The following is a 55,167-nucleotide window of genomic DNA, read 5'->3' as shown; positions in this document are numbered from 1 at the left end:
CAGGGGCTGCTGCCCGTCCTGTACGCGGCCACGAGCCCGCAGGCCCAGGGTGGCCGCCTGGACGGGCCGGACGGATTCGGCCAGTTCACCGGGCTGGCGATCTACCGCTCCGCCCGCGACGAGGCCGAGGCCGCCCGCCTGTGGGACTACGGCCTCAGCCTCGCCGGCGTCGAGTTCTCGACGGTGTGATTCCTGACCGGGCCCGCACGACGGACGCCGTACGGGCACGGCCGGGTCAACGCGCGAGCCACTCCCGGTAGGTGGTCTTGGCGATGGCCGCGCCGTCCTTGGCGATGAGGGCGTCGCCCGAGGCGGCCGCGAACATGCCGGCGCTGTTGTCGGTGACGACGGTGCGGTCGTCACCGCGGGCGGCCAGGGTGATCCTGCCCAGCTCGTCGAGCGCGAAGACCTCGGGACCGGCGACGTTGCGGGTGCCCCGCAGCGGGGCGCCCGCGCTGACGTCGGCCACGGCGTGGGCGACATCGGCCGCGGCGATGGGCTGCACGAGTGTGGTGGGCAGGCGGACGGTGCTCTCGTCGGCGGTCCAGGAGAGCGCCGCGTCGACGAACTCGAAGAACTGCGTGGCGCGGACGATCGAGTACGGAATGGGGCCGGCCTTGAGGATGTTCTCCTGCAGCACCTTCGCGCGGTAGTAGACCAGGTCCGGCACCTGATCGGCGCCCACGATGGAGAGGACGACCGCGTGACCGACACCGGCGGCGGCGGCGTCCGTGAGCAGGTTGTCCATGCTCGTCTGGAAGAACGCGGGCGAGGCCTCGTCGAAGGTCGGCGAGTTCGTCAGGTTGACGACGACGTCGGCGCCCGCGAGCGCCTCGGGCAGCCCCTTCCGGCTGAGCAGGTCCAGACCTGTGGAGGGCGAGTGCGGTATCGCCTCGTGCCCCCTCGTGTTCAGGATCTTGACCACCTGCGATCCGATGAGCCCGGTCCCACCGATGACAGCGATCTTCATCTTCTTGACCTCCCTGGTGCTCGGATGACGGACGTCAGTTCGCGCGCGGGGCCCGGCGGTTCTGACGCTGGGCGAGTTCGTCCTCGTCCACGAGCGTGAGCATCGGCTTGTCCGGTTCGCAGAGCATGGTCACGGTGAAACGCACCGGGATGTCGTCGCGGTTGTTGCCGTCCTGGTAGTGGATGACATCGCCGCCCGGCTCCCAGAACGCCTCACCGGCCCGGAGGACACGCGGTGGCTCACCCTCGAGCTCGAACACCATCTCGCCCTCCAGCACATAGCCGAACGCCGGTCCGGAGTGCCGATGCGCGGGGGTGCCAGGGTCGCCCGGTGGGAACTCGATGACGACGGTCATCGCGTGCGCGCCCGCCGGGATGAACGGAGGCGCCGCCTCCTGCACCACGGTGAGCGCCGACTGCCACGCGTTCGATCGTGGCTTCCGCCCGGCGGTCGTGGACTCGACATCAGGCATGACAGGACCTCCTCGAAGAGTGGGACGGGCAGTGCCCTTTACCCTTCGTGAGACAGCACAAGCCCGCGGGTTGTGACACCCGCCCCGGTCGCGAGCACGGCCACGAGGCCGTGGCGGTCACCCGACACGGGCGTCAACACCCTCCTCGCCGGCCCGGGGCGCGCCTCACCCACCGGCTATCAGCCTGCTCACCCTCGGTAACTGAGCATCACTGGCGGCGTAGGCTGACCGTTATGGCAGAGGTTGTCCTGCGTGTTCGGCTGATCACCGGCGACAGTCTGGACGTCGCGTACGAGGAGCCCGACACCTCCGACAACGCCGAGGTGGCCGAGCACGCGATCACCGCCCTCGCCAACGACTCCGGCATGATCCGCACCCGCCACGCCGACCGGGTGGTCGTCCTGTACGGGCGCGGCGTGGCGACCATGGAACTGGCACCTCGCGGAGCGGTCCTGTAGCCGTACGGCATCAAGCCTTGGGGGTGCCGGTATACCGGTAGACCGAGAACACGTAGTCGGGGCAGACCAGCTGGCAGGCTGTGCAGCCGGTGCAGCCCTCGTGCAGCTCGGGGTAGCGGTACCCCTGCTCGTTGAGGGCGCTGGACATGGTGAGCACGTCCGGCGGGCAGGCGGTGATGCACAGCTCGCAGCCCTTGCACCGCTCGACGTCGATGACCAAGGTCCCGCGTGTAGTCCGGCTCATGTTTCACTCCCCTCCACGATCCGGGCGGCGTCGTCCCAGCCGGGGTCGTCGGTGTCCGAACGGTCGCCGGGCGGGAAGACCCCGCGACGGCGTAGCGCCCGGATCGCGTTGTCGGCGGTCAGGCGCAGGTGGGCCAGGGCCGCGGCGCCGGCGGCGGCCGGGTCGCCGTCGCGCAGGGCCACGTATTCCGCGTGCAGCGCCGCCCGCTCGTCGGCGAGGGCGTCGTCGATGGAGAACCGGGCCGCGACCGGCACGAGGCCGCTGAAGGTGCGCAGCAGCGCCCGCAGGTGGTTGCCGGCGCCGGCGACGTTGACGACGCGGCGGAACTCACGGGCGAGGGACTCGAACTCGTCGGGGCCGTCACAGCGGGCGAGGGCCTCGTCGAGCTTGCCGAGCGCCTCCAGCACGGCCGGGTCACGCCGGCGCGCGACGCGCCGGTTGGTCAGGGCGCTGAGCATGCCGTACAGCTCGAACGCCTCCCGCACGGTCGCGTCGTCGAACTCGGCGACGAACGCCCGGCGGTAGTGTGCGCGCTCGACGAGGCCGTCGCGCTCCAGCTGGATGAGGCCCTCGCGAACCGGCACGCGGCTCACGCCGAGCTCCTCGGCGATGGCGTCGAGGTCGAGGCGCTGGCCGCTGCGCAGGTCGCCGTCGAAGAGGCGTCGCAGCACGTAGGCGGCGACGGCCTCGCTGGTGTTGGACCGCTCGAGCTTCACCCGGTCACCAGCTCCCCCAGCCGGTACGTCTGCTCCATGGTGTCCTGTTGGTAGGCGGGCCCCTCGACGGTCGGGACGAACCAGCCGGTCGGGCACATGGTGAGGATCTCCACCAGGGAGAAACCGCCGCCGGCCAGCTGGGTCTCGAACGCCCGGCGCAGCATCCGCTTGGTCTGCAGGACCGAGCCGGCGGTGGAGACCGCGCCGCGGGCCACGTAGCCGACGCCGTGCAGCCCGGCGACGAGGTCGGCGACCGGGATCGGGTAGCCGTGGGCCGCCGGGTCGCGGCCGTCGATGCTGGTCTTGGTGCGCTGGCCCAGCACGGTGGTGGCGGTCTGCTGCCCGCCGGTGTCGCCGAAGACGCCGTTGTTGAGCATCACGCAGGTGATGTTCTCACCGCGGGCGGCCGCGTGCAGCACCTCCTGCAGGCCCTCGTTGGCCATGTCGCCGTCGCCCTGCAGGGTGAACACGGCGACGCCGGGGCGCACGCGCTTGATGCCGGTGGCGCAGGACGGGGCGCGTCCGTGCAGGCACTGCAGGACGTCGACGTCCATGATGCGCACGAAGCTGCCGTAGCAGCCGTGTCCCACGACGCCGATGGTCCGCTGCACGATGTCCAGCTCCTGCAAGACCTCCAGCAGCAGCCGCAGCGCGACCGGCTCGCCGCAGCCGGGGCACAGCGAGTGCTCGCCGAGGATGAGGCTGGGCTTGAAGTCGGCGACCTGCCGCGCGTCACGCACCGGCGGCCGGGTGGTGTCGATCGTTACGTCGGTCATAGCGCCTCCAGGATGCGCCGGCGGATCACGGGGGCGTCGAGCAGGGGGCCGTACGACAGGCCGGACTCGGCGATGCTGACCCCGCCGATGAACCGCACGGCCCGCCGGTCGTGGGCGTGGATGCGCACGTCGTCGACCATCTGCCCGGCGTTGAGCTCGAAGACGAGGACCCGCCGGGCGGTGCGGGTGGCGGCGGCGAGCGCGTCGCCGGGGAACGGCCACAGGGTGATCGGCCGGAACCAGCCGATGCGGTGGCCCTCGGCGCGCAGCTGCGCCACGACGTGCTCGACGAACTTGGCCGCGGACCCGAACGACACCACGACGGTCTCCGCGTCGTCCACATCGGACTGTTCGTGGCGGGCCTCGAGCTCGCCGATGCGGTCGAACTTCTCGGCGATCGCCCGCCAGTGCCCGTCGGGGCCGGGGCCGGGGTCGGTGGCCTTGCCCATCGCCCAGGTCCACACCTGCCGGCTGCGGCCGGTGCCGCCGCCGGTGCCGTCCAGCGCCCAGTCCTTCGGCGGCAGCTCGCCGAAGTCGCGGCGCTGGATGTCGACGCCGACGCGGGTCTGCGCCAGCAGCGGGTCGCCGTAGAGCATGACCGGGGCGCGGTGTTTGTCGGCGAGGTGGAACAGCAACTGGGTGTGCTCGACGGCCTCGGGGATGTCCTTCGGCGCGAGCGTGATCGTCCGGTAGTCGCCCCAGCCGCCGCCGCGGGTGGCCTGGAAGTAGTCCTGCTGGTTGCGGGCGAGGTTGAACACGACGAACGGGGTCTCGTTGAGCGCGGCCTCGGCGATCGCCTCCTGCATGAGCGCGATGCCCTGGCCGCAGGAGCCGGTGGCGGCGCGCGCGCCGGCCGCGGCGGCGCCCAGGGTCATGTTGACGCCCTCGATCTCGCTCTCGGCGTTGAGGCACACGCCGCCGGTCGTGGGCAGCCGGCGCGACATGTGCTCCAGCAGGCCGGTGAAGGGCGACATCGGGTAGCCGGCGAAGAAGCGGCAGCCTGCGGCGATCGCGGCCTCGGCGATCGCGGCGCTGCCTTCCAGCAGTTCCAGGGTCATACGGTCACTCCTCGCAGAGCATCGGCGCCCGCCTGCAGGGCGCGTGCGTTGGCGGGGGCGTGCTGGCGTCGGTACGGCGGGAGCAGCTCCTCCATCGCCGAGACCAGTGCCGGCGCCCCGACCAGCGCGGTGAGCGCGTTGTAGGCGCCCAGCAGCACGAAGCCGGACGCGTTGGGCGCCTCGACCCGCCGGGCGACGGCGACGGCGTCCACGGCGAAGACGCGCAGGTCGTCGCGGAACGCCTCCGGGTCGACCAGCGGCGTGTTGGCCAGCACCAGTGCGCCTGGGCGCAGCCGCTCCTCGACGCCCTCGGTGTGGCGGTGGTGGGCGAAGATCGCCGACCAGGCCGAGGGCAGGATCGGCAGTGCCCGCAGCGGGGCGTCGCCGATGACCACGCCGGCCTTGGACGGGCCGCCGCGCATCTCGCCGCCGTAGTCGGCGGCGAGCATGGCGTATTGCCCCTCCCGGGTGGCGGCCAGGGCAAGGGTCTTGGCGAGCAGCTGGATTCCCTGCCCGCCGATGCCCGTGACGAGCACCTCGCGCTCCATGGGCGGCTCCCGACGGTTCGGCCTTGAAGGCAGCTTGAGTCTTGACGTGGTTTCGATATTGAATACAAAATCTAATCTCAACGTCAAGGGAGGTCACGGATGCGGGCTCTGGTCCTGCGCGGCTTCGGCGACGCGGCCGTCGAGGAGGTGCCCGACCCCGTGCCCGGGCCGGGCGAGGTCGTCATCGACGTCGCATGCGTCCAGCCGAGCGTCACCGAGTGCATGCTGCTGGCCGGCGAGCCGGTCGCCATGCACGCCGTGCTCGCCGACCGCCTGGCGGCCGGCCCCACCCGCTTCGGCGGCCACGAGTTCGCCGGCGTCGTCGGCACCCTCGGCCCCGGCGTCGAGGAGTCCTGGGCCGGCGCGCGGGTCACCGCCGTGGAAACCGCGGCATGCGGCCGCTGCGCCGCCTGCCGGCGGGACCGGCCCGACGCCTGCCCCTCCCCCGCCATCCTCGGCTTCACCAGCCCCGGCGCCTTCGCCGAGCGTGTCGTGGTCCCCGCGCGGACCCTCGTGCGCGTCCCCGACGGCGTCAGCGCCGCGCAGGCCGCCGCGATCCAGCCGCTCGCCGGCGCGATCCACGGCCACGCGGCCGCCGGCGTCCGCCCCGGCGACAGCGTGCTCGTCATCGGGGCTGGCGTCATGGGGGTGCTGCACACCCAGGTCGCCCGGCACGGCAACGCCGGGCTCGTCATGGTCAGCGGCCGCAGCCCCGCGAAGCGGGAACTGGCCAAGCGGGCCGGCGCCGACCTGGTCCTCGACGCCGCCGGCGACGTGGCCGCCGAGGTCCTCGCCGCCACCGAGGGCATCGGCGCGGACGTGGTCTTCGAAACCGCCGGCGCCGACACGTTCGGCCTGGCCGCCGCCTGCGTGCGGCGCGGCGGCAGCATCGTGATGGTGTCGGTACTGCCCGATCAGGCCCGCGCGCCCCTCGCCCGGATGCGGGAGCGCTCGGTGACGCTGCTGCACCCCCGCTCGGGCGCCGGCGGCTACTCCCCCGGCAGCGGCGCCTTCGAGCACGCCCTGCGCCTGGTCGGCCGCGGCGACGTCGACGTCTCCTGCCTCATCACCCACCGCCTGGCCGGCGTCGAGGCGCTGCCACAGGCCCTGGAGATCACCCGCGACAAGGGGCGGTACGGCGCTCTCGGCCCCGCCCAGGTCGACCTCTTCGACTGGAGCCGAGCGTGAGCCTGCTCATCGGCGACATCGTGACCACGGCCGCACTGACCGTCCCGGGCGCCGTGGCGGCCACGCTCGGCCCCGACCAGCTGACCTTCCGCGAGCTCCACGCCGCGGCCGACCGCACCGCCAACGCCCTCGCCGGCCTCGGCGTCACCCGCGGCGACACGGTGCTGTGGTGCGTGACCCCGACCCTGCGCTCCGTCGAGGTGTTCGTGGCCTGCGCGCGGATCGGCGCCGTCTTCGCGCCCGTCAACCCGGGCCTGCCGGTCGCGGAGCGCGACCGCGTCCGCGCCTATGTGGACCCCCGGCTGGTCGTGTCCGATGTGGACTTCACCGATCCGGTGCGGCCACCGTCCATCCTGGACGGCGGCGCCGCCGGCTTCGCCCCGATGCCGCTGGACGACCGTGAGCCGCACATCCTGTATCTCACCAGCGGCAGCACCGGCGCGCCGAAGGGTGCCCTGGTCAGCCACCGGGCCAGCTGGCTGCGCGCGGCGCCGGGCGGCGGCACGTTCACCAGCGGCCTGCGCGGCGACGGCGGCGTGGTGTGCACCTTCCCGCTGTACCACTACGGCGGCTGGCACTACGTCATGGAGGCGTGGCAGCACCGCACCGCCGTGCACCTGGTCCGCCGCGCCGACGCCGCCGACATGATCGACGTGGTGCGGCACCGCCGCGCCTCCGCGCTGTACTGCATCCCGGCCGTGTGGGAGCGCCTGCTCGACCCCGAGCACCGCCGCGCCGACCTGCGTTCGCTGCGGCATGCCGACACCGGCACGTCGAGCGTCGCCGCCGACCTCGTCGAGCGCATCAAGGCCCGGCTGCCCGGTACCACCACCACGATCCTCTACGGTTCGACGGAGGCTGGCCGCATGGCCGCGCTGCACGACTGGGACCTGGCCCGCAAGCCCGGCAGTGTCGGCCGCCCCGCGACCCCCAACGCCCTGTGGCTGGACGACGATGGCGAGGTCTGCACCAGCGGGCCGGCGCTCATGAACGGCTACCTCGGCGCCGATCCGCTCGACGGCGTCTACCGCTCCGGCGACGTCGGCCGGCTCGACGACGAAGGCTACCTGTATCTGACCGGCCGCACCCGCGAGGTGATCCGCACCGGCGGCGAGTCGGTCGGCCCGGCGGAGGTCGAGCACGCGCTGCGCGGCCTGCCGGGCGTCCTGGACGTGGCCGTGGTCGGTCTGCCAGACCCCCGCTGGGGGGAGATCGTGTGCGCCGTCGTCGTCGTGCCGCCGGGCGGCGAGGCCCCGACCGTCACCGCGGTCCGCGAGCACGTGAACGGCCGCCTCGCGTCGTTCAAGGTGCCGCGGCGGGTGGCGGTGGTGCCGGCGATCCCCCGCACCCCGGCGACGGGCCAGATCCAGCGGACCCGCCTGCGGGGGCTGATTCAGCCGGCGTAGCGGTCACCCCGAGCGGTGTGCTCAAAACAAGGCCGAGCTGGACGGCATCACCGTCCAGCTCGGCGACGAGCAGGGCACACCCTCGACCGTCAGCGCAGGCGCTGGCGGAGCTGAGCCTTCGCGACCTTGCCGCCGGAGCCACGGGGCAGGTCGTCGACGATCTCCAGGCGCTCGGGCCAGTTCTCCCGGGAGACGCCGCGGGCGTCGAGGTGGGCGCGCAGCGCGTCCAGGTCGAGGCTGGCCCCCTCGCGCAAGACGACGAAGGCGCAGACGCGTTCGCCGAAGGTCGGGTCGGGCACGGCGACCGCGGCGACCATGGCGACCGCCGGGTGGGTGCCGACCTGGTCCTCGACCGCCGCGGCGCTGATGTTCTTGCCGCCGCGGATGATGAAGTCGGACTTGCGGTCCACCACCCGCAGGTAGCCGTCGGCGTCGATGGTGCAGATGTCGCCGGTGAGCATCCAGCCGTCGGGCGTGAACAGCTTCTCGTTCGCCTCCGGGTCGGCGAAGTATCCCAGGCACGTCGCCGGGCCGGCGCACGCGGCCTGCCCGGGGCCGCCGGCGGCGGTCACGTCGGTACCGTCGTCGGCGAAGAGGCGGACCCGCATCGGGTCGATGATCCGGCCGGCGGTGCGCAGGCGCTGGTCGGTGGTGTCACGCACGGAGGTGCGGGACAGGGCGCCGGTCTCGTTGGAGCCGAAGAACTGCAGGACCTTCGAGCCGGTGCGGCGCTCGAACTCGGTGGCCCGCTCGAACGGCACCGCCTCGCCGCCGGTGAACATGCACCGCAGCGACGACAGGTCGACCTGCTCGAGCACCGGTGAGTTGAGCATCATGATGAACTGGGTGCTGACGCAGCACACGACGGTGACCCGTTCGCGCTCGATGAGGCGCAGCGCCTCGTCGGCGTCGAAGCGGGGCATGACGACCGTGGGCGCGCCCAACAGGGTGGGGGTGAAGTTCGCGGTCCACTGCGCGAAGCCGTACGGCGCGGGGATCAGCGTCAGGAACACGTCGTCGGCGCGCAGGTCGCCGGAGTCGACGGCGAGTTCGTGGTAGTAGTACCAGCGGTTCTGGTTGTGCACCACGCACTTGGGCATGCCGGTGGTGCCCGACGTCGAGTTGAGCAGGTGGATGTCGCCGAGCCCGAGCTCCCGCCCGTCGAGCGGCGCATCCGATGCATCGGAGAAGTCGGGCGCGTCAGCGAGCACGATGTGCGTGTCGATGCCGAGCCCCGAGACCATGTCGGCGACGGGCTCGCCGCGGTGGTCGGCAAGGCTCACCAGGGCCGTCGCCCCGCCCACGGTGATCAGGTGGCGGACCTCGAGGCGCGCCGCCCGCGGGCCGATCGCGACCACGACGACACCGGCCTTGATGGCGGCCAGATACACCACGTGGACGGCGACCCCGTCGGGCAGCAGGACCCCGACGCGGGCGCCACGCGGCAGGCCGGCCTCGGCCAGCCGGTGCGCGAACGCGGTCGACCAGGCGTCGAACTGCCGCCACGTCATGCGGTCGTCCCCGGCGATGAACGCGAGACCGTCGGGATTCTTCGCGGCGTGGCGCCGGACCACGTCCGGGAGGTTCTCCTCGCCCCACTGACCGACCTCGGCGAGGCGGTCGGCGACGTAACGCTCGTGAACGCTCCCGGGCGCGGGCGCCGTTCCGGTTGGGAACTGCACGTGCCCCCCTTTCCATCTACCAAACAAGCGCTTGGTTGTGTCATTCTGTTCCGGGCAGATCAACCGTGTCAAGGCGGGAGTGCGAGCGTGGACGACATCTGGCAGGCGCCGATCGGCGAGACCCTCGACGTGCCGGTGAGCGCGGCCCTCCCGCCGATCCCGCTGCCCGCCGGCTGCCACGTCGAGCAGCTGATCTGGCACGGCGACCCGGTCGGCGGGGCCCCGTCGGCGCGGGTCGTTACCCGCGACGGCAGCGCGGCCACCGTGCGCATCGCCCTGGGCGAGCGCATCATCGCCGACCTCAAGGTCCGCCGCGGCCCGGCGCGCACGCCCCGCCCGCACACCCTGCTGCGCGCCGACGTGCGTGCGGGCGCGGCGCACACCAAGCTCTTCCCCATCACCGCGGCGGTCACCACCGACCACGTGCCGGACATCGAGCCGGTGCTGAGCACCCCGGCGCTGATCGCGTTCATGGAGGAAACCGCCGCCGCCGTGCTCCGCCCGCTGCACGGCCCGAGGACCGGCTCGCTGGGCACGTGGATCGGGGTGCGGCACACCGGCCCGGCGCACGTGGGTCAGGACCTGACCGTGACGGCCGTGCTCGCCGAGGTGCGCGGCCGCCGGTACCTCTTCGACGTCCACGCCACCGTGGACGGCCGCCCGGCCGGCGACGGCCAGGTGGCGCAGACACTCATCAGCCTGGAGCCGTAGCGAAGCGCGCCGCGGCGTCGGCGCGCAGGGCGGCCTTGTCCACCTTGCCGCCGGTGCCCAGCGGCAGCTGCGGCAGTGCCACCAGGCGCTCCGGCCAATTCTGCTTCGTCACACCGCCCGCGTCCAGGTGCCCCCGCAGGTCGTCGAGGCTGAGCGGGGCGCGGGTCACGACGTAGGCGCACGCCCGCTCGCCGAGCACCGGGTCCGGCGCTGCGACGACCGCGACCGCCGCCACCGCCGGGTGGCTCGCGACCGCCTCCTCGACGACGAGCGCGCTGACGTTGTGCCCGCCGCGGATGATGAAGTCGGCGATCCGCCCGGTGATGGACAGGTACCCGTCCTCGTCGATCGCGCCGAGGTCGCCGGTCAGCAGCCAGCCGTCGGGGCGGAACAGGGCGGCGTTGGCGGCCTCGTCGTCAAGGTAGCCGGGCGTGCAGCCGGGCCCGTTCGCGGCGACCTGTCCCTCGGCCGCGTCCTCGCCGCCGGCCAGCAGCCGCACCCGCATCGCCGGGATCGGCCGGCCGGCGGTGGTCAGCCGACGCTGCGGCGGGTCGTCCACGGTGGTCACCGAGATCGGCCCGGCCTCGTTGGAGCCGTAGAACTGCAGCACGGCGCAGCCGGTGCGCTCCTCGAACTCGCGGGCTCGGACCAGTGGCACGCGTTCGCCGCCGGTGAACATGACCCGCAGCGACGACAGGTCGGCCGCAGCGAACCCGGGGTCGTTGAGCAGCATGATGAACTGGGCGGTCACCGCGCACAGCACGGTGACGCGGTGCTCGGCGATGAGCCGCAGGGTCTGCGCCGCGTCGAACTCGGCGGTGAGCACGGTCGGGTAGCCGTACATGGCCGGCACGACGTGCGCGCTCCACAGCCCGAAGCCGTACGGCGCCGGCAGCACGCTGGCGAACACCTCGTCCGGGCCGAACCGGCCGGCGGCGTGCGCGAGCGGGCCGAAGTACTTGCGGTTGTCCATGCTCTGCCGCACGACCTTCGGCACCCCGGTCGTCCCGGACGTGGAGTTGAGGAAGAAGACGTCGTGCGCCGCGAGTCCCCGGCCGACAGCCGGCGACGAGGGCAGCGGCGAGGGCAGCGTGTCGAGGTCGAGCACGACGTGGCGGGCCGCGCCGCACCGCGCGGCGATCTCGGCGCCGGGGCGGCCGCGGTGCGTCGCACGGGTGGCCAGGGCGACCGCGCCCGTCTTGCGCAGCAGGTGCGTGATCTCGGCGTCCCCGGCGCGCGGCCCGATGCCGACGGTCACCAGCCCGGCCTTCTGAGCCGCGAGGTAGGCCACGTGGGTGAGCGCGCCGCCGGTCACCAGCACGGCCAGCCGCTCGCCGGGCAGGAATCCGGCGTCCACGTAGGACTGTGCCAGGCGCGAGGACAGCTCGTCGTAGTCGCGCCACGTAAACGTCCCCTCGGGGGCGTGGAAGGCCACGCCGCCGGGATCGTTGCCGCGGACGAAGTCAGCGATGGTGGACGGCTCAGGCACCGGCTCCCCCGTCCAGCCGCAGCACCGCGCCGGTGGCGAAGCGGGCCTCGGCCGCGCCGAGATACGCGATCGCGGCGGCGACCTCGGCCGGGTCCGCGACCGGCGGGTCAAGGAGCGCACCGCCGCGCCCGTCCAGCTTCGGGTGCATATCCGGTACCGGCGTCAGCCCCGCGCGAAGCGGCGTGTCCACCGAGCCGGGGCACACGCAGGCGACCCGCACGCCGTCGGGCGCGAGCTCGACGGCGAGGGAGCGGGTCAGCGCGACGACGCCGCCCTTCGCCGCCGAGTACGCGGCGCTGTACCGCCAGCCGCGCACCCCGGCGAGCGAGGCGACGTTGACGATCGCGCCGCGCGAGGCGACGAGGTGCGGCAGGGCGGCCCGGCTGACCAGGAACGTGCCGGTGAGGTTCACGCCCAGCAGCCGTTCCCACTCGGCCAGCGTCACGTCGCGGGTGTGCTGGTAGGAGGCGACCCCGGCGACGTTGGCGACGAGGTCGAGCCGCCCGCCCCACGCGACCGCGCGCGCGACGGCGTCGGCGACCCGGGCCTCGTCGCGCACGTCGCAGGTCAGGCGCAGCACCTGCGCGCTGTCCTGCGTGCTCCCGTCCGTGCTTGCGTCTAGGGCGGTCACGTCCAGGGCCGCGACCCGGGCGCCCTCGCGCAGCAGCCGCCGCACGGTGGCCGCGCCGATGCCGGAAGCGGCCCCGGTGACCAGGGCGACGCTACCGAGGTACCGCTGCGTCACAACCGGCCGCCGTCGCGCATGGAGCGCGCGTCGTGCCCGGCGAGGGAGTCCTTCCCGACCTCGGCGTTGTGCGCGTGGGCGACGTGGTGCAGCCCGAAGACCGAGTCCATGCCCGCGCGCAGGCCCATGAGGTCCTCGGCCTGGTTCACCGCCTTCTTCGTCAACGCCAGGCCGAGCCGCGGCATCGCCGCGATCCGGTGCGCGATGTCCATCGTGGACGACTCCAGGTCGGCACGGGGCACGACCCGGTTGACCATGCCGAGGGCGAGGGCGCGTTCGGCCGGCACGCGCTCGCCGAGGAAGAGGAACTCCTTGGCGTAGCGGGGGCCCATCACCCACGGGTGGGCGAAGTACTCGACGCCGGGGATGCCCATGCGCACCACCGGGTCGGCGAAGAACGCGTCGTCGGCGGCGATGACGAGGTCGCAGCACCAGGCGAGCATGAGCCCTCCGGCGATGCAGGCGCCCTGCACCATGGCGATGGTCGGCTTGGGCAGCTCGCGCCAGCGGCGGCACATGCCCAGGTACACCTCGGACTCCCGGGCGTACCGGCTCTCGGCGCCCTCCTTGCCGACATGGTCCCACCACAGCCCGGCCCGGCGAGGGAAGGTCTTGTCGATGTCGCGGCCGGGCGTGCCGATGTCGTGGCCGGCCGAGAAGTGCTCGCCGGTGCCGGTGAGGACGATGACCTTCACCGCGTCGTCCTCCGCGGCGCGGTAGAACGCGTCGTCGAGGGCGTACGTCATCTTGGAGTTCTGCGCGTTGCGGTACTGCGGCCGGTGCATGGTCACGACGGCCACCGGCCCGTCGGTGCGGTACAGCACGACGTCGTCTTCACTCATGGGTGGCCTCCGATAGGTCGAGGGATGCGGCGAGGCGGTCGAGGCGGGTGCCCGTGTCGCAGAGCGCCTCGAGGGCCCAGGCGCGCTTGACGTACCGGTGCAGCTCGTATTCCACGGTGTAGCCGATGGCGCCGTGGCACTGGATCGCGGCCCGGCCGGCGGCGTGCGCGGCCTCGGCCGCGAGCACGACCGCCGCGTCGACGGCCCGGACCGCGTCGGTGTCGTGCTCGAGCGCCCACGCGGCGGCGAGGATCTCGGGCGCGGCGAACTCCAGGCCGAGCGTGGCGTCGGCGAGGTGGTGCTTGACGGCCTGGAAGCTGCCGACCGGCACGCCGAACTGGTGGCGCTGCTTGACGTACTCGACGGTGAGGTCGAGCATCCGCCGCCCGAGCCCGACGATCTCGGCCGCGAGGGCGAGCCCGGCGCGCAACCGTGCGCGGCCCACGATCGCGGGATCGCCGGTGAGGATCTCGGCCCCGGTCGACCGCACGGCATCGAGGGCGGTGTCCACGGTGGACTCCGGTGCGCCGGCCGCGGCACCGAGGCGGGCGCTGTCGCCGTCGAGATGCAGGATCCAGTCGGCGTGCCCGCCGAAGGGGGCCAGGCCGCCCGGCCCGGCGAGCGCGACTCGGGACCGGCCGGCGGCCACGTCGGCGGCGCGCGGGTCGCCCACGGCCGCCAGCAGCGGCGCGGCGACGAACGCGGTGGCGGACACCGGCAGCGGCGCGGCCGCGTAGCCGGCCGCCGTCAGCACGCCGACCAGGTCGGTCTCGGCCAGGCCCAGCCCGCCGGCGTCGGCGGGGACGAGCGCGGCGAAGACGTCCATCGCGGCGAGGGCGTCCCAGTCGGCGTCGGCGAGCGGCTCGCGGACGGCGTCGGCGAGGGCTTCCTGTTCGTCGGTCGGCGCGAAGCGCACGGCTCCCCCTTTTCAGGCCCTGGGCAGGCCGAGCACCCGCTCGGCGACGATGTTGCGCTGGATCTCGTTGGTGCCGGCGTAGATCGGGCCGGCGAGGGAGAACTGGTAGCCGCGGGTCCACGGCGTGTCCAGGATCGCCTCGGCGCCGAGCAGCTCGAGCGCGACCTCGTGCAGGTCGATGTCCAGCTGCGACCAGTAGAGCTTGTTCAGGCTGGCCCGGGCGCCGGGCGGGCGGCCCTCGACGAGCCCGGTCACCTGGTGCAGGGTGAAGTGGCGGTACGCGCGGGCGCGCAGCCAGGCGCGGGTGACGCGCTCGCGGGTCGCCGGGCGCAGCCGGTCCCGGTGGGCGATCGCGAGGGCGATGAGCCGCTCGGCGGTGTGCAGGAACCTGCCGGGCGAGCGCAGCGTGAGGCCGCGTTCGGAGCCGGTGGTCGCCATCGCCACCCGCCAGCCCTGGTCGACGCCGCCGAGCACGGCCGCGTCGGGCACGAACACGTCGTCGAGGAAGACCTCGGCGAAGCCCTCGTCGCCGTCGAGGCGGCCGAAGCCGCGCACGGTGACGCCCGCGGCGTCCAGCGGGACGAGGAAGTAGGTGAGGCCGCGGTGGCGTGGCGCGGCAGGGTCGGTGCGGAACAGCCCGAACAGGTGTGTGCTGAACGCGCCGCGGGTGGTCCAGGTCTTCTGGCCGGTGAGCCGCCAGCCGCCCGGGGCGCGCTCGGCGCGGCTGGCGATCGCGGCCAGGTCACTGCCGGCGCCGGGCTCGGACCAGCCCTGGCACCACAGGTCCCGCGCCGCGGCCATGCGGGGCAGGAGGGTGTCGCGCTGTTCGGCGGTACCGAACTCGAACAGTGTCGGGGCGAGCAGGAAGATGCCGTTCTGGGTGACCCGCTGCGGCGCGCCGGCGGCGTAGTACTCCTCCTCGAAGACGAGCCACTCCCACAGCGAGGCGTCGCGCCCGCCGTACTCCTTCGGCCAGGACACCACGGCCCAGCGGGCGTCGAAGAGGCGCCGCTCCCACTCCAGGTGGGCGCCGAAGCCCTCACGGGTGTCACCGGAGGGCAGCGGCGAGGCGGGCACGTTGGCACGCAGCCACTCGCGAGCCTCGGCCCGGAACGCGGCCTCGGCGGGGCTGTCGGTCAGATCGACACCGGTCATGCCGTCGCCTCCGCTTCGCTCCGACCGCGGCATGACTTCAACCTGAGTTGCCGGTGACCGGCCCCTCCGCTGCGCTCCGGACCGCTCATGACCGGCCGAACTCGTCCCGGACGCGGTCGGCGACGCCGGTGAGGTTGAGCTCGAAGGTGAAGCCCTGCTCGTAGCGGTAGCTGCGCTTGGGGTCCCAGGGGTCGATGCCGTTGAGCGACTCCTTGGCGGCGCGGATGACGGCCGGGTTCTTGGTCGCGATGTCGTGCGCGACCTCGAAGGCGGCCGCGCGCAGCTCGTCGCGGGGCACCACGCGCAGCACCGAGCCGAACGCGTGCAGCTCGGCCGCGGTCGCGGTGGCGGAGGTGTACATCATGGCGCGCATCTTGTGCTGCGGCACCAGCCGGGACAGGTGGGTGGCCGCGCCGAGCGCGCCGCGGTCGACCTCCGGCAGCCCGAACGTGGCGTCGTCGGCGGCGATGATGATGTCGGCGTTGCCGCACAGGCCGATGCCGCCGCCGAGGCAGAAGCCGTTCACGGCGATGATCACCGGCACCGGGCAGTCGTAGACGGCGCTGAAGGCGGCGGCGCAGCCGCGGTTGACCTCGACGAGCGCGCCGAAGTCGCGGGCGGCCTGCAGCTCCTTGATGTCGACGCCGGCGTTGAAGCCGCGGCCCTCGGCGCGCAGGACGACGGCTCGCGTCGCCGGGTCGGCGCCGGCGTCGTGCAGCGCCGAGGCTAGGTCGAACCAGCCCTTGACGGGCAGCGCGTTGACCGGTGGGTTGTTCATGACGATCTCGGCGACGCCGTGGTCGTCCAATGTGGACTCGATCATTCGTCCTCATCTGTCGCGAAGGTCGCCCAGCCGTACACGGCGACGGTTCCGTCCTGTTTCTTGCAGGTCATCTCGATGTCGAGCAGTGCCTCGCCGTCCGCGCCGGTGCGCCGGGCGGTGACTTCGCCGTCGCAGGTGACGGTGTCGCCGGGGAAGACCCGGGCGGCGAAGCGGACCCGGAAGGCGCGCACGTTCTCGGCGCCGAACCGGTCGGTGGCCCAGGTGGCCAGGAGCCCGGCCTGGAGCATGCCCAGCGACAGCGGCGCGGGCAGCCCGGCCTCGCGGGCGAAGCCCTCGTCGTGGTGGATCGGGTTGAAGTCGCCCGAGGCGCCCTGGTAGCGGACGAGGTCGGTGCGGGTCAGGGGTCCGATGACGAGGGTCATGCCGTCTCCACGCCGGTCAGCCGTGCGGTGGCGACGAGCCGGCCGGTCTCGTCGTGGAACTCCGTCACCATGACGGCGAACGCGAGCTGGCCGGAGCGGCCATCCTTGCGGGTCACCGACTCGATGCGGGACCGTCCGGTCAGCCGCGTGCCGGCACGCGGCGGCGGGCCGTGGAACACGTACTCCTGCTCGGCGTGCAGGCCCTTGTGCTGGTCCATGGCCACGGCCTCCCACGGGTCGCTCGCCCCCGACTGCCAGAAGAACGCGGTGGTGAGGAACGTCGGCGGTACGACCGGGTCCTCCGCCTCCAGGTAGGCCGGGTTCGCCGAGCGGGTGGCCCGCGCGAACTCGCGGATCTTGCCGCGCTCGACGTCGAGGGTGAACGGCTCGCCGGTCACGCCGGCGGCGCTGTCGTCGACCATGCGGTGGCTCCAAACTACGGGTGCTGGCTGCTGACGGAGACGACCTCGCCGGTCATGTACGAGCTGTAGTCGCTGGCCAGGAAGACGATCACGTTGGCCACCTCCCACGGCTCGGCGGGCCGGCCGAACGCCTCGCGCCGGGCGAGCTCGTCGAGCAGCTCGTCGGTGGTGACCTTGGCGAGGTGCGGGTGCATCGCCAGGCTGGGCGCCACGGCGTTGACCCGCACTCCGGCCTTGGCCGCCTCGACGGCGGAGACGCGGGTGAGCGCCATGACCCCGGCCTTGGCCGCGGCGTAGTGCGCCTGTCCCTCCTGTGCCCGCCAGCCGATGACCGAGGCGTTGTTGACCACCGCGCCTCGCCCGCGCGGCATCATGTGCCGCAGCGCGGCCCGGGTGCAGCGGAAGGTGCCGGTGAGGGTCACGTCGAGCACCGAGCGCCACTGCTCGTCGGTCATGTCGACGATGTTGGCGGTGCCGCCGAGCCCGGCGTTGTTGACCAGCACGTCGAGGCCGCCGAGCCGGTCGGTGACGGTGTCGAACAGGTGCTGCACCTGAGCCTCGTCGGTGACGTCGCACGGCACCGCGAGCGCGCCCAGGCGCTCGGCGGCCTCGGCCAGGCGCCGCTCGTGGCGATCGCTGATCGCGACGGTCGCGCCTTCCTCGACGCACCGCTGCGCGGTCGCGAAGCCGATGCCGGTGCCGGCGGCGGCGGTCACGAGCACCGTGCGGCCCGCGAGCAGGCCGTGGGCGGGGGGTTTGCTCACCATGACGTCACTCTACCAAGCGCTTGTTTGGTTGGCCAGCGCGGGCGGTGCCGAGCGGAACCGCCGTCGTCGCCGAGGTGGACAGCCGCGGGCGGCCCGCCTCGGCCTCGGCCAGCGGCGCGACCTCGCGCAGCGTCTCCCGGCTGCGCACGGCCAGCTCCTGGTACACCCGGGTGCCGTTGGCCTTCCACGCGAGCTCCTGCGCGGTCAGCTCGCGCACCACGCGGGCCGGCGACCCGGCGGCGAGGGTGCGCGGCGGCACCACGAACCCGGCCTTCACGAACGCGTGCGCGCCGACGAACGCCTCCTCGCCGATCTCCGCGCCGTCCATCACGACGGCGTTCATGCCGACGAGCACGCCCGCGCCGGTGCGGCAGCCGTGCAGGATCGCGCCGTGCCCGACATGGCCGGCGCGGCCGAGCACCGCGGTCGTGTCCGGGAAGGTGTGGAAGACGCAGGAGTCCTGCAGGTTGGACCCCTCCAGCATGACGATGCGGCCGAAGTCGGCGCGCAGGCTCGCCAGCGGCCCGACATAGCAGCCCGCGCCGACGTGCACGTCGCCGATGAGCACGGCGGTGGGGTGCACGTAGGCGGTGGGATGCACGACCGGGATGACGCCCTCGATGGAGTACGCGGGCATCAGGCGAGCCGTTGCAGCGCGACAGCGGCCTCCGCGACGATCCGCTCGATCAGCTCGGCACAGCTGGGCAGGTCCTCGATGAGCCCGGTCACCTGGCCGCTGGCCATCACCCCGGCGTCCGCGCGGCCCTCGACCATCGCCGTGCGGATGAGCATCGGCGTGTTGGCCGCGAGCAGCACCTGGTCGTAGCGCAGCCCGTGGCCGCGCATCGCGCGCCCCTCGCGCAGCAGCGACAGCCACGACCGGCCGGACAGCTTGCGAAACGCCCGGGCGTTGCCGATCGCGTTCGCCAGCCGCCGCCCGGACGCCCGCCCGGCGAGGGCGTCGACGAACGGCGTGCGCAGCACCCGCTGGGGCACGCCGTCGAGCGCGTCGGTGACGACCGTGCCGGTGACGGAGGCGGCGAGGTAGCGCCGTTTGACGTCCTCGGCGATCGGGCTGTCGGTGGTGAGCAGGAACCGGGTGCCCATGGCGACCCCGGCAGCCCCGTAGGCGAGCGCGGCGACCAGGCCACGGCCGTCGTAGAAGCCGCCGGCCGCGATGACCGGGATGTCCACGGCGTCGACGACCTGCGGCAGCAGCAGCGACGTGGGCACCGGGCCGGTGTGCCCGCCGCCCTCGCCGCCCTGCACGACCACGGCGTCCACGCCCCAGGCCGCGACCTTCTCGGCGTGCCGGCGGGCGCCGACGGAGGGCACCACGACCACGCCGGCGGACTTCAGCTTGTCGATCAGCTCGGGCTTGGGTGCGAGCGCGAACGAGGCGACCCGCACCCCCTCACGGATGAGCAGATCGGCCCGGCGGGCGGCGTCGGGCGCGTCGGCGCGCAGGTTGACCCCGAACGGCCGGTCGGTGCGGGCCTTGACGTCGGCGATCCCGGTAACCAGCTCGTCGTACGACAGCGTGGCGCTGGCGAGGATGCCCAGCCCGCCCGCGTCGGCCGTGGCGGCGGTGAGCCGGGCGTCGGAGACCCAGCCCATGCCGGTCTGCACGATCGGGTACCGAATCCCGAACAGGTCGCAGATCGGCGTGCGCAAGGCCCCGGACGTCACCCGGCCACCTCTTTGGCACGCACGCCGCTGGGGTCGATCACCTCGCGGATCAGGGTCAGCTCCTCCGCCGTGGGCTCACGGGTCTCGGGCACCTCGGCGGGTACGACCAGATCGAAACCCGTGGCGTCCAGCACCTCGGCGACCGTCACGCCCGGGTGGACCGACACCAGCCGCATGCGGTGGTCCTCGGTGGCGAAGTCGAACACGCCCAGGTTGCTCACCACCCGGCGCACCTCGTGGAAGCGGCCGGCCTCGGGCACCGCCGCCGCCCGGTCGTAGCCGACGCCGCTGACCATGTCGACGGCCGCCACGAACGTGCGCCGGCCGTGGCGCGGCACCCAGTAGCTCGTCGGGTGGTGGACGGTGTTGCCGGGCGCGCCGCGCACGCCGAGCAGCTGCCGGGTCGGGTGGGCGAAGTCGCCGATCGCCGAGATGTTCGTGTTGCCGTAACGGTCGATCTGGCTCGGGCCCATCATGACGTGCCGGCGCCCGCCGTAGATCAGGTCGAACACGGCGCGGAAGGGCATCCAGCCCTCGACCACCGGCGGTGGCGCGCCGATCGCCCACGTGCCCTGGACCAGCGTCGCCTCGCCGTCGGACAGCAGCAGGTCGGGCTCGAACGTGGCGCGGGCCAGCCGGGCGGCGATGACCGGCACGATGCCGATCGGGCTGGCCAGGATCTCGCCGTCGCCGCGCCATGCCTCGGCGCAGGCCACGACACACACCTCGGCACGGGTCGCATTCGTCACGCCGACACCTCCGCTTCGCTCCGTATCGCTCACGCCGCCACCTCCCGCTGCTGCACAGCGGCGCGGTACGCGTCCTCGTCGCCGTTGAGGTAGCGGTCGTAGAAGGCCGACCACAGCTGCGGGTCGGCGGCCGCCGTCGCGTACTCGCGCTGGAACCCCTCGTCGCGACCGTAGTCCGGTTCGCACGAGGTGAAGTGGGCGCCACCGGGGGCCTCCACCACGCCGTGCACCATCCACCGCTGCAGCAGCAGGCTCTGCACCGGCGCCTGCCGGGTCAGCTCGGCGGTGGGCACGATCCGCTCGACCGAGACGTACGCCTGCTCGGCGGCGGTGCAGTACAGGTCGTCGAAGTACGGGTCGGGGCCCAGGTACTGCGCGTTGCCGTACACGTCGGCGCGGTTGAGGTGCACCAGCGCCGCGTCGAGGTGCAGCGCCGGCACCGCCAGCAGCTCCTCGTCGCCGTAGGGCGAGGTGACGGTCCGCAGCGCCGGGTTGATCCGCAGCACGTCGGAGCCGAGCCCGGCGCGGCTGGGCAGGAACGGCAGCCGGCAGGTGGCCGCGTACAGCCCCAAGCGCAGCATGCCCTCGTCATACTCGGTGACCTCGACCGCACCCGCCTCCCGGGCCGCGCGGAAGTGCGGCTCGAGCGGGATCGTGTCGAGCGACACAAACCCGTACACCAGGTGCCGGACCTTCTTCGCGGCCAGCAGCAGGCCGACTTCGGGTCCGCCGTAGCTGACGATGGTCAGGTCGGTGAGATCGGAACGCAGGATCGCCCGGACCAGGGCCATAGGCTTGCGCCGCGACCCCCAACCGCCGATCCCGATGGTCATGCCGGACCGCAGCCGGGACACGACCTCGTCTGGAGACATCTGTTTGTTCGCCATTGCCGTATTCGGCCGCCTTACTCTCGCAGGCTGACATGCCCCACGACCGTACCAAGCGCTTGCTTGATTACGCTACACTCGGTTTCTCACCGGATCGGTACACTCCGTGCTTGAGTCGGCGGGATACATCTCCTTCATTGCAAAGGACACGGAATGGCGCGGGAATCTGGGGACCGACGCGAGCGGATTCTCGCCAGCGCGGCGGCGCTGTTCGCCAACAAGGGCGTAGCGGCCACCACGGTGCGCGAGATCGCTGACGAGGTCGGCATCCTCTCGGGCAGCCTGTACCACCACTTCGAGTCGAAGGAGGCGATGGTCGACGAGATCGTCACCTCGTATCTGGACGACCTGCGCACGCGGTACAAGCGGGTGATGGCCGCGGACACCGACCCACGGACCCGGCTGCACGACCTCATCGTGGCTTCGCTCGAGGTGGTCGAGGCACATCCGCATGCCACCGAGATCTACCAGAACGACGTCAACTACCTGACGCAGATCGAGCGTTTCGGATACCTGCGCAACGCCGGCAAGGAGGTCCAGGCCACCTGGCTGCAGGTCCTCGAGGCCGGGATCGCCCAGGGCGTGATCCGCGACGACCTCGACCCCAAGATCCTCTACCGGCTGATGCGTGACGCCGTGTGGCTGTCGGTGCGCTGGTTCAAGCCGACGGCGGCCTACCCGATCACCCGCCTGGCGGAGGAGTGCACGTCGCTGTTCCTGGACGGCCTGTCCCGCCGCTGACGCTCGCGGCAGGGATGCCGCGGCCGGTCGGTGCGGCGGCGGGCAGGCGGTCGAGCGGGCCGGCACGCATGGCTGCGGACCGTACCAGCCCGACCGCTCGCTCCGCGCGGCGCGGCTTCGCCTCAGCCGGTGCGGTGCAGGCCGACCGGGCTCAAGGGGCCGACCTGCCCGGCGGCGAAGGCGGCGGCCACCGCGCCGACGGTCCAGGACGGATCGTGGGCGCCGTTGCCCTGGACGGTGGGGTGCGCCATCATCGACAGCTCGTCGCCGTCGAGGCGGACCACCTGGCCGTGCAGGGCCGTTGCGGCGTCGGAGAGCAGGTAGACGACCGCCGGGGCGTTGCGGGCCGGCGACTTGTCGACGTTCTGCCCCTGGGCGGCGTCGCCCAGGTACGCCTCGTAGGCGTCCGCCATCCGGGTGTGCGCGTTCGGGGAGACCGCGTTGACGCGCACGCCGGTGCCCGCCAGGTCGGCGGCCCAGCAGTAGGTCAGCGAGGCCACCGCCCCCTTGCTCGCCCCGTAGGCGCCCATCGCGGCCGAGCCGGCGTGCGCTCCGGACGTCACGTTCACGATCGATCCGGTGCCGCGGGGCAGCATCGCGCGGATGGCGTGCAGGCCGCAGTACGCGGTGCCCAGGACGTTGACCTCCAGCGTCGCCCGGAAGTCGGCCGGGTCCTGCTCGATCGGGTCCGCGAGGCCGAAGATGCCGGCGTTGTTCACGAGGCCGTCGACGGCGCCGAACGCGTCCACGCAGGCCCCGATGATCGCGCCGGCGCCCTCCCAGGTGGCCACCGAGCCCACGGCGGCCTCGGCCCGGCCGCCGGCAGCGCGGATCTCGGCGACGACCGCGCCGGCGAGGTCGGCGTCCACGTCGTTGACCACGACCGCCGCCCCCTCGGCCGCGGCGAGCCGGGCGTAGGCGGCGCCGAGCCCGCGGCCGGCGCCGGTGACGACGACCGCCTTGCCGTCCAGAACACCGGTGAAATTCGTCACGAGAGCCGCTCCACGATCATGGCCATGCCCTGACCGCCGGCGGTGCACATGGTCTCGAGGCCGATCTGCGCGTCGCGGTGGACGAGGCCGTTGAGCAGCGTGGTGGCGATGCGCGCGCCGGTCATGCCGAACGGGTGACCGACGGCGATCGCGCCGCCGTGCACGTTGACCCGCTCGGGGTCGGCGCCGAGCTGGCGGACCGACGGGATCACCTGCGCCGCGAACGCCTCGTTGATCTCGATGAGGTCGACGTCGCCGATGGACATGCCGGCGTGCGCCAGGGCCCGCCGGCTCGCCTCCACGGGGCCGAGGCCCATGATCTCGGGGCTCAGCGCGGACACGCCGGTGGCAACGATCCGCGCCAGCGGCGTCAGGCCCAGCTCCTGGGCGCGAGCGGCGCTCATCACCACGACGGCCGCGGCGCCGTCGTTGAGCGGGCAGCAGTTGGCGGCGGTGACGGTGCCGTCTGGCCGGAAGGCCGGCTGCAGGGCGGCGATCTTCTCCAGCGTCACGCCGGCGCGGGGGCCGTCGTCGCGGCTCACCACCGTGCCGTCGGGCAGGGTGACCGGCGTGATGTCGCGCTCCCAGAAGCCGTCGGCCTGGGCCTTCTCCGCGTTGTTCTGGCTGCGCACCGCGAACTCGTCCTGCTCGCCGCGGGTGATGCCGCACAGCGAGGCGACGTTCTCCGCGGTGTCGCCCATGGCGATGTACACATCGGGCAGCTCCCCGCTCTCGCGCGGGTCGCGCCACGGAAGCGTCGAGCCGCGCTCGGGCCAGCGCGGGTTGCGGGTGCCGGGCATGGCGTCGGCCTTGCCGGCCGGGTAGTGCGAGACGACCTCGGCGCCGGCGGCGATGAACGCGTGCCCCTCCCCCGCCCGGATGGCGTGGAAGGCCATCCGGATCGCTTGCAGCGAGGAGGCGCAGTAGCGGTTGACGGTGGTGCCGGGCACCATGTCGAGGCCGATGTGCATCGCGACCTGGCGGCCGAGGTTGTACCCCTGCTCGCCGGCCGGCTGCGCGCAGCCCATGAGGATGTCGTCGAGGGTGGTGGGGTCGAGGGCGGGCACCCGGGCGAGAGCCTTGCCGACGATCTGCGCGGCGAGGTCGTCGGCGCGCACGCCGGCGAGGGAACCCTTGTAGGCCCGGCCGATCGGCGAGCGCACGGCGGAGACGATGACGGCGTCCAAGCGGGACACCCCTTTCACTGCGAGACGGTCCAGCCGCCGTCGACCGGCAGCAGTACCCCGTTGATGTAAGCGGCGGACGGAGACAGCAGAAACAACACGGCCGCGGCGACGTCCTCGGGACGTCCGGCGCGGCACATCGGGTTGCGCTCGATCAGGGAGCGGCCGAGCGGGGTGTCGGCGAAGCCGACCATGCGCGGGGTGTCGATGAAGCCGGGGGCGACAGCGTTGGCGCGCACCCGCGGCGCCGCCCGGGTGGCCAGATGACGGGTGTACCCCGCGATCGCCGCCTTGCCGGCCGAGTACCACGGCGAGTCGGTGCCGACGAGGTTGCCGGCGACGGAGGCGACGTTGACCACGGCCGCGCCGTCGGGCGGCCCGGTGGCCAGCCACGCCGAGGTGACCAGCTCGACGCTGCCGGCGGTGAACGCCAGGCCGTCGGTGAACGGCAGCGGCGGGCCGCCGCTGGCCGGGCCGGCGTTGTTGACCAGGTAGCGCACCGGCCCGGCGGCGGCGAGCGCGGCCGCGACGGCGTCCGGGTCGCGCACGTCCACGACGGCCCCGCCGGGGGTCGGCGCGAGGTCCCAGACGACCACGCGCAGCCCGGCCCCGGCGGCGAGCGCGGCGGTCGCCGCCCCGATGCCGCTGGCGCCGCCGGTGACGAGGACGGTGTCGCCGGGTGAGAATCCGAGGCTCATCGCGTGTCTGCCCGCAGCGTGGTCTTGAGCACCTTGCCGCTGGCGTTGCGCGGCAGGGAGGGCACCAGCACGAAGGACCGCGGCTGCTTGTAGTTGGCCAGCCGCGTGCGGCAGTACGACGCCAGCTCTTCCGGATCGAGCGCCGGCCCGGGGCGGGCTACCACGAAGGCGCGGGCGACCTCGCCGAGCCGCTCGTCGGGCACGCCGATCACGGCGACCTCGGCCACGGCCGGGTGCCGGGCGATGACCTGCTCGATCTCGGCTGGGTAGGCGTTGAACCCGCCGACGATGAACATGTCCTTGAGCCGGTCGGTGATGCGCAGGTAGCCGCGCTCGTCGAGCACGCCGACGTCGCCGGTGTGCAGCCACCCGTCGGCGTCGATCGCCTCGGCGGTGCCGAGCGGGTCGTCGAAGTACCCCCGCATCACGTTGTAGCCGCGGACCAGGACCTCGCCGGTCTTGTCGTCCACCCGGACCTCGACGCCGGGCAACGCGGTGCCACAGGTCGTGGCGACCGTGACCGGGTCGTCGTCGGGGCGGCACATGGTGGAGGTACCGCACGACTCGGTGAGCCCGTAGGCGGTGAGCACGGTCCGCAGCGCGAGCTCGGAACGCAGCCGCTCGATCATCACCACCGGCACGGTCGTGGCGCCGGTGATCGCGACGCGCAGGCTCGACAGGTCGTAGGCGGCGCGGTCGGGGTGATCGAGCATCGAGGTGTACAGCGTCGGCGGGCCGGGCAGCACGGTGATGCGCTCGCGCCGCACGAGTTCAAGGCTGGTGGGGACGTCGAACACGGCCTGCGGCACGATCGTGGCGCCGCGCAGCAGGCAGGCGATGACGCCGGCCTTGTAGCCGAAGGTGTTGAAGCACGGGTTGACCAGCAGGTACCGGTCCCCCTCGCGCAGGTCGGCGAGCTCGCTCCAGGCGACGTAGAGCTCGGTGCTCTGCCGGTGGGTGAGCATCGCGCCCTTGGGGTTGCCCGTGGTACCGCTGGTGAAGAACAGGTCCGAGACGTCCTCGGGGTCCACCACGGCCTCGACCGGCTGGCCGACGGCGGTGAAGGCGTCCCAGTCGGCGAGCGGCACGGTCTCGGCCAGCTCGGGCAGCGGGGTCTCGGCGGCGGCCTCGGTCAGCGACTCGATGTAGCGGTTACCGAGGAAGCCGTCGTCGACGAGCAGCAGCCGGGCGCCGCTGCGGGCGAGGATGTAGGCGGCCTCGGGGCCCTTGAACCGCGTGTTCAAGGGCACGAGCACGCCCCCGGCTGAGACGATGCCGAGGGCGGCGACGATCCACCGCCAGCCGTTGGGCGCCCACAGCGCGACACGGTCGCCCTTGGTCACGCCCCGTGCGGCGACGGCCTCGGCGAAGCGCGCCACCTGCGCGCCGAGCTCGGCATAGGTCAGCCGCACCTGGCCATCAACGATCGCCTCGCGGGTGCGGTAGTGCGCTGCGCCGGCCCGGACCAGATCGGGGATGGTACGGGCGTCCAACGGTTGCATGGGTGGCACCTTACCAATCAAGCGCTCGCTTGGTAAGGTCTGGCCATGAGCGATACGGAGCGGAGCGGCGCCTGGTCTGGCTCGATCAGCGCGAAGCCCCATCGAGCCAGATCGGGCGGTGGGGCCCCTCATCGGAGGAATCCCACCTCGTGCCGCAGCAGGAACGAAGCGGAGGAAGCGGCATGACGGAGGCATACCTGGTCGAGGCGGTCCGCACTCCGGTCGGCCGGCGCGGCGGCGGGCTGGCCGGCATCCACCCGGCTGACCTCGGCGCGCACGTGCTCGAGGCGCTGGTGCGCCGCGCCGGCATCGACCCGGCCGCGGTCGACGACGTGATCTTCGGCTGCGTCGACGCGCTCGGGCCGCAGGCCGGCAACATCGCGCGCACCAGCTGGCTCGCCGCCGGCCTGCCCGAGCACGTCCCCGGGGTCACCGTGGACCGGCAGTGCGGCTCGTCACAGCAGGCGGTGCACTTCGCCGCGCAGGCGGTCATGTCGGGCACGGCGGACCTGGTCGTGGCCGGCGGGGTGCAGAACATGAGCGCGATCCCCATCTCCGCGGCGATGCTGGCCGGGCAGCCGTACGGCTTCGACGACCCGTTCCGCGGCTCGGCCGGCTGGCTGGCCCGCTACGGCGAGCAGGAGATCAGCCAGTTCCGCGCGGCCGAGCTCATCGCGCGCAAGTGGTCGCTGTCGCGCGAGGAGATGGAGCGCTACGCCCTGCAGAGCCACCACCGCGCGGCCGCGGCGATCGACGCCGGGCGTTTCGAGCGGGAGATCGAGCCGATCGCGGGGGTCACCCGCGACGAGGGTCCGCGCCGCGACACCACCCTGGAGAAGATGGCCGGCCTGCCGACGCTCACCCCGGACGGGGTCGTCACCGCGGCACTGGCCAGCCAGATCTCCGACGGCGCCGCGGCACTGCTGGTGGCCTCGCCCCGCGCGGTGCGCGAGCACGGCCTGCGCCCCCGAGCCCGCGTCCACCACCTGTCGGTGCTCGCCGACGACCCGGTCTTCATGCTCACCGGGCCGATCCCGGCCACCGCGCGCGCCTTGGCGCGGGCCGGGCTGACGATCGGTGACATCGACCTCGTCGAGATCAACGAGGCGTTCGTACCGGTGGTGCTGTCCTGGCTGGCCGAGACCGGCGCGGACCCGGCACGGGTCAACGTCAACGGCGGCGCCGTCGCCCTGGGCCACCCGCTCGGCGCGACCGGGGCCCGGCTCATGACGACGCTGCTGCACGAGCTGGAGGCGAGCGGCGGGCGCTTCGGGCTGCAGACCATGTGCGAGGGCGGAGGTACGGCCAATGTCACCATCATCGAACGGATCTGAGCCCGCGGCCCTGGTGACCGGCGGGACCCGGGGCATCGGGCGAACCATCGCGGCGCGCCTGGCCGGCGCCGGGTACGGCGTGCTGGTCTGCGGCCGCCGCGACCCCGGCGACCTGCCCGGCGGGGTGGTGTTCCACCGCGCCGACGTGCGTGAGCCGGAGGAGGCCGCCGGGCTCGTCCGGGCGGCGGTGGCGCGGTTCGGGCGGCTCGACCTCGTCGTCAACAACGCCGGCGGCTCCCCGCCCGCGCCGGCCGCGACGGCGTCGCCCAACCTCGTCACCGCGGTCGTGCGGCTCAACCTGCTCGCGCCGTTCTTCGTCGCCCAGGCCGCCAACGCCGTCATGCAGGAGCAGCCCGGCGGCGGGCTGATCGTCAACATCGGCAGCGTCTCCGCGCTGCGCCCGGCGCCCGGCACCGCGGCCTACGCGGCGGCGAAGGGCGGCCTGGAGGTGCTCACCCGGGCCCTGGCCCTGGAGTGGGCGCCGAAGGTGCGGGTCAACACGGTGACGGCCGGCGCCGTGCGCACCGACGACCACGCGACGCACTTCGGCGACGAGGCCGCCCTGGCCGCGGTCGCCGCCACGGTGCCGCTGGGGCGCCTGGCCACGCCGGAGGACATCGCCAACGCCGTGCTGCTGCTGGCCTCGCCGCTGGCCGCGTACCTGTCCGGCGCGTCGCTGGTGGTCGACGGCGGCGGGCAGCTGCCACGGTACTCCGACACGGCCCGCCCTCAGGCCGAGTAGCCGCCGTCAACGCCGTCGCGGTCGGCGAAGTCCTGCAGCATGGCGGATGCATAACCAAGCAAGCGTTTGGTAGACTACCGGCCGTGGAGCTGAAACTCGGAGTCATGCCGAGCAACGCCGGCGCCGACCCCGCCACGATCGCACGGTTCGTGCGGCTGCTGGAGGAGCTCGGCTGCGAGTCGGTCTGGGCCGTCGAGCACGTGGTCGTACCGGACGAGTACAGCAGTTCGTACCCGTACGACCCGAGCGGCCGGATGAGCCTCGGCCCGCACGACGACATCCCGGATCCGCTGCACTGGCTGACCTTCGCCGCCGCGCACACCACGACGCTGCGCCTCGGCACCGCGATGCTCATCCTGCCCGAGCACAACCCGGTGGACCTGGCCAAGCGCCTGGCCACGGTCGACGTGCTCAGCGGCGGCCGGCTGCTGGCCGGCATCGGCGTCGGCTGGCTGCGCGAGGAGTACGACGCACTCGGGGTGCCCTTCGCCGAGCGCGGCGCCCGCGCCGACGAGTACCTCGAGGCGATGCGCGAACTGTGGACGGGCGCGCCGGCGCGGTACGAGGGCCGGTTCGTGTCATTCGGTCCGGTGCACAGCCGCCCCCGCCCGGTCCGCGGCACCGTCCCGATCGTCGTCGGGGGGCACAGCCGGGCGGCGGTACGCCGCGCCGCCCGCTACGGCACCGGCTGGTACCCGCTCGGCGTGCACGGCGACGCCTTCGCCGAGCTGCGCGCCGCGCTGCGCGACGAGTGCCGCGCCGCCGGCCGCGACCCTGACGACGTCGAGATCACGATGCGCGCGCCGAGCAAGCGCGGCGAGTTGGAGACCCTGCGCGCGCTCGGCGTCGCGCGGGTGGTCATCCGGGCCGACCCGAACGATCCGGCCGGGGTGCGGGACAAGGTACGTCGCTATCAGCAGGAGGTCCTCGGGGTATGAGAACGGTCGTCATCACCGGTGCCGGGCAGGGGCTCGGCCGCGCGCACGCCCTGGCCTTCGCCGCGGCCGGGCATCACGTGGTCCTCAACGACCTCGACGGCGGGCGGCTCGACGCGGTCGCCGCCGAGTGCGCCACCGCCGGCGGGAAGGCGCTCGCCGCGCCCGGCGACATCGCCGACTGGAACTTCGCCGCCGCCCTCGTCGAGCTGGCGGTCGCCGAGACCGGCCGGCTGGACGCGCTCGTCAACAACGCCGGCCTGGCCCGCGACCGGATGCTCACCAACGTCACCGAGGCGGAGTGGGACGACGTGGTGCGGGTAAACCTCAAGGGGCACTTCGCGCCGCTGCGGCACGCGGCCGCGCACTGGAAGGCCCTCGCCAAGGCCGGCACCCCCGCCGCCGCCCGGGTCGTCAACACCACCTCCGGCGCCGGGCTGCTCGGCAGCGTCGGGCAGGTCAACTACAGCGCCGCCAAGGCCGCCGTCGCCGCGCTGACCCAGGTCGCCGCCGCCGAGCTGGCCCGCTACGGCGTCACCGTCAACGCGATCGCGCCCAGCGCCCGCACCTCGATGACCGAGGAGGTGTTCGCCGACGCGATGCGCGCGCCCGAGCAGGGCTTCGACACGATGGCGCCGGAGAACGTCTCGCCCCTCGTCGTGTGGCTCGCCTCCGCGGAGGCCGGCTTCGTCACCGGCCGCGTGTTCGAAGTCAGCGGCGGCAGCGTGAGCGTCGCCGACGGCTGGCAGCACGGCCCCGCCGCCGACGCCGGGCGCCGCTGGGACCCGGCCGAGCTGGGCCCCGTGGTTCGTGACCTGCTCGCCCGCGCACCGCAGCCGGCGGCCGTGTATGGCGCCTGAGGCTCTCGCTCCCGGCTTCCGCGACGAGGTGCGATCGTGGCTCGCCGAGCATCTCACCGGCGAGTTCACGCCCCTCATCGGCACCGGCGGACCCGGCCGCGAACACGAGCACCTCGAGCTGCGCGCCCGCTGGGAGCGCGAGCTCGGCGCCGGCGGCTGGATCGGCCTGGGCTGGCCGCGACCGTACGGCCGTGGCGCGAGCATCGCCGAGCAGGTCGTGTTCTTCGAGGAGTACGCCCGCGCCGGTGGCCCCGGCCGGCTCAGCCACATCGGTGAGTACCTGCTCGCGCCCACGCTCATCGCGCACGGTACCGAGGAGCAGAAGGCCCGCTTCCTGCCGCCGATCGCGCGCGCCGAGGAGCTGTGGTGCCAGGGCTACTCCGAACCGGAAGCCGGATCCGACCTGGCCGGTGTGCAGACCCGGGCAGTCCTCGACGGCGGCGAGTGGCGGGTCACCGGGCAGAAGGTGTGGACGTCGCTGGCGCACGTCGCCGAATGGTGCTTCGTGCTCGCCCGCACCGGCGAGGGGGTGCGCAAGGCGGGGCTGTCGTATCTGCTCGTGCCCATGGACCAGCCCGGCGTGCAGGTCCGGCCGATCGTGCAGCTGACCGGCACCTCGGAGTTCAACGAGGTCTTCTTCGACGCCGCGACCACCGCCGCCGATAACATCGTCGGCGCGCCCGGCGACGGCTGGCGCGTGGCCACCAGCACCCTCGCCTTCGAGCGCGGCGTCGCGACGCTGGGCCAGCAGCTCGGCTTCGCCCGCGAGCTGGAGTCCATCGTGGACCGGGCGCGGGCCAACGGCAGCTTCGCCGACCCGCTCGTCGCGGACCGGATCGTCGCCACCTGGGCCGGCCTGCAGGGGCTGCGTCACCACGCGCTGCGCACGCTGTCGGCCACCGACCCGGACCCGGCCGCGGCGTCGGTCGCGAAGCTGTTGTGGTCGAACTGGCACCAGGCCCTCGGCGAGCTGGCGATGACGGTCGACGGCCCGGCCGCGACGCTGCTGCGCGACGCGCCCTACGAGCTGACCGACGCGCAGCGGCTGTTCCTGTTCACCCGCGCCGACACCATCTACGGCGGCTCCAACGAGATTCAGCGCAACATCATCGCCGAGGCGCTGCTCGGCCGCGCCCGACGCTAGGAGTGTCCACAATGGAGTTCGGTCCCGAGCAGGTCGCCCTGCGTGACTCGGTCCGCGAGTTCCTGGCCTCCCCCAGGTACAGCTGGGCCCGGCTGAGCGGCGAGCTCGGCCTCACCGCCCTGGCCGTGCCCGAGGAGCACGGCGGCTTCGGCGCGAGCGCGGTCGAGGCCGGCATCGTCCTGGAGGAGGCCGGCGCCGCACTGCTGTCCGCCCCGCTGCTGTCGACCACCGCCGTCGCCCTGTCGCTGGACCCGGCCCTGCCGGCCGCCGCCGAACTGCTGCCGGCGCTGGCCGCCGGCACCACGGTCGGCGCGCTGGCCCTCGGCGGCACCGTCGACGCGGTGCCGACCGGCGACGGCCACGTCCTGGACGGCCGCGTCGAGCACGTGCTGGACGGCGATCTCGCCGACGTGTTCGTCGTGGAGGCCGGCGGCGACCTCTATCTGACCGATGCCCCGCAGGTGCGGCCGACGCCGACCCTGGACCTGACCCGCGGCCAAGCCACCCTGGTCCTGACCGGCACCCGGGCCCGCCTCGTCGCCCGCGGCGGCGCACCGCATGCCCTCGACGTGCTGCACGCCGCCCTGGCCGCCGAGTCCGTCGGCGTCGCCCGGGCGTCGCTGCAGGTCACGATCGAGCATCTGCGCACCCGCCACCAGTTCGGCGTGCCCCTGGCGACGTTCCAGGCGCTGCGCCACCGCGTCGCCGACCTGCACGTGCTGCTGGAGCAGGCCACGTCTTCCGCCCGCCACGCGCTGCGGGTCGCCGGCACGCCGGAGTTCGCGCTCGCCGCGCCGCTGGCGAAGCTGGCCGCCACCGAGGCCGCCTACACGGTCACGCGGGAGGCGATCCAGCTGCTCGGCGGCATCGGCTTCACGTGGGAGCACCAGGCGCACCAGTACCTCAAGCGGGCCACCGCCAACCACCTGCTCGCGGGTGACCCGGCCGCCCTGCGCCGGCTTCTGCTGGCCCGGGCCTTCGCCTGAGCGGCCGTGCACGGCCCTGAGCGGACGTGCACGGCCCCTGCATGGTGGGTACGAGTCAGGCGCGGACGACCAGGGTCCTGGCGGCCATGTCGCCGAGGCGCCGCCGGCGCCGCGAGCACAGCACCACGATGTAGCCGACCAGATAGGCGAAGAGGCCGTCGATGATGCGCAGCAACGTGCGGATGATGGCCTTGCCGATGCCGGGCGGGGTGCCGGTGGACTCGTCGACGACGCGGATGCCGGTGACCAGCTTGCCGACCGTGCGGCCGAAGAGTCCCTCCAGCAGCACGTAGTACAGCAGCACGAAGATGAACACCGCGATGCTGCCGCCGCTCGACAGCCGGGTGAAGCCGAAGCCCGACGAGGTGGTCTCGACGCCTGCCAGCCGCGCGACGATGCCACCGAGGCAGCCGAGCAACACGGCGTCGACGATGGTGGCCACCACGCGTCGGCCGGTCACGTGGACGTCGGCCGATCTCGATGGATAGGTCATTTCGCTACCTCCTGCCGGGCGGTGACGAAATGACCATACCCATCGGGCGGGTCCGGCACTCAGTGGGCGGCGGTCTTCAGGACCCCCATCTTCGCCTGGTACGCCGCGTCGAGAGCCTTGCCGCCGTCCTCGCTGCTGGCCACGGTCTCGCCGCGGACCAGCACGTAGCCGCGGTCCACGGCGCCGCGCACCGCGCCCAGGGCGGGCTCGGCCATGAGCACCGCGACGCCCTCGCCGGCCAGCTGAGTCACCGTGCGTAGCAGCTCCTGCACGATGAGCGGGGCCAGGCCGGTCATCATCTCGTCGAGCAGCAGCACCCGCGGCGAGCCCATCAGCGCGCGGGAGACCACGAGCATCTGCTGCTCACCGCCGGAGAGCACGCCGACCAGGCTGCGCAGGCGGGTGCGCAGGATCGGGAAGCGATCGATGGCGGTGTCCACGGCGGAGCGGGGCAGTCGCAGCAGCTCGGCCATCACCTGCAGGTTGTCGGCGACGTTGAGCTTCGGGAACAGCTGGCGGCCCTGCGGTACCACGGCGATGCCGGCCCGGGCCCGCGCGGCCGGCTTGAGCCGGCTGACGTCCTCGCCGTCGAGGAAGACCCGGCCGGTGGCGGCGACGGAGCCGTAGGCGGCGAGCAGGGCACTGCTCTTGCCGGCGCCGTTGGGGCCGACGAGGGCGGTGACGACGCCGCCCGGCGCGGTGAGGTCGAGGCCGGTGACGGCGCTGGCGTGGCCGTAGCGGACGGTCAGGCCCTCGAGGCGCAGCTCATGAGACGACATGCGGCACGTCCTCCTCCGAAGCGTCGGTGATGCCGAAGTACACCTGCTGCATCTGCGGGCTGGCGAGGCATTCGCGCGGGTCGCCGTCGAACACCGCCCGGCCACGGTCCAGCAGCATGATGCGGTCGACCAGGCCGGCGACGAGGTCGACATTGTGGTCCACGAGGATGACCGCGTGGCCGCGGCGCTGGACGGTGCGGATCACCTCGACGATGCCGTGCACGCCACCCGCGTCGGAGCCGGCGAACGGCTCGTCGAGCAGCAGGACGAGGGGGTCCTGACCCAGCGCCCGGCCGACCTCGACGAGGCGCTGCTCGCCCAGGGAGAGGTCGCCGGCCTCGCGGTCGAGGCGGTCGAGGCCGAGCTCGTCGGCCAGCGCCCGCACCGCCTCGGCGTCGGCGCCGCTGTGCGGGTGGAAGGCGCCGGCGAACGCGCCGGCGATCATCCGCCACACGGTGCCGTGCCGGCGGGCGGCGCGGCCGAGCAGCAGGTTTTCGGCGACGGTGAGTTCCAGGGCCAGCTGCGGGTACTGGAACGTGCGGGCGAGGCCGGCCTTGGCGCGGCGGGCGGCCGGGCCGGACAGGGGCTGCCCGCGCAGGGTGAGCGTGCCCTCGGTGGCCGGCTGGGCACCGGAGATGAGGTCGACCAGGGTGGTCTTGCCGGCGCCGTTGGGCCCGACGAGCCCGAGGATCTCGCCCGCCGACAGCGAGAACGAGACGTCCTGCAGGGCGGTGACCCCGCCGTACCGTTTGGTCAGGCCCTCGCCGACCAGCAGCGTCTCAGCCACGTCGTCCTCCCACGAGCCGGGCCAGCCGGGCGGCGTAGCCGATCACACCCTGCGGCGCGAGCAGCAGGATGACGAGCACCCCGAGGGCGAGGATCAGCGTGCCGCTGGTCTGGATCACCGGGAAGTTCAGGGTCAGCTCGACCGCGATGACCGCGCCGAGCACGGCGCCCCACGGGGTGGCGGAGCCACCGATGAGCGGCATGAAGATGGCCAGGAACACCAGGTTGAGCGTGAACGTGTCGGGGGTGACGCTGCCGGCCGAGTAGGTGAACAGGCCGCCGCCGACGGCCGCGATCGCGGCGCCGATGGCCAGCGCCACGAGGTTCATGACCGGCACCCGCACGCCGGCCGCCTCGACGGCCCGGGGCGCGTCGCGCATCGTTCGCACGATGACGCCCCACGGCGACATCCGCAGCCGGTCGAGCAGGAACGCGATGACGCACACGACGACGACCGAGCCGACGACGATCTGGTAGTGCGTCGGCTCCCAGCCGAGGATGTTGAGCTTGCGCAGCGAGCCGAGCCCGCCGGAGCCGCCGGAGAGGCCCTCGGCGTCGACGAGCAACGCGGTGAAGGCCATGCCGAACAGCAGCGTGACGGCGGCCAGGAAGAAGCCGGATAGCCGCCGGGTGGCCAGCCCGAGCAGCACGGCGAGGGCGGCCGCGATGATCGGACCGGCGACCCAGGCCAGGATCAGCGGCAGGCCGGAGCGGGCCGAGATCAGGCCGACGGCGTAGCCGCCGATGCCCGCATAGGCGCCGTAGGCCATCGACAGCGAGCCGGCCATCAGGTACGGCACGTACATGCCGAGCGCGATGAGCGCATAGGTCGCGGTGGTGGTGATCAGGGTCTGCTTGTAGCCGTCGGCGCCAACCCACAGCAAGATCAGCGCCGCGCCCACCACACCGCAGACCAGGCCAATGGAGCCGGGAACGCGTTTCATGTTTGGTCCTTCGGACAAGTCACGCTCGGATCCTTCGCACGAACAAGCCGCTGGGTTTGAAGGCGAAGAACAGCAGGGCGACCAGCAGCAGCCCGTAGACGTGGGACTGGCCGCCGAAGTAGTACGGAACGAAGACCTCCACCAGGCCCAGCAGCAGGCCGCCGACGAGCGGGGCCCACACCGACCCGGTGCCACCGACCACCATCGCCAGGAAGCCCGACAGCGCCCAGCTGAGCCCCGACAGCGAGCTGACGCCCGCCTTCGGCGCGAACAGCAGCCCGGTGATGCCGGCCAGCAGCCCGGAGATGAGGAACGCGATGAGCCGGACCCGGTTGACCGGCAGGCCGAGCAGGCCGGCGGCGTGCGTGCTGTCGCCGACGGCCCGCAACAGCCGGCCGGTCCGGGTGTAGCGGATCCACAGCGCGGCGGCGGCGAACGCCACGATGGTGAAGCTGAGCAGCAGCACGGCACTCGGCGGCACGACGATGTCGCCGACCGCCACCGGGTCGAACGTGAGCAGGTTCTGACCCGGCAGCGTGGTGTAGCCGAAGAGGTAGCCGCCGAACTGCTGGATGGCGAACAGGACGGCGGCCACCGCGACCAGTGCGGGCAGCTCGCCCCGGCCGGAGCGGCGCTGCACCTGCCGCACCACGGCCAGTTCGGTGATCACGGCCAGGGCGGCGGCGCCGAGCACCGCCACCCCAGCGGCGACCCACACGTTCACGTCCTCGTGGATCACGAGGTAGGACGTGCAGAGGCCGCCGACCATGGCGTACGGGCCGATGGCGAAGTTGAAGAACCCCGCCCCGACGAGCACCAGGTAGTAGGCCAGCGCGAGCAGGCCGAAGAAGCACCCCATCTCCAGCGCGGACAACCACAGCTGCAACTGGCCCACGACGTCGTCTCCTTGCCGTTACCTGGTTGGGTTACTTGCTACACGGGGGCTGGAAGGTCGCCCAGGGACCTTTCGGCTTGTTATCCGAGCCGAACTCGACGAGAGACAGGCCGCACGGCCCGTCCGCGCCCAGGTGCTTGTCCGCGCCGAAGCTCAGCGTGAAGCTGGCCTGACCGAACGTGGACGGGTACTTCTTGATGTTCTGGATGGCCTCGTTGAGCTTCTTCGAGTCGTCGACCCCGCCGGCCTTCTCGATGGCGTGCTTGAGCAGATGCACGGCGTCCCACGCCTGCGCGTCGTACGCGGTGATGTCGTAGTCCTTGCCGTTCTTCTCGTGCAGCAGCTTGACCAGTTCCTGCGTGCGCGGGTTCTCGGTGTTGATGGAGCCCATGAAGATGAGCCCGTTGAGCGCGCCGGGGGCGGCGAGCTTCCACGACGCGGGCTGGTTGCCGATGGACGCGAGCGAGAACCGCTTGGTGCCGGCCATCTGGCTGCCGAGCGTGTTGTGGGCCAGGACCTCGAACGCGCCGCCGACGCTGGTCACGAGCACCGCGTCCGGCTTGGCGTTCTTGAGCCGCGCGACCTGGGCGGACAGGTCGCTGGCGTTGCTCGCGCCCTTCTCGGTCGCCACGAACTCCACGCAGCTCATGCCGGCGAACAGGGCCTTGTTCAGGCCGGCGATGGTCGTGGTGTCGTCGGTGAGCACGCCGAGCTTGCTGATGCCGGCCGCCTTGAACGCGCCGCAGTACACGTCGGCCCAGTCCGTGGTGGTGTTGGCCAGCATGTAGATGAGCTCGTTGTCCGGCGGCTGGACCAGCGTGGCGATCACGCCGGTGGGGGCGATGGCGGGCAGGCCGAGCTGCGTGAGCGTCGACTTCGCCTGCATGATGGCGGCGGTGCCGCTCTGCAGGAGCAGCACCTTCGCGCCCTGGCTGGAGAGCTTCTGCAGCACGGCCGGCACCTTGGTCGGGTCGGACTCGTCGTTCTCGACGACCAGCTGCAGCGGCCGGCCGAGGACGCCACCCTTGTTGTTGATGTCCTGGACGGCCAGGCGGATCGTCTTGCCGGCGATGGTGCTGTAGGACGCGCCGGGGCCGGTGCTGTCCTCGTCCAGGCCGATGATGATGGGTGCGCCGGTGGCCGTGCCGTTGTTCGGCTTCTCCTCAGCCGCCTTGCCGCCGCAGCCGGCCAGCGCGAGCGCCGTGAGCGCCAGACAGCCGACGACACGACGATACCTCGTCGTTGAAACGCCCATGTGTACCCCTGTCCGGAATTATACGAATCGTCAGGTTTTGGGGATGATTGACCGCTCGCTTCAAAACCTAACAAGCGCTTGGTTTCACCATCTTGGCGACGGCCGACGAGTGTGTCAAGGACCACTACAGACACCTGGACGTAACAGAACGTCAACGATCATGCCCCCTGAGCTGGGGCGCCACGAAGCGGCCCCGCCTGGGGAAGTCCGGCCTGCTAGCCGGTCTCCTTGTTACCGGGCAACTTGTTACCGCGCTACCGGGTGAGCGCTACCGTTCGAAGCGACGGCCAGAACGGAGGGACCGGGTGCGGGACACGGCCAGCATCCTGCACGTGGACCTCGACGCGATGTTCGCCAGCGTCGAGCAGCGCGACAAGCCGTCACTGCGCGGCCGGCCGGTCGTCGTGGGCGGCACCGGCGGCCGCGGCGTCGTGGCCACCGCCTCCTACGAGGCCCGCGCCTACGGGGCCCGCTCCGCAATGCCGGTCGCCGAGGCCCGGCGCCGGTGCCCGCCCGGCACCGCGTTCCTCGCCCCGCGCTTCGCCGCCTACCGCACCACCAGCCGCGTCGTCATGGACCTGCTCGCCGAACTGTCCCCGCTCGTCGAGGCCGTCTCCATCGACGAGGCGTATGTCGACCTGGCCGCCGGCGACCACGACCTCACGCTCGTCGGCGTCACGGCCCTCGCCACCCGGCTGAAGGCCGCCATCGCGACCGCCACCGGCGGCGTCACCGGCTCGGTGGGGGCCGGCACCTCCAAACTCATCGCCAAGATCGGTTCGGACCTGCACAAGCCCGACGGGCTGACGGTCGTCGCGCCCGGCGCCGAGCGCGACCTGCTGGGCCCGCTGCCGGTGACCCGGCTCTCCGGCGTCGGCCCGGCCACCGCGGAGCGCCTGCGCCGCAGCGGCGTGCACACGATCGCCGACCTCGCCGCCGTCGGCCGCGACGACCTGGTGGACCGGTTCGGCCAGGCCCACGGCGCCGGCCTGTTCCGGCTGGCGCACGCCGACGACGACCGGCCCGTCGTCGCCGAGCGGGAGACCAAGTCGGTCTCGGCGGAGGAGACCTTCGCCGCCGACATCGCCGACCGCACCCGGCTCGCCGCCGAGCTGGGGCTGCTCGCCACCCAGGTCGGCGGCCGGCTGCGCGCCGCCGGGCTGTCCGGCCGCACCATCACGCTCAAGGCGCGCTACTTCGACTTCACCACCATCACCAGGTCCACCACCCGCGCCCAGCCCACCGACGACGCGCAGGGCATCCTGCAGGCCGCCCGGCGCCTGCTGGCCGACATCGACGTCACCGGCGGGCTGCGCCTGCTCGGCGTCGGCGTCTCGGGCCTGTCCGAGTTCGCCCAGGACGACCTGCTCTCCCTGCTCGAGCCCCCGGCACCCCAGCCGTCGGCTTCCCCCGCGGCGGACCCGCCAGCATTCGGCACACCAGACGGGCCGCCCGGGACGCAGCAGCCCGGCCCGGCCGGTCCGCCGGGGTGGCGCACCGGCGCGGACGTGCGCCACGACGAGTACGGGCCGGGCTGGGTCTGGGGCAGCGGGCTCGGCCGCGTCACGGTCCGCTTCGAGGGCCCGAGCACGGGCCCCGGCCCGGTGCGCACGTTCGCCGCCGGCGACCCCCGGCTACACCCCGCCGACCCACCGGGCTGGACCTGACGCGCCCGGTCCCCGCGGGAGCGCGCCGCGTACAGCGGCGGCCCGGGGGTAGTCAACTGGGTCATGCCGGGTGCCGCGCCTGTTCCCAACCGATGGTCGGTGCTGTCGAACACCACGCTCGGCATGCTGCTGGCCACGGTGAACAGCTCCATCATGATCATCTCGCTGCCGGCGGTCTTCACCGGCATCCACCTCGACCCGCTCGCGCCCGGCAACGTGAGCTACCTGCTGTGGATGCTGATGGGCTACCTGCTCGTCACGGCGGTACTGGTGGTCAGCCTCGGGCGGCTCGGCGACATGTACGGGCGGGTGCGCATCTTCCGCGCCGGCTTCGTCGTGTTCACCGCCGCCTCGGTCGCGCTGGCGCTCACCCCGGCGGGCGGGCGCGCGGGCGCGTTGTGGCTGATCGGCTGGCGCCTGGTGCAGGGCGTCGGCGGCGCGATGCTGATGGCCAACTCCACCGCGATCATCACCGACGCGTTCCCGCCGCGGCAGCGCGGCACCGCGCTCGGCGTCAACCAGGTCGCCGGCCTCGCGGGCAGCTTCATCGGGCTCGTCCTGGGCGGGCTGCTCTCGGCGTGGCACTGGCAGGCGATCTTCTGGGTCAGTGTGCTGGTCGGCACGGCCGGCGCGCTCTGGGCGTACCGCAACCTACGCGCCACCGCACCGCCGCCGCACGACGTGCGGGTCGACTGGCTCGGCAACGTGACCCTGGCGACCGGCCTGACCCTGCTGCTGGCGGCGATGACGTACGGCATCCAGCCGTACGGCGGGCACACCGAGGGCTGGACCAACCCGCTCGTGTTCGGCGGCCTGGCCGCCGGTTGCGCGCTGCTGGTCGCCTTCTGCGTGATCGAGACCCGGGTGCCGCAGCCGATGTTCGACCTGCGGCTGTTCCGCATCCAGGCGTTCTGGGCCGGCAACGCCGCCGCACTGCTCAACGCGATCGCCAGGGGCGGGCTGCAGTTCATGCTGATCATCTGGCTGCAGGGCATCTGGCTGCCCCTGCACGGCTACGACTTCGCCGAGACCCCGCTATGGGCCGGCATCTACCTGCTGCCGCTCACGATCGGCTTCATCGCGGCGGGCCCGGTCTCCGGCCACCTGTCCGACCGGTACGGCGCCAAGCTCTTCGCCACCGGCGGCCTGGTCCTCATGGCCCTGACCTTCATCGGCCTGCTGCTGATCCCGGTCGACTTCCACTACCCGGCGTTCGCGGCCCTGCTGCTGCTCAACGGGGTGGGCTCGGGGCTGTTCTCCGCCCCGAACACCACCGCGGTGATGAACGCGGTGCCGGCGGCGCAGCGCGGCGTCGCGTCCGGCATCCGGGCCACCTTCCAAAACGCCGGCATGGTGCTGTCCATCGGGCTGTTCTTCTCGCTGCTCATCGCCGGGCTGTCCGACTCGCTGCCGGCCACGCTGCACGGCGCCCTGGCCGCCGAGGGCGTCCCAGGGCCGGCGATCGACCGGGTCACGGCCGTGCCGCCGGTGGGCATGATGTTCGCCGCGTTCCTCGGGTACAACCCGCTCACCGCCCTGCTGAACGCCGCCGGCGTGCTGCATTCCCTGCCCGCCGCCACGGTGGCGACGCTGGCTGCCCGTACCTACCTGCCCGGGGTGCTGGCCGGCCCGTTCCACCAGGGGCTCGTCGTGGTCTTCGTGCTCGCCGCCGCCCTGTCCGTCGCCGCAGCGGTGGTCTCCCTGCTGCGCGGCGGTGCGTACATCCACGACGAGCTGACTGACGAGCACGTCCACGACGAGCAGGTCTGCCTGGACTGCGACTGCACCTGACCGGCCCTCACAAGGAGGACGCGGTGCCTACTTTCGCGCACCTGCACGTCGCCTCGGGGTACTCGCTGCGCTACGGCGCCGCTCTCCCCGGGCGCCTGGCGGAGCGCGCCGCCGAACGGGGCATCACCGCGCTGGCGCTGACCGACCGGGATACCCTGGCCGGCAGCATCCGCTTCGCCAAGGCCTGCGCCGCCGCCGGGGTACGCCCGCTGTTCGGCGCCGACCTCGCCCATGCCCCGTGCGCCGTGCCGCACCGCCGGCCCGGCACCTGGCACACGGCACGCGAGCGGGCGATCGCCGCCGAACGCGCCCCCCGCGTGGTCTTGCTCGCCGAGAACCGCGCCGCCTGGGCCGCGCTGTGCCACCTGATCAGCGCCGCCCACGCCCATCCCGGCGCGGCGCCCCGGCTCGCCTGGGCCGACCTTGAACGCCACGCCGCCGGCCTGACCGCCCTCCTCGGCCCCGCCTCTGAACCCATCCGGGCACTCGGCGCCGGCGACCCCGGCCGGGCGGTGGCGCTGCTGGCACCCTGGCGCGAGATCTTCGGCCCCCGTCTGCGCCTCGAAGTGGCCTACTACGACCCGCACGGCACCGGGCCGGGCTCACTGCCCCTGGCCGCCCGCACCCTCAACCTGGCCGCCGCGGAGGGCATCGAGGCGGTCCTGGCCGGCGCCGTCCGCTACGCCGATCCCGGCCAGGCCCCCCTCGCCGACGTCCTGGACTCCGCCCGCCGCCTGACCCGCATCGACCCTCAGCACACCGACCGCGGCGAGCGCTGGCTCAAACCGCCCTCCGCCATGGCCGCCACCGCCGAGCACATCGCCCGCGCCGCCGGCCAGGACGCCTCGGGCATGCTGGCCGCCACCGCCCGCTGCGCCGACCGGCTGCGCCTGGACCCCGAAGGCGACCTGGGCCTCGGCCAGGTCCACTTCCCCGAGCCGGAGCTGGTCGGGGCGAGCCCGAGCACCGCGGCCCGGCTGCTGGCGGCCCGCTGCCAGGCGGCCATGGCCGCCCGCGGCTACGACCACGACCCGGCCATGCTGCGGCGCCTGGAAGAGGAACTCGCCGTCATCGAGGCCCTCGGCTACCCCGCCTACTTCCTGACTGTCGCCCAGATCGTGGACGACACCCGGCGCCTGGGCATCCGGGTCGCCGCCCGCGGCTCCGCCGCCGGATCGCTGGTCGTCCACCTGCTCGGCATCGCCACCGCCAACCCCGTCCAGCACGACCTGCTCATGGAGCGCTTCCTCTCCCCGCGCCGCACCGCCCTGCCCGACATCGACATCGACGTCGAGTCCGCCCGCCGCCTGGAGGTCTACCGCGCCATCTTCGACCGCTTCGGCCCCGAGCGGGTGGCCACCGTCGCCATGCCTGAGACGTACCGCATCCGCTACGCCATCCGCGACACCGCCGCCGCGCTCGGCTTCACCCCGGCCGAAACCGGCGACCTGGCGAAGGCCTTCCCGCACATCCGCGCCAGGGATGCCCGCACCGCCCTCGCCGAACTGCCCGAACTGCGCGCCGTCGCCGCCCGCTACGCCGGCTGCACCAGGCTTTGGGACCTTGTCGAGGCACTGGACGCGCTCCCTCGTTCGATCGCCATGCATCCCTGCGGGGTGCTGCTGTCCGACCGGACACTCATGGACCGCACCCCGGTGGTGCCCAGCAGTGGCGAGCACCTGGCGATGTCGCAGTTCGACAAGGACGACGTCGAGGACCTCGGTCTGCTCAAGCTCGACGTCCTGGGCGTGCGGATGCAGTCCGCCATGGCTCACGCCGTCGCCGAGGTCCACCGCACCAGCGGCCGGGTCGTCGACCTCGACGACCCGCGCCAGGTCGCGCCCGAGGACCCCGCCGCCCTCGAACTGATCCGCTCCACCCACACCGTGGGCTGCTTCCAGCTGGAAAGTCCCGGCCAGCGTGACCTCATCGGCCGGCTCCAGCCGACCACCATGCACGACCTCGTGGTCGACATCTCGCTGTTCCGGCCCGGCCCGGTCGCCGCCGACATGGTCCGCCCGTTCATCGCCGCCCGCCACGGTCTCCGACGCCCCCACTACCCCCACCCGGACCTCGTGCCCGTCCTGAGGGAGACCTACGGCGTCGTCGTCTGGCACGAACAGGTCGTCCGGATCATCGCCCAGCTGACCGGCTGCGACCGGGCCACGGCCGACGAAGCCCGCCGTGCCCTTTCCGGCACCGCCGGCCAGCCGCAGGTGCGCCAGTGGTTCAGCGCGCAGGCCCGCACCCGCGGCTACCGGCCCGCGGTCATCGAGCGGACCTGGCGAATCCTTGAGGCGTTCGGCGCCTACGGCTTCTGCAAGGCCCACGCCGTCGCCTTCGCCGTCCCCACGTACCAGTCCGCCTGGCTCAAGGCCCACCACCCCGCCGCGTTCTACGCCGGCGTCCTCACCCACGACCCCGGCATGTACCCTAAACGGCTGCTGCTGGCCGACGCCCGGCGCCACGGCGTCACGATCCTGCCCTTGGACGTCAACCGCTCCGGCGCCGACTACCGCATCGAACCCCTCGACCGGGGGTACGGCCTCAGGCTCGCCCTCTCGGACCTCTACGGCATCCACGCCGCCGAGATCGCCCGGATCACCGCCGGCCGGCCCTACGCCTCACTGACCGACCTGTGGCAGCGTGCCCGCCCGAGCCGACCGACCGTCGAACGCCTCGCCCGGCTCGGGGCCCTGGACCCGCTCGCCCCGGGACTCACCCGCCGCGACATACTCCAGCGCATCGCGCAGCTCCACGACCGCCCGCGAGTCCACGCCGCCCAGCTCACCGTTCCCGGCACCGACGTCCGCCCGAACACCGTCAGCTCGCTGCCCGACCTGACCGACCGCGAGAAGCTCCATGCCGAGCTCCGCCTCCTGCGCATGGACACGTCCCGCCACGTCATGAGCGAGTACCGCCCATTGTTGGACGAACTGCGTGCCGTGCCCGCCAGCCGCCTCACCGACCAGGCGGACGGCGCGGCCGTCCTCGTCGCCGGCGCGAAGGCGGCCATCCAGACCCCGCCCATCCGCTCCGGACGCCGCGTCATCTTCACCACCCTCGATGACGAGACCGGGCTCGTCGACCTCGCCTTCTTCGACGACACCCACGCCACCTGCGCCCACACGCTCTTGCACTCCGGGCTGCTCGTGGCCCGCGGCACCCTCCAGCGACGCGGGCCGGGCAGCCTCACCGTGGTGGGCACCCACGCGTGGGACCTGACCGCCGTCCACGCCGCCTGCCGGACCCTCGGCCCCGGCGCCGTCCGTCAACTGCTCGCGGCCACGCCCACCCGCGACGGCCGCGCACCGGCAGCGCCGGTGACAGCCGGGCACGCCCCACAGCTGTCCCCCGGCCTGCAGCCGGGCCGGGCCGCCGACCTCCGCGCGCTGCACGCACGGTGATCCGTCAGCCGCCGGCCACTTCCACCAGGGACGGGTCGCTACGGCTTCCGGCCGACCGCCCCGTATACCGCGACGTCGGCGGCGGTGGGACGGGGCGCCGGCTCCGACTCGGCGCGCCATTCGCTGACCGCGACGATGCCCGGCTCCACGAGGTCGAGTCCGCCGAACAGCTCGGCGAACTCGGCGCGGTCGCGTGGCCACGCGTCGGTGCGGCCGCTGGCGATCATCGCGTCGTAGGCGGCTGCGATGTGCGGGGGTGAGAAGTCCTTGGTGGCATTGCTGGCGACGAGGTAACTGCCGGAGGGCAGCGCCTCAAGGAGTTGCCGGACGATCGGTGCGGCCGCGCCGTGGCCGTGAACGAAGTGCAGCACCGCGATGAGCATGAGCCCGACCGGCTGCGACAGGTCGAGCGTGTCACGCAACTCCGGGTGGGCGAGAATCTTGCCGGGCTCGCGGAGGTCGGCTTCGAGGTAGGCCGTCTTGCCCTGCGGGCTGCTGGTGAGCAGGGCGCGGGCGTGGACCATGACCATCGGGTCGTTGTCGACATAGACGACCCGGGACTCGGGTGCGATGGCCTGGGCGACCTCGTGGGTGTTGTCGGCGGTGGGCAGGCCGGTGCCGATGTCCAGGAACTGCCGGATGCCCGCCTCGCGGGCCAGGAATCCGGTCGCCCGCTGCAGGAACCGCCGGTTTTCCACGGCCATGGTGCGGACCGTCGGGAATACCTTCGCGATTTCGTCGCCGGATGCGCGGTCGACGGCGAAGTTGTCCTTGCCGCCGAGCCAGTAGTTATACCGGCGGGCCGGCTGTGGGACGGATGTGTCGATCACGCTGTGTGACGCGTCGTGACCTGCTGCTTGCTCGACCACGGGTGACCTCATCCGTCAGTTTTTCATTGTCCGGTGCCATTGTCCGGCTCTCGCGTCGGCGTGCCGGACTTCGATGTCAGCCTAGCGGGTGCCCGTCACGACGCGCATACCCGTCGCCGGCGCGGCGGGACCGCCCGGCGCTCCCGCGTTGCCCGCTGAACAACCCGCCTACCGCGGAAATCGGCAGCCCGCTGTCGGTGCGATCAGGCGAAACGGCTGGCCTTACCAAGATCGTCAGTGGGCTAAGCTGGCGCCATGTCGATTCGAGTCGCCGTCCTTGACGATTACCAGAGCGTCGCCCAGTCAGTTGCCGATTGGACGCCCCTGAACGACCGTGCCGAGGTCACATTCTTCAGCGACCACGTCGCCGACCCGGCTGACCTGGTGCGCCGCCTGGAGCCGTTCGAGGTGGTCGTGGCGATGCGCGAGCGGACGCCCTTCCCGGCGGCGATCCTCGACAGGCTGCCCAATCTGGCACTCTTGATCACCACCGGTGCGTTCAACGCGGCAATCGACGTCCCGGCCGCACATGCCCGTGGGGTTGTCGTATGCGGCACCGGATCCGTACCGCACACCACGGCCGAGCTGACCTGGGCCCTCATCCTGGCAGTCACCCGCCGGGTACCCGCGGAGGATGCCGCGCTGCGCGCCGGGCAGTGGCAGACCACCATCGGTCCCGAGCTGGCCGGGTCAACGCTTGGCGTCATCGGGCTGGGCAACATCGGCAAGCGGATGGCCCGCTACGCGCAGGCCTTCGACATGAACGTCGTCGCCTGGAGCGAGAATCTCACCGACGAGCGCGCCGCCGCGGCGGGCGTCGAGCGTGTCAGCAAGCAGGAACTGTTCGAGCGGGCCGATGTGGCGAGCGTCCATCTCAAGCTGAGCGAACGCACGACCAACCTGGTCGGGCGAGCGGAACTGGAGCTGCTGGGCCCGCGCGGCTACCTGGTGAACACCTCGCGCGGGCCGATCGTAGACGAGTATGCCCTGGCCGCGGCCCTATCGGAGAGAGTCATCGCCGGTGCGGCCCTCGACGTGTTCTCCGTCGAGCCGTTGCCGGCGGACCACCCGCTGCGGGTCGCGCCGAACACCGTCCTGACGCCGCACATCGGCTATGTCTCGGTGCCGATGTACGAGCGGTTCTACGGGGACGCGGTGGAGAACATCGTGTCGTGGTTGCAGGGCGCCCCGGTTCGGGTGATCCCGGCCGAGTAGCAGGTAGCCACAGGCCGACGCCTCGATCGCGGGCCGACCAGACCGCGCTGTTCCGCCAGCGGTGAACACCGGCCCGACCAGGCTCGACGATCGCTACAGTTCAATCTCATGGCGACTGTTACCACCCGCACGGTCGAGTATCCTGCCGACGGCCTGACGATGATCGGGCACCTCGCGCTCCCGGCCGGTGTCGACCGCCGGCCCGCGGTCCTGGTCGGGCCCGAGGGGCCGGGGCTGAACGACTTCCAGCGCAGTCGAGTCGACACCCTGGCTGAGCTGGGATACGTGGCGCTGGCCTTCGACATCAACGGCGGGCGCTGGTTCACCGACCCGGAGGAGATGCTGGCGCACGTGACCCCCCTGCTCGCCGACCCCGACCGGATGCGGGGCATCGGCCACGCGGCGCTCGACGTGCTGCGCGCCGAACCACGAACCGACCCCGACCGGATCGCCGCCGTCGGCTACGGCACCGGGGGCGCGATCGCGCTGGAACTCGGGCGCGACGGCGTCGACCTGCGCGCGATCGCGACAGTCAACGCCCTGACCACCGGCCGACCGGGCGAGGCGGCGCGCATCCGCTGCCCGGTATGGGCCGGGGTCGGGTCCGAAGACCCGATCATGCCGCCCTCGCAACGGGACGCGTTCACCGCCGAGATGCAGGCCGCGGGCGTCGACTGGCGCCTCGTGGTCTACGGCGGCGCCTTGCACGCCTTCCACCACCCGCCGGTCGAGCAGACCGTGCTCCCCGGCGTCGGCTACCACCCACGGCACGCGCAGCGAGCTTGGCGCGACGTCGTCGGCCTGCTCGCCGAGTGCCTACCCGTGACGGAGTGATCCGCAAAACGATCTCGGCATCACCACCGGCGGCCGGCAGCGGCCACAGCGCAGGTAGCAGGGTGACCAGCCGCTGCCCTGCCGTCGCCGGCAACGCCCGGACGTGCGGCTTTCGGTGTCCCTGACGGGCCGCAGGGTGACCGTGAACCGCCGGCGTGTGGCCACCGCCGCACGGGCAATCCAGGACAAAGTGGATAAGATCGTACTATGCGTTCGGACTTCCTGCTGCGAATGGTGCGTCCGACGCCCCCACCGATTGGCGTGGGGATCGCGGTCGCCGTCCTCCTGGTCGCGGTGGAGACCCTGCTGCTCCTTCCGCTCGAGCCACTCACGAATCCGTCGTCCCTGCCCATGATCTACCTGCTCGGCGTCGTCGTGGTATCGATGATGTGGGGACTGCCGCTGGGATTCGCCACCTCGCTGATAAGTCTCCTGGCGTTCGATTTCTTCTATGTACCACCCACTCTGGGACTCAGCATCGCCAATACCCGGGACTGGGTCACGCTCGCCGTCTTCACCGGAGTCGCCTTGACGACCAGCGCCTTGGCCGACGTGTCCCGATTCCGGGCCGAGCAGGCCCAGGAATCCGACCTCACCGCCGAAATGGCCGGCCTGCTGCTCAACACGGACGACGTTGCCGCAGCGCTGCCCGCGGCCGCACAGCAGATCGCGCACGCGCTCGATCTGCCCGGCGTGGCGATCAAGCTCGAAGCCATCCCCGGCAACGGGCAGCATTCGGTATTTCCGCTACGCGACGGCGCGACTTCGCTCGGGACGTTGCAGGCCCCTGCCGAAATGCCCAAGGCGTCGCTGCGGCGCTTGCAGGAAAAGGTCATTCCGTCGCTCGAGTCGCTGCTGCGCACCACCCGCGAGCGCGCGGCCATGCTCGACTCCCTCAACACAGGACGCGAAGAGCTACGGCTGCTCGCCGATCAGCAGACCGCGTTGCGGCGGGTGGCGACCCTGGTCGCGCGTGGCGTCAGCCTGACCGAGGTCTTCGCCGCGGTTACGGCAGAGGTCAGCCAGCTTCTGGACGCGCGCTACACGACGCTGTTGCGCTACGGGCCCGACTCCACGGTCACGATCGTCTCGACCAACCAGCCCGCGCTGCTGTCACTGGTCCACAGCCACTGGCAGGCCAATGACGGCAGCATCGCAGGACTGGTCCGCCGAACCGGTAGCGCCGCCCGGATGGACGACGAAGACACTGCCAGCCCCAGCGCCGACAGCCGTGAACCGGGCATCCATGCGGCGCTCGGCCTGCCGATCCTCGTCGAGGACCGGCTGTGGGGCGTGGTCACCGTCTCGTCGATGCGTACCGAACCCCTGCCAGCCGACGCGGAGGAACGCATCAAGGGCTTCACGGACCTTGCCGCCACCGCCATCGCGAACGCCGATAAGCGCGCCGAACTCATCGCGTCCCGCGCTCGTATCGTCGTCGCCGCCGACGCGGCACGCCGGCGCATCGAACGCGATCTGCACGATGGCGCGCAGCAACGGCTCGTCTCCATCGGGCTTGAGTTGCGTGCGGCCGAGACTTCCATGACGCTAGAGCAGATCAAGGCACAGGTGTCGGATGTGGCGACAGATCTCAAGGGCGTGCTGGAGAATCTCCGGGAAATCTCGCGAGGCATTCACCCCGCGGTTCTGGCCGAAGGTGGACTGGGGCCGGCGCTCAGGTCGCTCGCTCGCCGTTGCGCGGTCCCGGTGGAGCTTGACATGCATCTCGATCAACGGTTGCCGTCGGGCATCGAGGTGGCTTCCTATTACGTCGTGTCGGAGTCGCTGACGAACGTGGTGAAGCACGCACACGCCTCCCATGTGCGCGTCGTCGCAAAGCTACAAGGCGATTCGCTTCGGCTCTCGATCCGCGACGACGGGGCCGGCGGAGCCGACCCTGACAAGGGATCCGGGCTCATGGGCCTGATCGACCGGGTGGTGGCACTCGGCGGGCAGATGACGATCACGAGTCCCGCGGAGGGCGGGACCTCCTTGTCGGCCACCATTCCGATCGGACGCGCCGACCCGCCCACTCCCCCTGCCCCGGTCAACGCTGAACGGCGGACAAGGCTGCCAGGCGGCCGTTAGTCATGCTTTCGCCGCGTCAGGCCGCGGCGCCGAACCACTTGGGCAGCTGGCTGAGCAGATCCTGCTGATCTTCACCGGCCCACGCCACGTGGCCGTCCGGCCGCAGCAGCACGGCGGGCACGTCCAGTTCCTCGCTGACGTCGACGACGTGGTCGACCCGATCCGCCCAGCCCGCCACCGAAAGCCGGCCGGTCTGGTCGAGCAGCAGTCCGCGGCCGCCGTGCGTCAGCTCGTAGAGGCGGCCCCGTTTCAGCCGCACGTCCCGCATCCGCCGGCCGAGCAGATCGTGGCCCTCGCCGAAGTCGTAGCGAACCCCGATCGCGGTGAGCTTCTCGATCAGGTATCGGTTCACGTCCTCGAAGTCCATCAGTTCCGACAACAACCGGCGCACTGACCGGGGTCCCGGCTCGGTGGACAGCAGTTCCATCTGCGCACGGGTGTTGTTCAGCACGTCGGCGGCGACCGGATGCCGTTCGGCGTGGTAGCTGTCCAGCAGCCCTTCCGGTGCCCAGCCGCCCACCTCGGCGGCCAGTTTCCAGCCGAGGTTGAACGCGTCCTGAATGCCGAGGTTGAGGCCCTGCCCGCCGGTCGGCGGGTGGATGTGCGCCGCGTCGCCGGCCAGCAGCACCCGGCCGGTCCGATACTGCTCGGCCTGCCGGGTAGCGTCGCCGAAGCGGGAGAGCCAGCGCGGCGAGTGCACGCCGAAGTCGGTCCCGGCGAACACCCGCAGCTGCTGCTTGAACTCCTCCAGCGTCGGCGGGGCCGAGCGGTCCTCGGCCACCCCGTCGGCGGGCACGAGGACGCGGTACACCCCGTCCTCCCCAAGGGGCCCGAGGCCGAACCGTTTCTGGGTCTTGCGGACCTCGGCCACCACGGCGGCCACCGTCTCCGGTGGCGCAGCCACCTCCATCTCGCCCAGCAGCGTCTCGACTCGGGAGGGCTCGCCAGGGAAGCCGACGCCGAGCAGCTTGCGCACCGTGCTGCGGCCGCCGTCGCAGCCGACGAGGTAGCGCGAGCGCAGCCGCGTGCCGTCGGCGAGCTCGGCGGTCACCCCGTGTTCGTCCTGGCTCAGCCGGACCAGTTCGCAGCCGCGCCGGATCTCGGCGCCGAGCTCGGTGGCGCGCTCGGCCAGCAGGCGATCGGTGGTGGGCTGCGGGATGCCGAGGACGTAGGCATGCGCGGTGTTCAGCCGGTCGGGTGCGGGCTTGTCGATGCCCGCGAAGAAGCCGCCGATCGGGTACTGCCGGCCATGCGCGAGGAACCGCTCAAGCAGTCCGCGCTGGTCCATGACCTCGATGCTGCGCACGTGCAAGCCGAGCGAGCGGACATATCTGGTCGGCTCCGCCTCCTTCTCCACCACGAGTGCGTGCACACCGTGCAGCCGCAACTCACTGGCCAGCATCAAGCCCGTCGGTCCACCGCCGGCAATGATCACGTCAACCATGAACAGCCCCCCATTGAGCCCGTCGCGACGAATTCTGCGGCACGAGCCGGGTCTTGCCGCAAGCCCCCTGGTGCGCTATATGTTAGGAGTGGCAAGGAGTTCTTGCCTTTCTTGTCCGTTGTGGACGGACACACTCCTCCCGAAGTGACGCGCCACAACCGCGGAACGAGTCATGGCCACGATCCGCAACGCGGCCATCGGTGCTCCACGCCTCGCCGACGTCACCATCAGCAATCGGCATCATCCAGCGACATCGCTCACGTCGGCACCCGCTTCGTCCCCGATGGCCGACGTCAAGGCGGTTTCAGGAGAGCGTCTCGCGGAGGATGCGAACAGCTCGTGGACCGACTCCGTGCATCGCCAGGAGGTCGGCATCGGTAAGGGCAGCCACCTGGGCAAGCGTGGTGATGCCGGCGCCGGTGAGCGCCCGGGTCGCGGGCCCTCCGATGGCCTTGGGCAGGTCGCCGACCTCACCGGGTGCCGCGGTGTCCCCCGCGGCTACGCGCGCGGCAAGCTGCTTCGGCGCCCGCGACAGCCAGGCGCGACGCACCCAACGGTTGAGCTGTTGACCGTTGATATCTCCGATCGCGACACGTACGCCGACCGGTGTCGCACCGCGGACCAGCCGCTGCGCGGTCGGATGCGCGGCAAGGAGCTCCTCAACGTCCGGCATGGGGAGCCGGAGTTCCACCAGGCGGTCCTTGTCCACCGAGGCGAATCGCCTGTCGCGCACCGTGAAAGCGACGGCTCCTGAGCCGAGGACCTCCTCAGCGGTCTCGGGATAGGACAGGGCAGCCTTGCGAAGCTGAGTGAGCGTCGTCATGGATCAAGCGTAAGTTGAGCCGCTCACCTCGTTCGGGTCAACAGCCGGCAACATCAAGCGATATTTCATCTATGAAGTTGAATCAAGGTAGACCTCTACGTCGTAGAGCAGCCGGACGGGATCGCCGTTCGTGACACCGACGAAGACGGGGTCTCCGGCCGGGGTGCGACCGTGGCGCCAGACCTGCTCTCGGGCGGCGTCGCGGGAGTCGCGGTGAATCTTGCCCGCTCGATGCAGCTCCAGGACCCGGCGGGCGGTGGTCCGGTCGCTGTCCAGCTGAATCCGCATCAACGGCATGTGCCGGCCCCCTTGATACGACCCTAACGATGAGCAGGTAACTTATCAGCGTTAACTTCATTGCCCACTGTACTAGAGTGTGGTGGTGATGACGGCAGAGTTCGACCACCCGTCGCGTGAAGAGCGAGCTGCCCGCCGCAGCCGCGACGCCGGTTCGGTATGGCTGCAGGAGGAGTCAGCCCGTTCCCGCCGGACGCCGCCACTGTCTCGCGAGCGGATCGTCGCCGCCGCCGTCGAGCTGCTCGACGAGCACGGTCTCGACGGACTGACGATGCGCCGCCTCGCCCAGCGTCTCGATGTCACTTCGACAGCGCTGTACTGGCATGTCAGGACGAAAGACGACGTTCTCGACCTCGCCGTCGACCGGATCTTCGGGGACGTGCGCCTTCCGGACGCGTCCGGCAACTGGCGTGACGATGTCCGCGTGCTCATCCGGGGCTGGCGCGAAGCCATGCTGCACCATCCGTGGGCCCCGGGCCTGATCGGGCGCCCGCTGCTGGGACCGAACGTCCTGGAGCGCACCGAGTTCCTGCAAGCCGCACTGGTACGCGGCGGCATCCGCGGGGTCCAGCTGACGGTGACCACACACCTGCTGGCCAACTACGTGATCGGGGCCGCGCTGACCGAGGCCACCTGGCGGCGGACAACGGACCCGCAGGAGCGAGCGGAGGCCCGGCGGCGCATCACCGGCAACCGCGATGCCTATCCGACCCTCAACACGTCCGGACACCTTGACGGTACGCAATGGAGTGACGACGACGTGTTCGAACGTGGTCTGGAGGTCATCCTCGCGACCGCGTGACCATAGCCGGTCTCGGTCCACAGCACGCCGCCGTCGATCACGATACGCACCACGGTGCCGTCGGCCCAGTCCCCCACGACCCGGACGGCGACCCTGCCGGGCCTGCCCTGCAGGACCTTGCCGGTGCCGTCGGTCTGCCACAGGCGCGGCTGGGCGGCGTTGCCGAAGCCGCCGACGATCCGCCCGTCCGCGTCGGTCTGGCGATGATGCACCGCCTATGCCTTTGGCACCTTACGTGGTAACGTGCCCGAAATTTCTCCGGGAGCGCTCCCATAGCTGCCGCACCCCCGCACGAAGGAGCACCGTGGCACGTCTTTCCCATTGCCTGGCGGCCGCCGGCCTGCTGTTCGCGACCTCGGCCGCCGCCGTGGCCGCCAGCGGCCCCGCGTACGCCGGCACCCGCGCCTGCGACAAGGTCGACACGACGAGCATCCAGGACGCCTACGTGGTCATGAACAACGTCTGGGGTGCCGACACCGCGCAATGCCTCGACGTCACGGACAGTGGGTTCACGGTCACGGCCGACCACAGCAAGCGCACCGACGGCGCGCCGGCCTCGTACCCGGCGGTCTACTTCGGCTGCCACTACAACACCTGCTCCAACGGCACCAACCTGCCCATACGGGTCGGCGAGATCAGCAGCGCGACGAGCAGCGTCACGTACTCGTACCCGAACAGCGGTATCTACGACGCCGCCTACGACATCTGGCTGGACCCGAGCCCCAGGGAAGACGGGGTGAACCAGCAGGAGCTCATGATCTGGTTCAACCGGCAGGGCCAGGTCCAGCCCGTCGGAACCCGGACCGGCAGCGTGACCATCGGCGGCCGCACCTGGGAGGTCTGGACCGGGAACAACGGATCCAACGACGTCGTCTCATACGTCGCGCCGTCCCCGATCACCACCTGGAACTTCAGCGTCCTGGACTTCATCACCGACATCCAGAAGCGCAGCAGTGTCACCGACGCGTGGTACCTGACCAGCATCCAGGCCGGGTTCGAGCCATGGGTGGGCGGAACCGGCCTCGCCCTCACGTCGTTCGCCGCCAGCGTCAACGGCATCAGCGGCGGTGCGACGTCAGCCGCGCCGGGCGGATGCCAAGTGACGTACACACCGAACAGCTGGAACAACGGATTCACCAGTACCGTATCCATCACCAACACGTCGAAGACCGCCGTACACGGCTGGAAGCTCACGTTCCCGTTCTCTGGAAACCAGCGGATCACGAAGGCCTGGACCGCGGACGTGTCCCAGGACGGCACCGTGGTGAGCGCCGCCAATACGCGGTACAACGGATCGATCCCGGCGAACGGCAGCGTCTCGTTCGTGGTGCAGGGCGCCTACAGCGGCACCAACGCGTCTCCGACGGCCTTCAAACTCAACGGCACCGCCTGCACCACGGGCTGAACCCGGTTCCCCGTCGCCGGGCCGCCAGCTGGTCAGTGCACCGCGACGGCCCGGACCGGGAACGACCCCATCGCCCGCACCGGTGCGGGCAGCGCGGTCAGCCGGCTTCCGGCGTCGGGAACGGCGTCAAGGTTGGTCAGGTTCTCGATGATCGGGATGTCGGCGCCGAGCAGCCGGGCGTGGGCGGTCCGGGCCGGGTCGTCCGGGTCGTCGATGCGGACCGAGTCGATGCCGACAAGCGCGGCGTTGGCGTCGACGAGCGCGTCCACGGCGCCGGCGCTGAGGTGCGGGCAGTCCAGGTTGAGGTAACGGGGCGTTCCCCAGTGGCGCGCCCAGCCGGTGTGCACCAGGACGGCCCGCCCCCACAGCCGCTGCGGGTCACCGAGGTCGAGCGCGGTCACGGCGTCCCGGCCAGAGGCCCGCACAACGGCGATCGGGACGCCGACCAGGCGTTCGAGCGGCAGGCGGGCCAGATCGGCGCGGTCCTCGTAGTAGTGGTACGGCGCGTCGAGGTACGTGCCGGTGTTGCCCACCAAGGTCAGCGACTCGATCTCGAACGACACACCTGCCCCCCGCCCGCGGGACGGCGACCGTCAGGTGCGGACTCGGCACATCCGCGCGGGTGAGCATCCCGGCAACGATCTCGTGCGAGAGGTCCACGACCACACGTCGCAGCATACGGAGCACGGCATCCAGCCGTACCGGATTCGCATGCTCCAACGCCGAGTTGGGCCTGACGGCCGGAGGGAGCACTCGCGGTAATCCTTGATCGCCGCCGTCGAACGAGCGAAGGCAAGGCGTCACGGTGAGCGGTGGCGCCCGATCGTCGGCGCCGGGGCCTTCAAGCCAGTCGCGTCGTTGGCGCAGATTCCGACCGCCATGCGGCGCAGAATGTGGTCATGTGAGTGTGTGCTGCGCCTGGGCTGCTGCTGGCGGAGGAATCGGGGCACGGCGATTTGGTGGTACGGTGCTCACCGTTACGGGCGAGACGCGTCGGGCGACGCGGGCCTGGTGTGCAATGTGCCGGACGGGGCGGCGAGTGACGTGTTCGTTGTTTTCTCCGTTGGGGGTGGCTGAACCAAAGTGAACGAAATCCGGACTGTTGATCTATAGACCTCCAGGTCAACAAGTGTGCTCCCCGCGCACGCGGGGATGGTCC

56 protein-coding genes (1 of these 56 only partly in view) are annotated in these 55,167 nt (G+C 72.3%); 20 read left to right on the top strand and 36 right to left on the bottom strand.

Features of this window, described 5'->3' with window-relative positions:
* Positions 1-189, top strand: partial view of a hypothetical protein gene (locus AB0367_RS17820; RefSeq protein ID WP_366227415.1) — the 3' portion only. 45 nt of this gene lie to the left of the window's left edge; only the last 189 of its 234 coding nucleotides appear in the window; its start codon lies off the left edge, out of view; it ends in the stop codon at positions 187-189.
* A gap of 46 nt (positions 190-235) precedes the next feature.
* Here AB0367_RS17820 and AB0367_RS17815 read toward each other — a convergent pair whose 3' ends face one another.
* The gene (locus AB0367_RS17815) at positions 236-970 is read right to left on the bottom strand and encodes an SDR family oxidoreductase (RefSeq protein WP_366227414.1); all 735 of its coding nucleotides are present in this window, start codon (positions 968-970) and stop codon (positions 236-238) included.
* Between the two features lie 34 nt (positions 971-1,004).
* A complete protein-coding gene (locus AB0367_RS17810; protein ID WP_366227413.1) occupies positions 1,005-1,442 on the bottom strand; it encodes a cupin domain-containing protein in 438 nt (145 codons plus the stop codon).
* A 233-nt stretch (positions 1,443-1,675) separates the two neighbouring features.
* Between AB0367_RS17810 and AB0367_RS17805 the strand changes: the two genes are divergently transcribed.
* Positions 1,676-1,900, top strand: coding sequence for a hypothetical protein (locus AB0367_RS17805; RefSeq protein ID WP_366227412.1), 225 nt, complete (start codon positions 1,676-1,678; stop codon positions 1,898-1,900).
* A gap of 10 nt (positions 1,901-1,910) precedes the next feature.
* Here AB0367_RS17805 and AB0367_RS17800 read toward each other — a convergent pair whose 3' ends face one another.
* Genes AB0367_RS17800 through AB0367_RS17780 form a run of 5 tightly spaced genes read right to left on the bottom strand, consistent with a single transcriptional unit; the run spans position 1,911 to position 5,242 of the window.
* Positions 1,911-2,144, bottom strand: a complete 234-nt coding sequence (locus AB0367_RS17800; RefSeq protein ID WP_366227411.1) for a 4Fe-4S dicluster domain-containing protein — start codon at positions 2,142-2,144, stop codon at positions 1,911-1,913.
* Positions 2,141-2,860, bottom strand: coding sequence for a GntR family transcriptional regulator (locus tag AB0367_RS17795; RefSeq protein ID WP_366227410.1), 720 nt, complete (start codon positions 2,858-2,860; stop codon positions 2,141-2,143). The genes AB0367_RS17800 and AB0367_RS17795 overlap by 4 nt, the downstream gene beginning before the upstream one ends.
* Positions 2,857-3,636 carry a thiamine pyrophosphate-dependent enzyme gene (locus AB0367_RS17790; RefSeq protein WP_366227409.1) on the bottom strand — a complete coding sequence of 260 codons (780 nt, stop codon included), beginning with the start codon at positions 3,634-3,636 and terminating at the stop codon, positions 2,857-2,859. The genes AB0367_RS17795 and AB0367_RS17790 overlap by 4 nt, the downstream gene beginning before the upstream one ends.
* Positions 3,633-4,694 carry a 3-methyl-2-oxobutanoate dehydrogenase subunit beta gene (locus AB0367_RS17785; protein ID WP_366227408.1) on the bottom strand — a complete coding sequence of 354 codons (1,062 nt, stop codon included), beginning with the start codon at positions 4,692-4,694 and terminating at the stop codon, positions 3,633-3,635. Before AB0367_RS17785 ends, AB0367_RS17790 begins: the two co-directional genes overlap by 4 nt.
* A complete protein-coding gene (locus AB0367_RS17780; RefSeq protein WP_366227407.1) occupies positions 4,691-5,242 on the bottom strand; it encodes a 2-oxoacid:acceptor oxidoreductase family protein in 552 nt (183 codons plus the stop codon). The genes AB0367_RS17785 and AB0367_RS17780 overlap by 4 nt, the downstream gene beginning before the upstream one ends.
* Before the next feature lie 99 nt (positions 5,243-5,341).
* Between AB0367_RS17780 and AB0367_RS17775 the strand changes: the two genes are divergently transcribed.
* The gene (locus AB0367_RS17775; RefSeq protein ID WP_366227406.1) at positions 5,342-6,430 is read left to right on the top strand and encodes a zinc-binding dehydrogenase; all 1,089 of its coding nucleotides are present in this window, start codon (positions 5,342-5,344) and stop codon (positions 6,428-6,430) included.
* The gene (locus AB0367_RS17770; protein ID WP_366227405.1) at positions 6,427-7,836 is read left to right on the top strand and encodes a class I adenylate-forming enzyme family protein; all 1,410 of its coding nucleotides are present in this window, start codon (positions 6,427-6,429) and stop codon (positions 7,834-7,836) included. The genes AB0367_RS17775 and AB0367_RS17770 overlap by 4 nt, the downstream gene beginning before the upstream one ends.
* Positions 7,837-7,925: 89 nt before the next feature.
* Here the strand turns inward: AB0367_RS17770 and AB0367_RS17765 are convergent, their stop codons facing one another.
* Entirely contained in the window at positions 7,926-9,518 is a 1,593-nt protein-coding gene (locus AB0367_RS17765) for a class I adenylate-forming enzyme family protein (protein WP_366227404.1), read from the bottom strand.
* Positions 9,519-9,605: 87 nt separating this feature from the next.
* Between AB0367_RS17765 and AB0367_RS17760 the strand changes: the two genes are divergently transcribed.
* Complete coding sequence (locus AB0367_RS17760) at positions 9,606-10,229, top strand: hotdog domain-containing protein (protein ID WP_366227403.1); 624 nt, start codon at positions 9,606-9,608, stop codon at positions 10,227-10,229.
* Here the strand turns inward: AB0367_RS17760 and AB0367_RS17755 are convergent.
* The 13 genes from AB0367_RS17755 to AB0367_RS17695 form a co-directional block, all read right to left on the bottom strand.
* Positions 10,213-11,718 (bottom strand): class I adenylate-forming enzyme family protein, encoded by a 1,506-nt coding sequence (locus AB0367_RS17755; protein WP_366227402.1) that lies wholly within the window; start codon positions 11,716-11,718, stop codon positions 10,213-10,215. The two genes, AB0367_RS17760 and AB0367_RS17755, sit on opposite strands and share 17 nt — an antisense overlap.
* Entirely contained in the window at positions 11,711-12,463 is a 753-nt protein-coding gene (locus AB0367_RS17750) for an SDR family oxidoreductase (protein WP_366227401.1), read from the bottom strand. The genes AB0367_RS17755 and AB0367_RS17750 overlap by 8 nt, the downstream gene beginning before the upstream one ends.
* Positions 12,460-13,305, bottom strand: coding sequence for an enoyl-CoA hydratase (locus AB0367_RS17745; RefSeq protein ID WP_366227400.1), 846 nt, complete (start codon positions 13,303-13,305; stop codon positions 12,460-12,462). Before AB0367_RS17745 ends, AB0367_RS17750 begins: the two co-directional genes overlap by 4 nt.
* Positions 13,298-14,221, bottom strand: a complete 924-nt coding sequence (locus tag AB0367_RS17740) for an acyl-CoA dehydrogenase family protein (RefSeq protein WP_366227399.1) — start codon at positions 14,219-14,221, stop codon at positions 13,298-13,300. The genes AB0367_RS17745 and AB0367_RS17740 overlap by 8 nt, the downstream gene beginning before the upstream one ends.
* 12 nt (positions 14,222-14,233) lie before the next feature.
* Positions 14,234-15,376 carry an acyl-CoA dehydrogenase family protein gene (locus tag AB0367_RS17735; protein WP_366227398.1) on the bottom strand — a complete coding sequence of 381 codons (1,143 nt, stop codon included), beginning with the start codon at positions 15,374-15,376 and terminating at the stop codon, positions 14,234-14,236.
* 85 nt (positions 15,377-15,461) lie between these two features.
* On the bottom strand, positions 15,462-16,199 hold the full coding sequence (locus AB0367_RS17730) for an enoyl-CoA hydratase family protein (RefSeq protein WP_366227397.1): 738 nt from the start codon (positions 16,197-16,199) through the stop codon (positions 15,462-15,464).
* The gene (locus tag AB0367_RS17725; protein ID WP_366227395.1) at positions 16,196-16,582 is read right to left on the bottom strand and encodes a MaoC/PaaZ C-terminal domain-containing protein; all 387 of its coding nucleotides are present in this window, start codon (positions 16,580-16,582) and stop codon (positions 16,196-16,198) included. The genes AB0367_RS17730 and AB0367_RS17725 overlap by 4 nt, the downstream gene beginning before the upstream one ends.
* Positions 16,579-17,004, bottom strand: a complete 426-nt coding sequence (locus tag AB0367_RS17720) for a MaoC family dehydratase N-terminal domain-containing protein (protein WP_366227394.1) — start codon at positions 17,002-17,004, stop codon at positions 16,579-16,581. Before AB0367_RS17720 ends, AB0367_RS17725 begins: the two co-directional genes overlap by 4 nt.
* A 14-nt stretch (positions 17,005-17,018) precedes the next feature.
* Positions 17,019-17,771 carry an SDR family oxidoreductase gene (locus AB0367_RS17715; RefSeq protein ID WP_366227392.1) on the bottom strand — a complete coding sequence of 251 codons (753 nt, stop codon included), beginning with the start codon at positions 17,769-17,771 and terminating at the stop codon, positions 17,019-17,021.
* Positions 17,772-17,775: 4 nt separating this feature from the next.
* The gene (locus AB0367_RS17710; protein ID WP_366227390.1) at positions 17,776-18,408 is read right to left on the bottom strand and encodes a gamma carbonic anhydrase family protein; all 633 of its coding nucleotides are present in this window, start codon (positions 18,406-18,408) and stop codon (positions 17,776-17,778) included.
* Positions 18,408-19,460: a nitronate monooxygenase gene (locus AB0367_RS17705; protein ID WP_366227389.1), complete on the bottom strand. Its 1,053-nt coding sequence runs from the start codon at positions 19,458-19,460 to the stop codon at positions 18,408-18,410. The genes AB0367_RS17710 and AB0367_RS17705 overlap by 1 nt, the downstream gene beginning before the upstream one ends.
* Entirely contained in the window at positions 19,457-20,209 is a 753-nt protein-coding gene (locus AB0367_RS17700; RefSeq protein WP_366227388.1) for a CoA-transferase, read from the bottom strand. Before AB0367_RS17700 ends, AB0367_RS17705 begins: the two co-directional genes overlap by 4 nt.
* A 29-nt stretch (positions 20,210-20,238) precedes the next feature.
* Positions 20,239-21,096, bottom strand: a complete 858-nt coding sequence (locus AB0367_RS17695) for a CoA-transferase (RefSeq protein WP_366227387.1) — start codon at positions 21,094-21,096, stop codon at positions 20,239-20,241.
* Between the two features lie 153 nt (positions 21,097-21,249).
* Here AB0367_RS17695 and AB0367_RS17690 point away from each other — a divergent pair, with 153 nt between their 5' ends.
* On the top strand, positions 21,250-21,837 hold the full coding sequence (locus tag AB0367_RS17690; protein ID WP_366227386.1) for a TetR/AcrR family transcriptional regulator: 588 nt from the start codon (positions 21,250-21,252) through the stop codon (positions 21,835-21,837).
* Positions 21,838-21,959: 122 nt separating this feature from the next.
* Here AB0367_RS17690 and AB0367_RS17685 read toward each other — a convergent pair whose 3' ends face one another.
* From AB0367_RS17685 to AB0367_RS17670, 4 genes are read right to left on the bottom strand one after another with little or no spacing between them, the layout of a single operon-like run.
* Complete coding sequence (locus AB0367_RS17685) at positions 21,960-22,829, bottom strand: SDR family oxidoreductase (protein ID WP_366227385.1); 870 nt, start codon at positions 22,827-22,829, stop codon at positions 21,960-21,962.
* Positions 22,826-24,016, bottom strand: a complete 1,191-nt coding sequence (locus AB0367_RS17680) for an acetyl-CoA C-acetyltransferase (RefSeq protein WP_366227384.1) — start codon at positions 24,014-24,016, stop codon at positions 22,826-22,828. Before AB0367_RS17680 ends, AB0367_RS17685 begins: the two co-directional genes overlap by 4 nt.
* A gap of 14 nt (positions 24,017-24,030) precedes the next feature.
* Positions 24,031-24,711 carry an SDR family oxidoreductase gene (locus AB0367_RS17675; RefSeq protein WP_366227383.1) on the bottom strand — a complete coding sequence of 227 codons (681 nt, stop codon included), beginning with the start codon at positions 24,709-24,711 and terminating at the stop codon, positions 24,031-24,033.
* Positions 24,708-26,213: a FadD3 family acyl-CoA ligase gene (locus tag AB0367_RS17670; protein ID WP_366227382.1), complete on the bottom strand. Its 1,506-nt coding sequence runs from the start codon at positions 26,211-26,213 to the stop codon at positions 24,708-24,710. The genes AB0367_RS17675 and AB0367_RS17670 overlap by 4 nt, the downstream gene beginning before the upstream one ends.
* A gap of 182 nt (positions 26,214-26,395) precedes the next feature.
* On the opposite strand from AB0367_RS17670, the gene AB0367_RS17665 reads away from it, so the two are divergent.
* From AB0367_RS17665 to AB0367_RS17640, 6 genes are all read left to right on the top strand, one after another.
* A complete protein-coding gene (locus AB0367_RS17665; RefSeq protein ID WP_366227381.1) occupies positions 26,396-27,547 on the top strand; it encodes an acetyl-CoA C-acetyltransferase in 1,152 nt (383 codons plus the stop codon).
* Entirely contained in the window at positions 27,522-28,289 is a 768-nt protein-coding gene (locus AB0367_RS17660; RefSeq protein ID WP_366227380.1) for an SDR family oxidoreductase, read from the top strand. Before AB0367_RS17665 ends, AB0367_RS17660 begins: the two co-directional genes overlap by 26 nt.
* 83 nt (positions 28,290-28,372) lie before the next feature.
* Positions 28,373-29,227 (top strand): LLM class F420-dependent oxidoreductase, encoded by an 855-nt coding sequence (locus AB0367_RS17655; protein WP_366227379.1) that lies wholly within the window; start codon positions 28,373-28,375, stop codon positions 29,225-29,227.
* Entirely contained in the window at positions 29,224-30,084 is an 861-nt protein-coding gene (locus AB0367_RS17650) for an SDR family oxidoreductase (protein WP_366227378.1), read from the top strand. The genes AB0367_RS17655 and AB0367_RS17650 overlap by 4 nt, the downstream gene beginning before the upstream one ends.
* On the top strand, positions 30,074-31,228 hold the full coding sequence (locus tag AB0367_RS17645) for an acyl-CoA dehydrogenase family protein (RefSeq protein ID WP_366227377.1): 1,155 nt from the start codon (positions 30,074-30,076) through the stop codon (positions 31,226-31,228). The genes AB0367_RS17650 and AB0367_RS17645 overlap by 11 nt, the downstream gene beginning before the upstream one ends.
* A gap of 11 nt (positions 31,229-31,239) precedes the next feature.
* Complete coding sequence (locus AB0367_RS17640) at positions 31,240-32,214, top strand: acyl-CoA dehydrogenase family protein (protein WP_366227376.1); 975 nt, start codon at positions 31,240-31,242, stop codon at positions 32,212-32,214.
* A 55-nt stretch (positions 32,215-32,269) separates the two neighbouring features.
* On the opposite strand, the gene AB0367_RS17635 is transcribed toward AB0367_RS17640, so the two are convergent.
* From AB0367_RS17635 to AB0367_RS17610, 6 genes are read right to left on the bottom strand one after another with little or no spacing between them, the layout of a single operon-like run.
* Complete coding sequence (locus AB0367_RS17635; RefSeq protein WP_366227375.1) at positions 32,270-32,707, bottom strand: RDD family protein; 438 nt, start codon at positions 32,705-32,707, stop codon at positions 32,270-32,272.
* A 59-nt stretch (positions 32,708-32,766) separates the two neighbouring features.
* Entirely contained in the window at positions 32,767-33,486 is a 720-nt protein-coding gene (locus AB0367_RS17630) for an ATP-binding cassette domain-containing protein (protein WP_366227374.1), read from the bottom strand.
* Positions 33,473-34,273, bottom strand: a complete 801-nt coding sequence (locus tag AB0367_RS17625; protein ID WP_366227373.1) for an ATP-binding cassette domain-containing protein — start codon at positions 34,271-34,273, stop codon at positions 33,473-33,475. Before AB0367_RS17625 ends, AB0367_RS17630 begins: the two co-directional genes overlap by 14 nt.
* On the bottom strand, positions 34,266-35,216 hold the full coding sequence (locus AB0367_RS17620; protein ID WP_366227372.1) for a branched-chain amino acid ABC transporter permease: 951 nt from the start codon (positions 35,214-35,216) through the stop codon (positions 34,266-34,268). Before AB0367_RS17620 ends, AB0367_RS17625 begins: the two co-directional genes overlap by 8 nt.
* 19 nt (positions 35,217-35,235) lie before the next feature.
* Complete coding sequence (locus AB0367_RS17615; RefSeq protein WP_366227371.1) at positions 35,236-36,111, bottom strand: branched-chain amino acid ABC transporter permease; 876 nt, start codon at positions 36,109-36,111, stop codon at positions 35,236-35,238.
* A gap of 31 nt (positions 36,112-36,142) precedes the next feature.
* Entirely contained in the window at positions 36,143-37,366 is a 1,224-nt protein-coding gene (locus tag AB0367_RS17610) for an ABC transporter substrate-binding protein (RefSeq protein WP_366227370.1), read from the bottom strand.
* A 305-nt stretch (positions 37,367-37,671) separates the two neighbouring features.
* Between AB0367_RS17610 and AB0367_RS17605 the strand changes: the two genes are divergently transcribed.
* The 3 genes from AB0367_RS17605 (at position 37,672) to dnaE (ending at position 44,231) form a co-directional block, all read left to right on the top strand.
* Positions 37,672-39,033: a DNA polymerase IV gene (locus tag AB0367_RS17605; protein WP_366227369.1), complete on the top strand. Its 1,362-nt coding sequence runs from the start codon at positions 37,672-37,674 to the stop codon at positions 39,031-39,033.
* A 99-nt stretch (positions 39,034-39,132) separates the two neighbouring features.
* Positions 39,133-40,824 carry an MFS transporter gene (locus AB0367_RS17600; RefSeq protein WP_366227368.1) on the top strand — a complete coding sequence of 564 codons (1,692 nt, stop codon included), beginning with the start codon at positions 39,133-39,135 and terminating at the stop codon, positions 40,822-40,824.
* Positions 40,825-40,847: 23 nt separating this feature from the next.
* Positions 40,848-44,231: a DNA polymerase III subunit alpha gene (gene dnaE, locus AB0367_RS17595; RefSeq protein WP_366227367.1), complete on the top strand. Its 3,384-nt coding sequence runs from the start codon at positions 40,848-40,850 to the stop codon at positions 44,229-44,231.
* 38 nt (positions 44,232-44,269) lie between these two features.
* On the opposite strand, the gene AB0367_RS17590 is transcribed toward dnaE, so the two are convergent.
* Positions 44,270-45,112: an SAM-dependent methyltransferase gene (locus AB0367_RS17590; protein ID WP_366227366.1), complete on the bottom strand. Its 843-nt coding sequence runs from the start codon at positions 45,110-45,112 to the stop codon at positions 44,270-44,272.
* Between the two features lie 243 nt (positions 45,113-45,355).
* Here AB0367_RS17590 and AB0367_RS17585 point away from each other — a divergent pair, with 243 nt between their 5' ends.
* The 3 genes from AB0367_RS17585 (at position 45,356) to AB0367_RS17575 (ending at position 49,237) form a co-directional block, all read left to right on the top strand.
* Positions 45,356-46,315 (top strand): D-2-hydroxyacid dehydrogenase family protein, encoded by a 960-nt coding sequence (locus tag AB0367_RS17585; RefSeq protein WP_366227365.1) that lies wholly within the window; start codon positions 45,356-45,358, stop codon positions 46,313-46,315.
* A 108-nt stretch (positions 46,316-46,423) separates the two neighbouring features.
* Positions 46,424-47,149: a dienelactone hydrolase family protein gene (locus AB0367_RS17580; RefSeq protein ID WP_366227364.1), complete on the top strand. Its 726-nt coding sequence runs from the start codon at positions 46,424-46,426 to the stop codon at positions 47,147-47,149.
* A 207-nt stretch (positions 47,150-47,356) separates the two neighbouring features.
* Complete coding sequence (locus tag AB0367_RS17575; protein ID WP_366227363.1) at positions 47,357-49,237, top strand: DUF4118 domain-containing protein; 1,881 nt, start codon at positions 47,357-47,359, stop codon at positions 49,235-49,237.
* A 16-nt stretch (positions 49,238-49,253) separates the two neighbouring features.
* On the opposite strand, the gene rox is transcribed toward AB0367_RS17575, so the two are convergent.
* The 3 genes from rox to AB0367_RS17560 form a co-directional block, all read right to left on the bottom strand.
* Complete coding sequence (gene rox, locus AB0367_RS17570; RefSeq protein ID WP_366227362.1) at positions 49,254-50,681, bottom strand: rifampin monooxygenase; 1,428 nt, start codon at positions 50,679-50,681, stop codon at positions 49,254-49,256.
* 304 nt (positions 50,682-50,985) lie between these two features.
* Complete coding sequence (locus AB0367_RS17565) at positions 50,986-51,504, bottom strand: hypothetical protein (protein WP_366227361.1); 519 nt, start codon at positions 51,502-51,504, stop codon at positions 50,986-50,988.
* 69 nt (positions 51,505-51,573) lie between these two features.
* A complete protein-coding gene (locus tag AB0367_RS17560) occupies positions 51,574-51,801 on the bottom strand; it encodes a hypothetical protein (RefSeq protein WP_366227360.1) in 228 nt (75 codons plus the stop codon).
* Positions 51,802-51,889: 88 nt separating this feature from the next.
* Between AB0367_RS17560 and AB0367_RS17555 the strand changes: the two genes are divergently transcribed.
* On the top strand, positions 51,890-52,603 hold the full coding sequence (locus AB0367_RS17555; protein ID WP_366227559.1) for a TetR/AcrR family transcriptional regulator C-terminal domain-containing protein: 714 nt from the start codon (positions 51,890-51,892) through the stop codon (positions 52,601-52,603).
* 304 nt (positions 52,604-52,907) lie between these two features.
* The gene (locus AB0367_RS17550; RefSeq protein WP_366227359.1) at positions 52,908-54,008 is read left to right on the top strand and encodes a cellulose binding domain-containing protein; all 1,101 of its coding nucleotides are present in this window, start codon (positions 52,908-52,910) and stop codon (positions 54,006-54,008) included.
* Between the two features lie 32 nt (positions 54,009-54,040).
* On the opposite strand, the gene AB0367_RS17545 is transcribed toward AB0367_RS17550, so the two are convergent.
* On the bottom strand, positions 54,041-54,571 hold the full coding sequence (locus AB0367_RS17545; RefSeq protein ID WP_366227358.1) for a cyclase family protein: 531 nt from the start codon (positions 54,569-54,571) through the stop codon (positions 54,041-54,043).
* Positions 54,572-55,167: the final 596 nt, after the last annotated feature.

The sequence above is a fragment of the Dactylosporangium sp. NPDC051484 genome, from assembly GCF_040689395.1.
In the GTDB taxonomy this organism is placed as follows: Bacteria; Actinomycetota; Actinomycetes; order Mycobacteriales; family Micromonosporaceae; genus Dactylosporangium.
Note: the sequence above shows the minus strand (reverse complement) of the source record. Positions and strands in the feature narration are given on the sequence as shown.

Bases quoted from the DNA above. Each gene is read 5' to 3' on its own strand.
- AB0367_RS17815 (WP_366227414.1), bottom strand. From the start codon at position 970: ATGAAGATCGCTGTCATCGGTGGGACCGGGCTCATCGGATCGCAGGTG.
- AB0367_RS17810 (WP_366227413.1), bottom strand. From the start codon at position 1,442: ATGCCTGATGTCGAGTCCACGACCGCCGGGCGGAAGCCACGATCGAAC.
- AB0367_RS17805 (WP_366227412.1), top strand. From the start codon at position 1,676: ATGGCAGAGGTTGTCCTGCGTGTTCGGCTGATCACCGGCGACAGTCTG.
- AB0367_RS17800 (WP_366227411.1), bottom strand. From the start codon at position 2,144: ATGAGCCGGACTACACGCGGGACCTTGGTCATCGACGTCGAGCGGTGC.
- AB0367_RS17790 (WP_366227409.1), bottom strand. From the start codon at position 3,636: ATGACCGACGTAACGATCGACACCACCCGGCCGCCGGTGCGTGACGCG.
- AB0367_RS17785 (WP_366227408.1), bottom strand. From the start codon at position 4,694: ATGACCCTGGAACTGCTGGAAGGCAGCGCCGCGATCGCCGAGGCCGCG.
- AB0367_RS17780 (WP_366227407.1), bottom strand. From the start codon at position 5,242: ATGGAGCGCGAGGTGCTCGTCACGGGCATCGGCGGGCAGGGAATCCAG.
- AB0367_RS17775 (WP_366227406.1), top strand. From the start codon at position 5,342: ATGCGGGCTCTGGTCCTGCGCGGCTTCGGCGACGCGGCCGTCGAGGAG.
- AB0367_RS17745 (WP_366227400.1), bottom strand. From the start codon at position 13,305: ATGAGTGAAGACGACGTCGTGCTGTACCGCACCGACGGGCCGGTGGCC.
- AB0367_RS17735 (WP_366227398.1), bottom strand. From the start codon at position 15,376: ATGACCGGTGTCGATCTGACCGACAGCCCCGCCGAGGCCGCGTTCCGG.
- AB0367_RS17730 (WP_366227397.1), bottom strand. From the start codon at position 16,199: ATGATCGAGTCCACATTGGACGACCACGGCGTCGCCGAGATCGTCATG.
- AB0367_RS17725 (WP_366227395.1), bottom strand. From the start codon at position 16,582: ATGACCCTCGTCATCGGACCCCTGACCCGCACCGACCTCGTCCGCTAC.
- AB0367_RS17720 (WP_366227394.1), bottom strand. From the start codon at position 17,004: ATGGTCGACGACAGCGCCGCCGGCGTGACCGGCGAGCCGTTCACCCTC.
- AB0367_RS17715 (WP_366227392.1), bottom strand. From the start codon at position 17,771: ATGGTGAGCAAACCCCCCGCCCACGGCCTGCTCGCGGGCCGCACGGTG.
- AB0367_RS17710 (WP_366227390.1), bottom strand. From the start codon at position 18,408: ATGCCCGCGTACTCCATCGAGGGCGTCATCCCGGTCGTGCATCCCACC.
- AB0367_RS17695 (WP_366227387.1), bottom strand. From the start codon at position 21,096: ATGGCGAACAAACAGATGTCTCCAGACGAGGTCGTGTCCCGGCTGCGG.
- AB0367_RS17690 (WP_366227386.1), top strand. From the start codon at position 21,250: ATGGCGCGGGAATCTGGGGACCGACGCGAGCGGATTCTCGCCAGCGCG.
- AB0367_RS17675 (WP_366227383.1), bottom strand. From the start codon at position 24,711: ATGAGCCTCGGATTCTCACCCGGCGACACCGTCCTCGTCACCGGCGGC.
- AB0367_RS17670 (WP_366227382.1), bottom strand. From the start codon at position 26,213: ATGCAACCGTTGGACGCCCGTACCATCCCCGATCTGGTCCGGGCCGGC.
- AB0367_RS17665 (WP_366227381.1), top strand. From the start codon at position 26,396: ATGACGGAGGCATACCTGGTCGAGGCGGTCCGCACTCCGGTCGGCCGG.
- AB0367_RS17660 (WP_366227380.1), top strand. From the start codon at position 27,522: ATGTCACCATCATCGAACGGATCTGAGCCCGCGGCCCTGGTGACCGGC.
- AB0367_RS17650 (WP_366227378.1), top strand. From the start codon at position 29,224: ATGAGAACGGTCGTCATCACCGGTGCCGGGCAGGGGCTCGGCCGCGCG.
- AB0367_RS17645 (WP_366227377.1), top strand. From the start codon at position 30,074: ATGGCGCCTGAGGCTCTCGCTCCCGGCTTCCGCGACGAGGTGCGATCG.
- AB0367_RS17640 (WP_366227376.1), top strand. From the start codon at position 31,240: ATGGAGTTCGGTCCCGAGCAGGTCGCCCTGCGTGACTCGGTCCGCGAG.
- AB0367_RS17635 (WP_366227375.1), bottom strand. From the start codon at position 32,707: ATGACCTATCCATCGAGATCGGCCGACGTCCACGTGACCGGCCGACGC.
- AB0367_RS17630 (WP_366227374.1), bottom strand. From the start codon at position 33,486: ATGTCGTCTCATGAGCTGCGCCTCGAGGGCCTGACCGTCCGCTACGGC.
- AB0367_RS17620 (WP_366227372.1), bottom strand. From the start codon at position 35,216: ATGAAACGCGTTCCCGGCTCCATTGGCCTGGTCTGCGGTGTGGTGGGC.
- AB0367_RS17610 (WP_366227370.1), bottom strand. From the start codon at position 37,366: ATGGGCGTTTCAACGACGAGGTATCGTCGTGTCGTCGGCTGTCTGGCG.
- AB0367_RS17590 (WP_366227366.1), bottom strand. From the start codon at position 45,112: ATGAGGTCACCCGTGGTCGAGCAAGCAGCAGGTCACGACGCGTCACAC.
- AB0367_RS17585 (WP_366227365.1), top strand. From the start codon at position 45,356: ATGTCGATTCGAGTCGCCGTCCTTGACGATTACCAGAGCGTCGCCCAG.
- AB0367_RS17580 (WP_366227364.1), top strand. From the start codon at position 46,424: ATGGCGACTGTTACCACCCGCACGGTCGAGTATCCTGCCGACGGCCTG.
- AB0367_RS17575 (WP_366227363.1), top strand. From the start codon at position 47,357: ATGCGTTCGGACTTCCTGCTGCGAATGGTGCGTCCGACGCCCCCACCG.
- rox (WP_366227362.1), bottom strand. From the start codon at position 50,681: ATGGTTGACGTGATCATTGCCGGCGGTGGACCGACGGGCTTGATGCTG.
- AB0367_RS17565 (WP_366227361.1), bottom strand. From the start codon at position 51,504: ATGACGACGCTCACTCAGCTTCGCAAGGCTGCCCTGTCCTATCCCGAG.
- AB0367_RS17560 (WP_366227360.1), bottom strand. From the start codon at position 51,801: ATGCCGTTGATGCGGATTCAGCTGGACAGCGACCGGACCACCGCCCGC.
- AB0367_RS17555 (WP_366227559.1), top strand. From the start codon at position 51,890: ATGACGGCAGAGTTCGACCACCCGTCGCGTGAAGAGCGAGCTGCCCGC.